Genomic DNA, 42,461 nt, shown 5'->3' on the forward strand with positions numbered 1-42,461 from the left:
ATCACCCTTAGAAGGTCGATTTTGATATCAAAAATGAACCGTTAAGGAAAATGCCGAGAACTTAACATCCCTTACAGCACCCATTTCACGCCTGAAAATGACCGTTTAAGGCCAGAAAACATGCATTGTTGGGGCATTTATAATGATATTACAGGAAATTAGCTCGGTCCGACCCCGAAAATGACGCCCGAAAATGAACGCCCGAAAATGAAGACCGAAAATGAAGATGCACATCCGTCAAGGGAACTGGACATCCATATCCGCAAAAGGCTCTCCTCACCCTCTAGGAGGTTGTCCGAGAATGCCCTTTTTCCCCAACTCATTGTTGTTTTGAAAAAATAATGCTCGTAATATCAACTATATGACTGTGCTTATTTCTTCAAAATGCCTCGATTTGAGAAGAAATTGCTATTCTCGGACAGCCTCCTAGGAGCAATTAAATATCAGGCGGCCTTGGGGCGCTGCCACAGTTCGGTGCGCAGTTCGTCATAGAGCTGTCGCCGCCAGACTTCGGCAATGGCCGGATCCATTTCAAGATTCGTCAGTAGAGTTTCCTCAGTTGGCAGATAATCCACCGGACATTCCGGGGAGAGTCCCGTGAGCCGTTCCTCGGTGTACTCCATGGGATGCAGGCGACAGACCAGCGGCCTGATATCCTCAGGGAGCCGACAGCCCGACTCTGTCAGAAACCAGCAGGCTCCAGAGGCAGGCTGTGCATGTTTAACCACTCGCCGGGCGCCATCCAGTTGCAGGGTATAGATGTTCCAGTTCGGATCATCATCCTGATCCAGGTAAGCAGCGACAAGTGGAACGCGCTGCTCAAAAAAATCAACGGCTGCTGTATGGTCGGTTATCCGCCGCAGATCTCCGGCACTCAAAAGGATGTCACGGAATTCACAGCATGTTGTGCCCTTCCCGGCACAGGTGACGCAGAGACGCATGGTTTTCCTCGTTAAAGAAGTTGTCCGAACTGTAGGTGTATTTCTGTTCCCCAAGCAGTTGGAAGTGAATCATGTGAAAAGGGCACTGCCTTTTCCATTGTAATTTCTGGTGAACATAGCTCGCGGATTTTCCCGTGTCAATCGGATCAAAGAGGAGCGGCACCCACCTTACCTTCAAGCGTATTGTATTGAAAAAAGGGGCAAAAAAATGTATAGCAACCTTTCTTAATTTTTTTCAATCCATCATAAAGCGGACCTACCCCCCCCCATGAAGAACAGCCTACCACGAAAACGCTTCAAACTTACCATGGAATACGATGGCACCCGGTTCAGCGGCTGGCAGAAACAGAATGACGCCCGCACCATCCAAGGATCACTGTTGGAGGTGGGTGCCGCTCTCTTTAATGATCCGGAAATCGACATCCAGGGCAACGGCAGGACAGACGCCGGGGTGCATGCCTTGCAGTATGTCGCGCACATGGAAACCACTACCTCCCTGCCGCCCGCTGCTATCCTCACGGAAATGAACGAACTGCTGCCGACCAATATCGTCCTGCTCGGGGTTGAACCATGCCACCCGCAATTCCATGCCCGGCACCATTGCATTGGCCGGAGCTATCTCTATCAGATTGCCAAACGAAAGACCGCCTTCCAGCGGAGATATGTTTGGTGGGTACGCGACCAGCTCGACACACTGGCCATGGCCGAGACATTGCAACTTTTTGTCGGTATGCACGACTTTGTATCTTTTGCCGAAAAGCAGGAACTCAAGAAGTCCACCAAGGTCATGATCAATGCAGCCCTTCTAAAAGAAACGGAAGACCTGATCACCATTCGCATCGTGGGTTCGCACTTTCTCTGGAAGATGATCCGCCGGTTGGCCGGGATTCTGGTGGAGGTGGGGCGCCATCACCTGACACCTGCGGAGGTCGGTGCCTTTTTCGAACAGCCATCCGACATCCCGTCCCGATTCACGGCATCGCCGTCGGGCCTGTTCTTCGAACGGGCCTTCTATGTGGAAGCGGAATTTGAGGCTTTCTTGTCAAAAATAAGCCAGCAGTCCTGATCCGGGCTCTTCGTAGTCACTGATATCCTGCCAGGCCGCCGCGCCTTCTGAAGTAGCGTGGCCTTCTCGGAGTGCATGAAGCGCTTCGTTGTCCAAGTGGATTTCGCCGGTTGCCGCCCGACGCTCCACCACGACTTTTCGTTTTTTACCCAATGCCACTTCCCTGTACGAATTTTGATAGGAAATTGATGACTTGATCGCCGCCGTATGATAGGTGACCTTGAAGGAGAACTGTTCCTGATTTACAAGGGGCAACAGGCTTTCGTGAATGGTCAGCCGTGTTTTTTGGCCGTTGAGCGACCAAAGTGACGGCGAATGGCCGGAGGCGGTAAACGATGCCGCCAGATCCTCAAGGCGGCCGGGGTCGCCGAATACCATCAGGTTGCGTAGATGGCCGGTGCCGGTCACTGACTCATATGCCTTGCCGAGCAAGGTGGTGGCCCGTCGCCTTGATCCCAAGGTCTGATAACGATGCCGATAGATGAAGGAGCAGTAGTTGACGCCGGTGGCAAACCCCTTGTCCAAGGCAAAGCCGAGCATCTCCAGTGCGGCTTGTTCGGATTCGAGTACTGTCACCTTGGGCCCGTGCAGAAAAGTGTAGGGTCGTGGTGCGAGATTATGTCGGTTGAAAGGAGTCAGCCGAAGTTGGTGGAGGTTAAGGTGGTTGACACCGAGGTCGTTCATCTCCAGCATGGCCTGCTGCAGGATCTGCCGGTCTTCCGGCACTGCCGGAATCTCGATGGTCACAGTGGTAATTTCCCCCACCGCCAAGGCAACCTTAGCGAGGCTGTATCGGTCAGCGCTAATGTCGAAACGGATCTCGTCAAGTCCCGCATCCTTGAGGCGCATGAGTATATCCTCGGTGAGCAGCATGCCATTGGTGTACATCCAGGCATGAACAGAGTTACCGAAACGCTTCTTTACCGCGCCGAGATAGCTCAATGTCCGATCCAGAGTCATCAACGGCTCGCCGCCACTGAAGCCAACACCCCGAATCCCAAAGACAGCGAGATACTCCACAAAATCACGGACCACCGGAAACTGCAGGGTGTTGGTCGTTGGCTCACCCTTTCTGGTCTGATCGGCAGGGCAGTAAAAGCAGCGGCCGTTGCAGATGCCGTTGATGAACAGGCACGACCAAAGACCCTCGGTGCAAAGGCGGCAGCCCGGCGACAGGTCCCGGGTAAAAAGTTTGGCGCCGCCGCAGCAGGAACCCACCGAACCGGCAAGTCTGGTCAGCAATTCACGACGCCTCTCCTCAGCAGCCAAAACCTGCTCCGGTCGAATCCAATGCAAGGTGTCGTAATCAAGGTCGAACTCCTTCCGATTGGCCTGAAGCATACTTTCCAGGTCCTGCGCCGCTTTGCTGGCTGGCAACATAGGGTATCTCTTTAAAATTGGTTGGTTGTGGGGGAATGGATAGTGATGGATGATACGTAATTTCTTATTCAGCGTTGGACCAGGAGAAAAAAAATCCATTTTCTCATCTTCGCCGCTCAAAAAAACGCGACCAAAACGTCCAAATTGCTGATTATCAGCCAAGGATCCTCAGCTCATTACAACTCAATCAGGATGCCATGCAATTCGAAAATTTGGACAGCCGCCCATTATAGATGAGAATCCAATTGGCATCCCATACTGTTTTTCCGAAAATGTGTCAATCTTTTGTTAAATTCCTCGCCGGCAGTGCAAGATAGGCAGAGTGTAAGAAATTGGGATAGGGGTTAATATAATTTTTTCTGGGTCTGCATAAGATAGGTAAGGATGAGTTGCTCAACCAGCCATTGTTGCTGCAGCAATTGGGCGGAGGCTGCCAGGTATGAAGCTAAGATGGCGGCATTGGTGTGAACCTTGATGGCCTGGCAGTTATAATTCAGACAGAATATCGGCTTAAACCTCAAAATGCAGCCTTTGGGGCCAAGAAGATAACATTCATAATCATCATCTTTCTGGACAGATACCAGGTGGCCGGTTAAAAGATTAATCAGCAAAAGAACGGCATCGTTTTCATCTGCCATATATAAACTGCAACAACCACCGCCAGCTTTGAGTGCGCAACTTGAGCAAAGGTGACCAACGTTGAGGGAGAGCATCTGTTCCTGAAGTGTTGTAGCCTGCCGTTCAAGGGTGATGAGGCCTTGGTGAATATGAGGAATGGCGCAGAGTGCTACCCCGGAATCATGGAAAAGCTGATGGGCAGTGAACAGTTTAGTGTGAAAATCACTGTGATAGAGTTCATGTATCAGGGGCATGGTGTGGGAATATCTCTGTAATACTGACTTGAATGCATCGTTATGAACTGGGTATGTTATTTGGGGGCCGCTTCCAAATGGTTTTTGCTGCATGTTTCAATACATTTTGTGCATTTCTGCCAATCACGCCCGCCTTTTGCGCATTCAACAGTGAAGGACTGGATCCAGCCTTCGCCTGCTTTCGGGCAGTTATAAATAAAATCAATAAAGCTAACTAGACGTTCTGTTGCCTCTTCGGTAATCGCATGTTCCATGCGGCAGGCGGTTTCGTTAGCGGTTTTTTTATCAATTTGGAGAACATTGATCAGAAAATTTTCAAGCACACTATGGTTTCTGGTGATTTGTCTGGCAATCTTTTCACCTTTACTGGTCAAGGTAACAAAGCTGTAGGGCTCGTAATTAATCAAACCCTTCTTTTCCAGAGATTTAAGAGCTCCCGTTACCGACGCACTTTGTACCCCGATTTTATCAGCAATGTCTTTTGCTCTTGCCACCTTATTTGATTTTTCAAGTTCCAGTATAACTTCAAGATAATCCTCAAGATTTTCTGAGAGAGGCAACTCCTTGGGCATTGTAACCGTCCTTATAATTAAGTGGATGATTAAACTTTTGGACTGTAAGGTAGCACCATAAACAAAATAAGTCAAACCAAGCTAGTTTGTGGTGGACAAATAAGTTTGCATATTGTATTAAAAGTTAGTTGCGGCTAACATTTTAACCCTGCCGATAATTCGTAATATAGCCAAATCTATTACTCTAATGACCATATTCACCAATGAAAAATTGTGATACTTGCCACTCCTGTAACTGTGATCCACTTGATTTGAGCCCGATTGAAAGCGGTTCTGTGCAGAAAAACTATGTCATTGTTGGCAATATGAATGTTGGTAAGTCAACCCTCTTTGCTAGAATCAGAGGAGTTAAAGCTGCCAGTGTTAATATTCCCGGAATTACTGTTGCGGTAAAAAGTGGTCGGATCAAATCAACTGGTGCCAGGGTTTTTGACACACCAGGTATTCACTCAATTTTTTCCGCCAATGAAGATGAGAGGGCATCACGCGATATTCTTTTGTCTCCCAAACTCCAGGATGCCGGAAAAGCTATCATTCTGGTAGCTGATGCCAAGAATTTAAAACGTTCCATAGCTATTGCCCTGCAATACGCAGAATACGGTCTGCCAATGCTCTTTGTTGTCAATATGATTGATGAGGCAGCATCGCGTGGTATTGAAATTGACTATCAGAAACTTTCAGAAGAGCTTGGCATGGAGATATGTACGACTATCGCCAGGGAAGGTATAGGTGTTACTGAACTGATTTCTGGCCTGGGAAAAATTCGTCCAGTGCAAGCAGTCATGCGATATTCAGATAAAATAGAAAAGTTTCTTGAACTGGTTCATAAGTTGTTGTCGCCAGATCTGCTTTCATCGAGGGCGCTAGGGCTTTTGATCCTTACAGGTGATCGGGGCAGTGAACAATACATTAAAGATACGTTTGGGGAGGGAACGCTAGCGCAGGTGCGACAGTTGGCTAAGCACTACAGGCAGGAAGGTTCAGCTGACATTGAAATTGTGCTTGGCAATCAATACCATAAAGAAGCTGCCAGGATTACGGCTATCGTTCAGGATGTCGAGCCCAAGACCAAAAATCCATTCATCTTAAAATTTGGCGATTGGTGTACAAAAACTTCAACTGGGGTGCCAATTGCCCTGGCAGTAATCGCCGCAATGTATTTTTTCGTGGGTTCATTTGGTGCAACCTTTTTAGTTGATTCAATAAATGGCATCGTCTTTGAGGGGCTGATTATCCCCTGGACAACAAAAATTGTTCAGTATCTGCCTAACGAATTTTTGCGAGATATGATTATTGACCCCGATTTTGGCGTTTTACCAACGGGTGTCTTTCTGGCGTTGGGGTTAGTTTTACCGGTAATTTTTTGTTTTTACATCGCCTTTGGAATATTGGAAGATTCTGGCTATCTGCCGCGTATCTCAATTTTGCTTGATCGGGTTTTTCAGCTGATAGGTCTTAACGGAAAAGGAGTTATTCCTTTGGTTATGGGCTTTTCGTGCGTAACGATGGCCTTGTTGACAACCAGGGTGCTTAACACCGATAAAGAAAAAAATATTTCCTGCTTTTTGTTGTTCCTGTGTATGCCTTGCGCCCCTCTGATAGCTGTCATGTTGATTATTCTAGATAAAATGCCTGCTTCGGCGGCTTTTACGGTTTTTGGCCTGATCTTGTTGCAAATTTTAATTGCCGGGTTTCTGGCCAATAAATTTTTGCGTGGCAGACGGACTCCATTATTGCTTGAAATTCCACCAATGAGAATTCCTAAATTGCAGGCGGTGGTCAAGATGTCAGCTATTAAGTCGCTTTTCTTTATGAAGGAGGCTGTCCCGGTTTTTATTTATGCCTCGGTGGCGGTTTTTATTTTTCAAAGAATTGGTGGTCTTGAGATGCTTGAGAATACATTTGGTCCCATAATTGGTAGGGTGATGGGGCTTCCTGAGCAGAGTATTCAGGTATTCATCAAAACAATGATACGGCGTGAGTCTGGAGCAGTGGAACTTCAACACTTAAGCAGCACCTACACAAACTTACAGCTCGTTGTTAATCTACTGGTTATGACATTTATCGCTCCATGTATAAATGCCATTATTGTATTATTTAAAGAGCGCGGCGGGCGTGCAGCGTCAACTATTATGGTTGCAGTTGTTGCTTATGCCATTGTTCTTGGCAGTATTGTAAATCACTTTTGCCTTGTTGTGGGCATTACATTTACTTGATGTCTTAATAAGCTTTCAGCAGATTGCGAAAGGCTTCTAATAAGCGAACTGAACATACGGGAACTGTTATTATGGATGAGAAATTTGAAGAAATTCTCGAAGCGATCTGGGCTGCTGGTGAAAACAATAATTTTTCAGTTGAAGCGATCAACAAGAGATGTGCGGTTGATTTCAGTGATGAGGATTTGATCGAATTAGTAAAAGAAGGGATGATTGTCAAAGATGATGACAAGGTCTTTTTCTCCAGTAAGGGAAAAGAGGTTGCTCAAAGCATTATGCGCAGGCATCGTTTGGCTGAAGTTCTTGTGACCAGTATTTTAAAAGTGAAGAGTTCTGAAATGGAGAAGATTGCCTGTCAGGTAGAGCACTGTCTGCAACCGGAAGTAGAAGAATCAATCTGTATTCTGTTGGGGCATCCTGAAGTTTGTCCAGATGGAAAACCAATCCCAAAGGGGAGGTGCTGTGACCGTGGTGTGAAGGTGGTTAATAATACGGTTGTCAGTTTAAATACACTTGCACCAGGTGAGAAGGGCAAGATTACCTACATAAAGCCTGGCAGTCACTCCAATCTGCATCAGCTTATCTCCTTTGGTCTAAACCCTGGTGTTGTGGTTACTGTTCACAGAAAAAGCCCCGCATTCTGCATTAAATTTGAGAACACTGAACTTGCCATTGATGAGGAGATCGTTAAAAATATTTTTGTGTGGCGATTAGTTGGTTGAGCTAAGGTTGAAAGGCAGGGCTCACCAGTGATTTCTCACATCAATTCTGGTTTTTCTTTAGGAAACTAATTATTTTCTTCATCTGATCATGGTAGCATTGAGGGCAATAACCATGCGAAAAAGTAGTGTTTTCCGGAAGTGGTTGCTCTAACCATTTTGATTTCTCTTTTGTTTTGTTGCAAACACAGCAGATCGTCAACATTTCTGACTCCTGATTTTAGTATTATCCTAAGTGGTAACTCATCTAGATGCGGGCATAACAATACAAGCTGCGTGCCAAATCTGATTTTATTGTAAGATTAATTGTTTTGAGGGAGAATCGTGCATTTTTGCGGGTTGAGAAGAGATCACCAGGATTACAAATGTGTATAATTCTTACTCAAAATGACGACATCTGTCTCTTTTTTATACAAAGTTGAGTTGTGAAACGGGTTACAAATATATTTGACAAATTATAACACAATGTAGGATGATGGATATTCGTTTGAAAAAGTTCTGTAGAATTTCTAAGCCATTGTCGGAAAATGAACTGCATTGTTATGATTGCCCGCCTGAAAATTTATGAAATTTTTTTCGATCAAAGATAAGCTGACATTAACCGTTGGCGCCTGCCTTGTATTTTCACTTGGTCTAGTAATCACCTATTCGATTATTACAATTCGCCAGCAAGCCATAAAAGTTGCCGAGAAATCGGCAGCTAATTCTTCGCAGTCGTTTGCAGATAAAATTCAAATGAATATTGCCCATTTTCATGAAACTGCGTCAGCAATGGCCGATTCATTTGCCGGGGCGAATCACTATGAATCAAACTTTAAGCTTACCCGTGAAACTGCTATCGACATGTTGGCAAATATTCTCGTTGAACATGAAAATCTTTCAGCGGTCTATACCGTTTGGGAGCCGGATGCCTTTGATAATTTTGATTTTGCTAATAGAGGTCAACAGGGCAGTGATGCAACAGGGAGATTCAGTCCTTATTGGCAAAGAAATTCCGACGGTTCACTCGAACTTACAACGGCCAAAATTCACCTGACAGAGACAAATCAGGTAGGGCATAAATATTTTCATCCTAAAAATACACTGGAGCATCTGATAATCCCTTCAAGATCACAAGAAGGTAAGCGGTTAACAGATTTTTCATTAGCTGTTCCAATTGTGTTTAAAGGTCAATTCCTGGGTGTCGTTGGTGTTGTAATAGATCCTGTTTTTCTGCAGACCTTGCCTGTTAATTCAAAAAACTTTGAACAGGGTACAACGGTTTCGATTGTTTCTGAAACTGGTTTGATACTTGCTGATTCCGAAAACCCGCAACATATTGGTCTTAATATCGGAAGGGTAGGAGCAGACGATTTGGACCGCGATCTTCGGTTGCTTAAAGGAGAGGTACAGACAGGCGTGTTTGAGGATGAACATTTTGAACTGTTTCAGCCTGTTGCATTAAAGAACACGACAGAACGTTTATCGGTTATTGCTCGTTTCCCAATTAACTCTGTAACAGCTGGCGCCAGGAAACTGCTTGGTAATATGTTGATTCTTGCGGGAATAATGCTGTTGTCTGCCCTTATCGTTATCCGGTTAATTTCACGCAAGTTCACCCAGCCGATTGAGGCGCTTATAGTTGCAACCCAAAAAATGAGTACCGGCCAACTGCGTGACCCATTGCGCATTAACTCAATGGATGAGCTTGGCGAACTTACTAATAATTTCAATGTCATGTTCCTCAGACGGCAGGAGGCAGAAAAGGAAAGTGAGCAGAGGCAAAACAGCCTCGAAGCCATTTTTGGGTCGGCTCCCGTTGGTATGGTCTTTTTTGATGAGAACTACTTGGTGCTCCGTGTAAACAGTGCTGCGGAGGCACTTTTCAATAATACACACGCTGCTATGATCACTAAGCGTCCGGGTAATGCTTTTTGTTGTGTTAATGCCAAAACACTACCTTGTGGCAGTACTGATTCATGCAAGGGCTGTCAGTTAATCGATGCCTTGAAATATGTTTTGATGACAGGTAGTTCTGTTCGGAAGATGGAGATCCAGGTAACCCATGAAAATGATGATGGGAAGACGACTACACCATGGCTGGAAATTAATGTGGAGACTGTCAGTCTTGAAGGTAAGAAGAATATTGTTCTTGTTTTGTCCGACATTACTGATCGTAAAAAGACGGAGTTGAAACTTGCTGAATACTCTGCGGGTCTTAAAGAAAAGGTAAAGGAACGGACAAATGAGTTGGAAGTTATCAATGAACGGCTATACAAGGAGGTGCAGATCCGTGCTGAGACAGAGTTACATCTCAAAGAGACAGCCGATAAACTGAGCATTGATAAGGTGAAGCTGGAGTGGGCAAATAATGAGGTCCGTGAGCTCATGAAGAGCTCCTACACTGACAGCAATGTGCGTTTCAAAAATCAGAGTCTTATGAAATGTTGGGAGGAGAAGGGCTGTGAAAAATGTGATTGTCCGTCGTATATGTCTGATGACCTTCGCTGCTGGCTGCAAGTAGGCACTTTTTGTGATGGCGGTTTTGCAACAGATGTCAGTAAGAAAATACGCAATTGTGAGAAATGTAAAGTCTATCTCAATGCTACCGACGATCCGATCTCATCAATAGGTGAATATTTCAATACAATGATGTCAATTCTGTCTTCCAGGGCAAAAGAGTTGGATAAGGCACGAATAACTGCGCAAAAAGCCGCACTAGCCAAGAGTGAATTTCTGGCCAACATGAGTCACGAGATTAGAACGCCCATGAACGGAGTTGTTGGCATGGTTGAATTGTTGAAAGATACGGCCTTGGATAAGGAGCAACGTGATTACCTGGAAACAATCGAAAACAGCTCGGAGGCGCTGCTTACCATTATTAACGATATCTTGGACTTCTCAAAAATTGATGCAGGAAAACTTGAACTTGAAAAAATAGATTTTGATTTACGTGAAGTGATGGATTCAATCAGTGATATTCTGGCGTTTCAGGCTCATGAGAAAAATCTTGAATTTGTCTGTCAGGTTTTACCGAAAGTACCCTCCAAGCTTGTAGGTGATCCGGGACGTCTTCGACAGATTATTATTAACCTTGTTGGTAATGCTATAAAATTTACTAATGCTGGTGAGGTTGTTGTTTCGGTGACTGTTGAAGAAGAAATTGATGATGTTGTTGGTTTACGCTTTACTGTTTCTGATACTGGGATTGGTCTCCCTGAAGGAAAAGTTTCTGAGCTTTTTAATCCGTTTACCCAAGCGGATGGGGCTGTAACCCGAAAGTTTGGAGGAACGGGCCTTGGTCTGACCATATGCAGGCGTTTAACAGAGTTGATGTCTGGAGTAATTGATGCCGGAAACAGAGAAGAGGGTGGTGCTGATTTTTGGTTCACGGCCTATTTTAATCGTCAGCTGACTTCTGAAGAAAAACTACCTTGTCTGGAAAGTGTTGATCCGCAGCAGGTAAATATTCTTGTAGTTGATGGGAATACTACGAATCGACTTTGGGTTTCAACTCTTCTGGATTCATGGCAGTTTAAATCAGATGTGGCGGGAAATCTTGATGAGGCGGTGGAAAAATTAATTGCTGCCAGAGAGAGCGACTTACCATTTAAGATAGTCATTACCAGCATGAAGTTTGATACAGCCTTTGAAAAATTTCTTGATAGAGCAATGGAGGGAGAGGCGCTGGCAAGAAAAGTCGTTGAAATGGGTATGACGGATCTGCATCTTATCCTGATGTCAAATATTGGTTTGCGTGGAGATGCCGCTAGACTTGAACGGCTTGGTTTTTCAGCGTTTCTGACTAAACCAGTAAAACAATCGACTCTGTTTGATTGCATTATGACTGCTCTTGAGAGTGACCATGCTAAGCGATTTGACAGAATTGAACGAAAGACTCTCAGCACACCAGAAAATTCACCACTGTATTGCTATGCAAAGATTCTGATAGCAGAGGATAATACGACAAATATTAAAGTAGCCCGTGGTTTACTACAGAAATTCGGCGTGGAGGCGGATGTCGTAAATAATGGACTGGAAGCGGTAGAGGCGCTTAGGGGAACAGAGTATGATCTAATTTTTATGGATTGTCAGATGCCGGTTATGGATGGCTATGCTGCGACGGCAGAAATACGAAAATTGTTAGGGGAGAAGAGTGTGACGCCTATTGTTGCAATGACAGCAAATGCACTGGTTGGCGATCGAGAGAAATGCCTGGATGCGGGTATGGATGATTATATCAGCAAACCATTAAGCGTATCTGCAATATCTTACATTATGTCTAAATGGCTCAGTTGTTCAAAACCTATGACCGAAGGTGAGACTGGCAATCTTAGTGATACGGATGAAGCTGTATCTGGTGAACCTGTTGCAGCTAAGACTCAAATTGTACTGGATAAAGATGATCTGGTTGGTAGATTAGGGGGAGACGAAGAGTTGGCACATGAGGTACTTCGATCTTTTCTTGAAGAGATGCCTGGAAAAATTGATGAGCTTTCCGTGATAATCGAACAGCAGGATTTTACAAAAATTAAAAGTTTGGGCCATCTTATAAAGGGTATGGGGCGAAATATCAGCGCGCTTGATTTTCAGGAGATTGCCTTCGGGATTGAAAAGGCAGGAGAGGGAAATGAGGCTGAGAAGGCTGTTGCTTTATTTCCTGAACTTAAAGTTCGGTTCGATCTAGTAGTTGCAGAGATTAAGAGACACATCGGGGTATAGCTGTAAACCAACTTATTGCCGGAGTTTTTTTTGAGTGTATTGAGGGAATTTTAGAAATTATACTAGGGGGAAGGGATGAAAATTTTGATTGCTGACGATGATAAGACGATTCACATTTCATTTACCAAGCCGTTGGTGAATAAGGGTCACGAGGTGCTTAATGCCTATGATGGTGAGGAAGCCTACGAAAAGGCCAAAGCAGAGATGCCTGATTTGATACTTCTTGATGTCACTATGCCGGGAATGGATGGCAGGGATGTCTGTAAAAAACTTAAACAGTCCGTTGATACTAAAAAAATTACAATCGTCATGCTGACCGCCAAGGACCAGCAGTTTGATCGACAGGTTGGTTTTGAAGTGGGAGCTGATGACTATATAGTTAAGCCATGCTCAGTTGCTTTTATTGAGCGTGTTCTTAACAAAATGAAGTGATAACTGTGTATCGCTTACTTTTAGAGGCCGCAGAGCATGAAACCAAGAATCGGTTGGCATTTTTCCAGGCAGGCAGGATAAAAGTTTTTGTGTGATTTGCTTTTTGATCGGTTCGTTCTCCCCCAGAAGAATTCAGCAACGCCCAGTGGAGTAAGGTTGTTGCTTGCTGCATATCCTAAGAGTTTTGGCGCGCAGCAATCACCAACTCCGGTTGGTATTCCTCTGCCTTTTCCTCGAAAAACATCGGTCAGGGCCGCTGTCTCACCTCTGAAGTTAGGCAGGAGGTAAAGGGTGTGAATTTTACGCATGAGGTTTTGAGACAAAAGGCGACGGTCTTGCCTTAGTTGATTCCGCTTTGATGAGTCGTGTTCAAAAGCTTCAATTTCACGCCCAAGGCTCTTAATGTTTTTTTCAACATTTCGACAGAGAGCATCCATCTTTTGGATATTAAACAGAGGCGGAACCCAGCCGTTAACCTGCCAGATACCATCGTATTGACCTGAAAAAGCCTTTATTGTGCCGACGGTTCCATCTGGATGTCGGCAGGTCATAACTCCAAACATTTGCCCTCTGGCCGAACCGAAAAGGTAGTCTGTTGAGAGTTTGGGGTCAGAAGTTGAACTAGCAAAATCTATGTGTTTTGATTCCTCTAAGGTAGACATAAGCTGATCACAATAGGCAAGTGCTGCGCCTGGATATATGTGGTGGGTGGTGTTGCAGGTTTGGCAGTACCCAGATGAACTTGCTTTATCTGATTCCACATAAGAAAAGTGCTCTACAACAGGTGTAAAGCACTTCGGGTAAATAGTCTTTTCTTGCAGATCAGGAGTATTCTGATACTGGTTGTTTGGTGGTGCTTGGTGATGCTTCGTCAAGTTCTTCGTATCCTGTAAACATGGCCTTTATATGCGCAAGGGGCGTATGGCCTAAGGTTGCTAGATAAATATGGCCAAATATAAACGATGTAAAGAAAAAGAAAAGAAGTACATGGACTGTATTGACTATCATAGTTCCACCCAGCATATTTATGATGTTTTCAAACTGTTGGACTTTCCATAAAAATAGACCTGACAACATTTGAGCTGGAATTAATACGAACATAATCGTTGCATAGGTCTTTTGTTGAAGAACGTTGAACTTATTTTTTTCTGTCATCTGATGCGGGTTAGGGTCACCAACAAAGATACCATAAACATAGTAACGGATCTGTAATTTTGCTCTGGCTATCCAGCGTTTTGGATTGGGGATATATGCGCGTATTTGACCAGAAAACAGACCGTACAGCAGCCAAAGGAAGTAGTTGTGAATCACCATGAAACCCACATAGTTATGCAGATGAATTGCTTCTTCCAGCGAGACGATTTGCAGGTTTTCAGCAAATCGAATCTGAATTCCTGTCAGGATTAAAAATACAAACCCCACAGCATTAACCCAATGCCAGACCCTGATTGGTGCGTGATGCACATAGACTGACTTATGCGAAGAACTCATGGCTTGGCCTCCTTTTTATTATTACGTGCAGCTTCTTTGTCATTTCTTTTTCTGCGTAGGGGCACGGTAAGCATTCTGCCAATTTGATGACCGGATATACCGAAGACGGCACCAATAATCATCAACACTCCGATGATATCAAGCTCGCGTATTCGAGTTCCTCCTGGCATGTAAAAGTTGCTTAATGTGTAAGTCTCCAATACGTCTCTATCAAGGACATAATGATCTACTGTTCCGTTATCGTGTGGAAAAAACAGTGTTACCGCTTCAAAAAATGGTGATGCCGGTAAGTGGCAGTCTTCGCAGTTACGTTGAGCGGCAGCTTTGCTGACCTGATGAATTAAAGGCTGATGTTCTGAAAGGAGTTCCCCGTGAAATGTAGCATGGATACCTTTTCTTTTAAGAATAAAAACCATGTTTTCAAACTCTTTGCGGCTGAGACTGCCACTTCCATCGGAGTCGAGTAAATCCATAAAAGAGTCCTGATCAGTATCAAGGGCAGTTAAAATGGTGTCAGGACTGGTGAACGACTTTGTGACGAGGTCGTAGAGTCTCAGATGAATATGGCGTGGCGCATCTGGAGAGTGACAGACTGTACATTCAACATAGGTGAAATGAGACTCCTTTTGGGGAAGCCAGTTGTGGAACTTAAACGGATCGTGGCATTTAAGGCATGATCCGTTTTCTCTTTCAAGCACGGGTTTATTGGCCAGGCTTTTGGTGAAATGATAGCTATGACAAGCGGTACAATGAATGCTCATCCCTTTTTTGTTGGCCTGGGCATGAACGCTGCGCTCATAATTTTCTCCTTCTTCTTCATGGCAATTTGAACAGACGACCTGTGCCATTTCGATGGGATGAGGTGGGTCATTATCCATGTCGAGTTTTGTTATGTCAGAATGGCAATCAACACAACCAATTCCGTTGATATTGTGTATTGAGTATTGAAACTCGCGATAATCAAAACTGATTTGATCATTACTGCCGTGCGAATTAGTTCTTACAATTGATTCATCGCCGTGACATTCCATACATTCATTATTATCAATGGCAAATGAGATAAAAGGAGAAAAGTAGATCAGTGCGAAAATGAGAACAGGTATATGTTTATTTTTCATTAGATCCCCCTTTTTGAAGATTGATTAGTGCATTTAATTGAGAAACTCGGCTGCAATGCGAGTAAGGTGTTCATCAGGTGTTAGCCATCTTTAAACGCATCTTCATTCGCTTGTAAAAGCAAGGCTTATGCCAATAAGAAAATCTTCAATTAATAGTTGGGGTTAGACGATATCTGTCTGCGGCAAATTGCCACATGCAGACTTGTAGAACATCATGTAGGGTGAGTGTACCAAAGGAATAATTGCTTGCTTTTCTACGGGTTTTTATCGATAGTGTAATTATAGTGTAAAAATTTATGACCGATGAGCTCGTAAACTAGGCACATTGGAGATTTTGCTATGATGAAGTTTGATCGAAATGAGTTTTCTTTTGACGGGGTGGGGCTGTGGATTCTTGACTCTATTGCCGATGGGGTATTTACCGTAGACCAAAACCTCAACATCACGTCATTCAACAAAGCCGCTGAGGATATCACCGGTGTCCCATGTGCTGACGCTATTGGCCAGAAATGCTTTGATGTCTTTCGGGCCAATATCTGTCAGTCAACTTGTGCCCTGAAACAGTCTATTAAGACCGGGGAAAACATAGTTAATCTCGATATTAATATTCTGAATGCCAAGGGCTGTAAAGTTCCAATTACCGTGAGTACTTCGGTACTGCGCAATAAAGCTGATCAAATAATTGGTGGTGTTTCAACGTTTCGGGATATTTCGACAATCGATACCTTGAGAAAGGAGATCAGCAAGCAGTATGTCTTTGAAGATATTGTTAGTAAAAACAATAAGATACATAGTATATTGTCGACCTTGCCTGATATCGCCGAAAGCGAATCTACTGTCTTAATCGAAGGGCCAAGCGGCTCGGGCAAGGAACTTTTTGCTAAGGCAATTCATAAATTAAGTGAAAGAAAGGGAAAGTTTGTTGCTTTAAATTGTGCAGCGCTTCCCGATACACTGCTTGAATCTGAGCTTTTTGGTTATAAGAAAGGCGCATTTACAGGTGCTAAAAAGGATAAAGCTGGAAGGTTCGCTCTGGCCGAAAAAGGTACATTGTTTCTTGATGAGATTGGTGACGTTTCACCAGCCCTTCAGCTCCGACTGTTACGAGTTCTACAGGAAAAAGAGTATGAGCCTCTGGGCGGAACTGTAACCGTTAAGAGTGATGTTCGTATTGTTGCCGCAACTAATAAACACTTACGTGAACTGGTTGATTGTGGACATTTTCGAGATGATCTGTACTTTCGTCTCAATGTGATTAAAATTCCCTTGCCACCGCTATATGAGCACAAGGAAGACATTCCCCTGCTGGTTGACCATTTTATTGTCAAGTTTAACGGTTTGAAGGCCAAGAAGATCAAGAGTTGCTCGCCAACGGTGATGAACTACCTGATGAAGTATGATTATCCCGGAAATATAAGGGAGTTGGAAAACATTATTGAGTATTGTTTTGTGCTTTGTCATGGGAAAGTCATCGAGGAGCACCATCTCCCAATCGAATTTATCGAATGCTCTCTGCAAAAAAGCCTTGATGATAAGCCCGTTCAGCAGAAGGTAAATTTCTCCAACGCAGAAGTTGGTGTGATTATGGATGCTTTAGAAAAATTTAATGGCTGTCGACGAGTGACAGCTGAATATTTAGGTATTGAAAAAACAACGCTTTGGCGTAAAATGAAAAAGTACGGAATATATTTCCCCGCCGATAAAATCAGTACCAACTAATGAGCTGCCGGCTTTTAACTCCTCCTCTCTGTTATTTTCTTCTTTGTCTTTTCGCTCCGAAACCATTCAATACGTAATCTCCTGCTTGACAAGGGTATGTTCAATCCCTGCTATCTTGCACAAATGCAATAATGCGGATTGCAAGATTGCAAGGATGCAATGCTTTTAATTTTAAATGAAGCATTGCTCTTTGATTGTTTCTGTAAAAAATGAGACAGGTTTATCTCTAAATCAGATGTAGTTTTTGTGAAACCCACATAAAGAGTAGGCGGCCAGCCTATGCTCTTACAAAAATGTGCGCATGTTAAAAATCTGGTACGTATATTGATAGTTTCTCATCTGTGCTGTGATTTTTTTAATATATATTGAAAAAAATGAGGATGTGAATGAAGACTGCCATTGCTCTTTTTGGAAATAGAGTTTCACCTCGATTTGATTGCACAGGAGATTTCCTGATCGTTACAGTGGGCGATCAGAATGTATCCGAAGAGACTATTCTTACACTCAAGGATGATCTGCCATCAGCAAAGGCTCGTTGTCTGTCAGATATTAACGTTGATACTCTAATTTGTGGAGGCGTTGATGTCGGTTCGGAGCAGGCGCTGGGTTATTATGGAATCAAGATTGTGCCTAACATCAAAGGCGAAGTTCAGAATGTATTAAATCTATTTTTAAAAGGAGAACTTGGTCGTTAAAAGAGTGGGTTAAAAGCAAAGTTTTCCTGTGCCGTTAAATGATAAAGCCCCAGGACTGAAGCTCCCGATCAAGCAGGTATCGATCATATCGTTTGAAGAAATGCAGTGCTTCTTCCTTAGATTTTGAAGTAAAGTGAAGACGGTTGAGCTTGCTTGCTGGCAAAAGAAAGGCCTTTTGCAGCAGTTTTAGTGTGCTGATTGTCAGTGGGATAATGGGGGTAGTTTCTGTTGAGCATCGCCTGCAGAGTATACCTCCAAGTGAAGGGCGGAAGCTGAAAGGGCCAATTTGTGGAGTTAATTGGCCGCAGGCGCAACAGGAGTTGATGTTGGGTTGGTAGCCCAGTTGGTTGTAAAATTTAACCAGAAAAAGCAGTAGGTGGTTGTTGCTAGAGCTGTTGCCGTTTAATTGCGAAAAAATCCAGATAATGTAGCGAAATAGAATTTCATCGCCATCGTTTTCGTGGGTCCAGTTGCGGATAAGTTCGCATATGAGTGTTGCCTGTACGTAGGCAGGGTAGTTGTGGCGAAGGGTGAGATAACAGTTGATCAGGTCAGCTTCGCTAAGTAATGGAATTGAGTATTGATCATGGTAGGAGATAGAGACGAGGCTGAAGAGTTCAAGTTTATTAACAAATCGCTTTATGCTTCGTTTAGCACCTTTAGCAATGGCCTTAAATTTGCCGTTCTGTGGGCTGTAAAACGTTATAAGCTTGTCCGATTCGCCTTGATCAGCGACATGGATCACGATAGCAGTTGTTTGCTGGATTGGCATAGTCTGAACCCTGTATGCACAACTTTCATGACTGCCTACATGAGTTGCCAAGTGAAGGATGGCGCCATAGGGCTATACCCGAATGCCTATCATGAAAAAAATCTGGTTGGCGGATTAGGGAATCTGCAATCGTACAGTTTGACCAGACTCCTGTTTAAGAGGCATTGGTTCACCGTTGAGAGTGACCTTTACACCACCGGCGTTGCCGAGGTACAGATCGATGGATTTATCAGCATCCCAGGTTTTCTCTGAGTTTCTTTTGAAAATCTCCTCCTGTGCTTCCTGCCCGTCAAGAGAAATCTTCACCCAGGTTCTTTCGTTAAATTTGAGATTGAGGGTGTAGTGGGTTACTTCATCTGACATATCCGGTATTGATTTAGTTGTGACATCAGCTGTATCTTGCTGAACTGTGCTGTCAAGCGGATCTGTCAGGTTAGCCTCAATCACTTCGCTGGTTCGATCGGTAAGCGGTTCAGCAGGCTCGCTCTCTGCTGGCGCTTGAACCTGCTCTATGATGACTGTAGGCATCGACTCCTTGAGCTCATTTCTGTCGATCTTTTTTTTATACTCTTGTGTGTCGTCTGGAGCGTTTGTAACTGGCGTTGCGCTATTTTCTTCTACTATTTCAGGTGGCTTTTGCTCTTGTTCATTAGAGACAATTTTGATTTCTGGCAGTTCGTTCGATAATATTTCACCGAGTGGTTGAGTTGGAACAATAAAAAGAGCGGGAAAGAGAAATTTTGCAGCCAGATAGATCATTGTTCCAAGAATTAGGATTGATAAAAAAGCCGGCCAACGCCTGAGGATAACCGAAGATTTGGCAAAGGCCTCACCTTGAAGAAGAGACGTGTCATCAGATGTTTCACGCCCTCCCCATTCACGTTCAAAGAGTTCTAAGGCAGTTTGGGAGTCTATATTGATTTGCGCAGATATCATGCGAATAAAACCACGAACAAAAATATCTGCCGGCAATCCTCTTCGCTCACCATTTTCTAAGGCTTGGAGTTTTGATAAACCGATTCCCGTTGCTTGGGAGATTTCTTCAAGTGATTTGCCCTTAGCTTTTCGGCCTTCTTTAAGTAAGGTCCCCAAAGATTGCCTTGAGCGAGGAGTGTCGTCCTGATGACCTTGTGTGTTTGAATCTGGAGAGCTTTTCATAGGAGTTCTAAAGGTTGTGTTTGATGTAGGAACTTGCTCGAATGTCACTTATCCATTGGTCGTAGCTTTTTTCCATTTCCTGGCGGAACAGTAACGTTTTAATCTCATCATGGACTTCATTAAATGGCAACGGTTGTGAATTATCTTTATTGGAGGACAAAAGCTTCAGGATTTGAAACCCGACAGGAGTCTGAATAATGGGAGTTGTCTCACCTGGTTGCATGGCAAGTATTGTATCTCGCATATAGGCGGCCAGTTCTTTTTCTTCAAAAGTGCCTATGTCGCCGCCATCCTCAGCTGAAGGCAGATCTGATAAATTTTTAGCCAGGGTGGCAAAATCCTCACCCTCAAGGAGTTTTTTTCGGGCGTATTCGGCATTTTGGCGTGCTTCTTCCTGAGTTTTGACCTTATATTTATCTCCCCAGAGAAACCCCATCTGTAAGATATGATACCCAGAAGCAGAGAGCTTGTTTGCATAGTATTTATTGTAATAGTTCTGGATCTTTTCTTCTGAAATAACGATTTTGGAACGAATAAGAAAATTAATTAACCGTGATCGCAACATATTGCTTCGTACTTTTTGCCGATAGACGTCTTCGGATGTACCCCTGGTTTGAAGGTCATGTCTGAAGTCGGCAATTGAAATATTGTTCTCCATAAGAATTGAATCAATGGTGATATCGATATCTTCTTCACTGATTTTCATGTCGAATTTATCTGCCTGTTGCTGAATCAGAAGCCGTTCTATCAGTTGGTCAAGGACTTCCTTCCGAGCTTTCTGCATCTCTGACTCAAGTTGTTGAGTCGGTACGTTCTGCATAATGGCTTGGAAATAGGCATGTCCTTCTTCATTCAATTCAGAAAGGGTGATGATGTTCTGGTCAACAGTTGCAACAATTCTGTCAACAATTTCGGCATTGCCGGAAATGGGGTGAAAAAGACAAAAGGCAAAAGAGAGCAGGATAGGTATAAGTGGCATGGATGCAATAAAATTTAGGATTAGTGTGAACTATGTATCGGGTTTGGAGATGCAATGTCTGTAATTCTAACCCCGATGAACGGGATAAGTGCCTTTCGCAGAGTATTTTCTTGTAAAAAAAACAAGAAATTACTCTGTAAGGCACTAAAAACATTCGACCTTTCAATATGTTAACTATTTAACATATCGAAAATCATACAAAACTTTTACTCTGCTACCTGATTGAGCGCAATATATTTTTACAGACCTCAAAGATTGATTCACCAGTATTGGCGGGAATAGAAACAACAAGTCGGCCATCAGGCGTCAACCGGACTTTGTTCTTACTGTTTTCGATGTAGAGAAGAATGTTCTGGGGGGTAACAGGGGTGTTGTCTGCAAAGGAAAAGACGAGAGCTTCCGGGGCTTTTTCAAGTTTTGATATCCGCAACTGTTTTAAGTACGGTTTTAAACGGATAACTGAGAAAAGATTTGTTGTCTGTTCTGGTAGTTTTCCGTAGCGATCGGTGAACTCTTCTGCCAAATCGTCAAGATCAGCCTCAGTATTAAGACTGGAGAGTCTTCGGTAAGCGATATAACGTTGATCCGAATCAGTAATATACGTATCGGGGATATAGGCGGATACTAATAAGTTTATCTCAGGTTCGATCTCTTCCATATGTTCTGAGTTATCGCCAAACTCATCTCTTCTTTTTAGATCTTCAACTGTTTTTTGTAAAAGATCCAGGTAAAGGTCGTAGCCGACAGCAGAAATATTGCCGCTTTGTGACTCACCGAGAATATTGCCGCCACCGCGGATTTGCAGATCGCTAAGTGCCAGTTTAAAACCGCCACCAAGCTCATTATATTCCATTAATGCTTTTAAACGTTGTTTGGCATCTTTCGGTAAATGCTCAAGTGACGGGACAAGCAGATAGGCATAGGCTTGTTCGGAACTCCGGCCGACACGACCGCGAAGTTGGTATATTTCAGCAAGACCCATGCGGTCAGCACGGTTTATGATAATTGTATTGGCATTTGGTATGTCAAGGCCAGACTCGATGATGGTAGTTGAGATCAGAACATTAATCTCTTGTCGAACAAAACTGACCATTATCTCTTCGAGATTTTTGGCGGGCATTTGACCGTGTGCTACGGCAATTTTTGCTTCTGGAACTAAATTTTGTATCCTAAAGGCAAAATCATGTATTGAGCGAACTCTGTTGTGGACGAAAAATACCTGTCCCCCTCTCTGTAGCTCACGGATAATCGCTTCCTTGACAACAAGGTCGGAATACTTTGCTATAAAGGTTTTAATTGAACGGCGGCTTCGTGGCGGGGATGAGATAACCGAAAGATCACGAACACCAAGAAGTGACATCTGCAATGTTCTGGGGATCGGGGTGGCAGTAAGGGTCAAAACATCAATGCCGGTTTTAAGCATTTTAAGTTTTTCTTTGTGGGAAACACCGAAGCGATGTTCTTCATCAATAATAAGCAGACCGAGTTTATTGAAGATAACGTCTTTGGAAAGTATTCTATGGGTGCCAATTATAATATCGACCTTGCCGGCATTTAAGTCGGCAACAATTTTGCGCTGCTGGGCTGGGGTTCGGAACCTGTTAAGACATTCGACTGTTACCGGAAAGCCTTCAAGCCGTTCTTTGAAAGTCTGGGCGTGTTGTTCAGCCAGAACAGTTGTGGGCACTAAAATAGCGACTTGATAGCCATCTGTTACAACCTTGAAGGCAGCCCGCACGGCCACTTCGGTTTTTCCAAAACCAACGTCACCACAGACAAGGCGATCCATGCACTGTTCTCTTGTCAGATCATCAATGACATTATTTATTGCTTTGATCTGGCCAGGCGTTTCGTCGTAGGGAAAGGATTCTTCAAGTTCAGTGTAGAGGCTGTCCGGGCGGGAAAATGTGATGCCGGTAACAAGTTTTCTGCGGGCGTAAAGATTGAGCAGGCTCTGGGCCACCTTCCAGACGGCTTCTTGCACCTTCTTTTTAGCTGTAACCCATTGTTTACTGCCAAGCCTTGAGATGACCGGAGTTTTTTCTGACAATCCGTTGTACTTACTGACCGTATTCATTCGGTCGACGGGGATGTAAAGCTTATCGTTGTCTTTATACGAAAGCACCAGGAAGTCGTTATGGACTGCATTGATCGTCATATTGATAATACCGTCATATACGCCGAGTCCATGGGTGCTGTTTACAACAATGTCACCAACCTTTAACTCTTCAAAGTTGATTGGTGGCTCATTTGCTGGAGCTTTAGTCCTTTTTTTTGATGAAAAACGTTTCTCGCCAAAAAGCTCTTGTTCAGACAAAAAATGTATTTTTTCATCAATTAAGTCGAAACCATCGGTAAGAGGATATGGGTAGATTGAAACAGTTTTTTCATTAAACCGGCTGAACTGAAAACAACTATCGATAAACTCGAGCGGCAGGCCGTGGCCTTCAAGCATGGAAAATAACTGCGTAGCATGACGATGGGATCTACAGGCAATATGTATTGAATCGTCATTGTTGAGCCAGGAGTGCAGGTAGTTAACCAGAGGAGCGAGCAAACCCTGCTTCTTGCGCTGGAGGTCAATGTGCTGGCGTATGAGTTTGTGGTTGCTGGAGTGAAATGAAAACTGCTGAGCAGATGATACCGATTTAATTAAAGGTTCATCCGAACTGCCTGTGTATTTGGACTCCAGACCATCGAGTATTTCAATAGGACTCATAGCCACATCTTCAAAGTCAATGAAGTTGATACAACGGCGTTTGCCTATTTCTGCAGTAAGAGTTTGTTCATCTAGAAAGAGCATGTCGGGGGGGAAGGTGATTGATTGTTGCTGGCATGCTTCATTGTAATTTGCCGAGATCCGCTCAGTAATAAGTTGTTGGGATCGTTTTATCTCATGGGTATCAATAAGAAGTACGCGGCAGTTTTGAGGAATGTAGGCCAGCGGACTGCTGAGTTTATCGTAAAATGCAGGGAGGAAGAATTCAATACCGGGAAATTTAAGACTGTTTTCGATTTTCTCGGCTATGACCTCCTGCTCGTCACTATTCCAGTCGAGTTCTTTGCCGAATCTGTTAAGGCGCAATAGAAGTTTTGTGTGTTCATCTGAGTCGATAGCTGGAAACAAAACGTCATGGACAGGTATAATTTCAGCCTCTAAAATCTGATCAACAGAGCGTTGGCTGATGGGGTCAAAGGTTCGGATGGTTTCGACAAAATCACCAAAAAAATCCAACCGAATTGGAAACTGGAAACCTGGAGGGAAAATATCAAGAATGCCACCTCGGTGTGAAAACTCGCCGGCATTTTGAACCAGACTCATCTGTTCATACCCGGAGGCAATAAGGCTTGTTATTAACTCTTGCAGATCAGTTTCTTCACCTGCAATAATAAGTTCTGCCAGGCTAGTAAGAACTTTAGTCGGCATAACCTTTCTGAGTAGCGCTTCGACAGATGAGATAACAACGTAGGTATCATGTATTGTCTGAATTGAATACAGAGTTGACAGGCGCTGGGCAGTAGTTTGTGGATCTGGTGAGAGCGGGGTGTATGGCGGTATTTCGTAGCCGGGATAATGGAGTATTGTTCTTGATGAAAAAAAAGAGAGATCCTGGCTGAACTGTTGGGCCTGGGATTCACTGGGAAGAATGCAGAGGAGCGGCTCGTTAGATTGCTCGAGGAGTTGAGCCGCAAAGACTGCAATTGCGCCTGGTTGCAGACCCGATACTGTTGCAGATTCAAGTGAATGCTCTGCAATATGCTTTATAAGCTGACTAAAAGACTGCAATGGATTTAGAAGGCGCCGCCAATATTAAAGTCCCAGTTATCCTGGACTTCGTACTCTTTTGGGTCAAGATTGTAGCCCCACTCTAAACGGAGGGGCCCCATGGGGGAAAGCCAGCGGAAACCGAAACCAGTACTCTTTTTAATATCACTGAAATCCCAGTTAGCATCTTTGCCGTACACATTACCGACATCAAAAAACACAAGTCCTTTCAAACCGGCCTCTTTAACAAGTGGAAATATCCACTCAAGATTATAATACCACATCTTATCACCACCGATTTTTACATCGCGGACAAGATCTCTTGGGCTGATACTGCCAGATTTAAAACCGCGGATAGAGTTGATGCCGCCTAAATAAAACTTTTCATATACTGGGAGTTTGTCATCAGAGTTGGTGTAAACTTCCCCGGCCGAGAGTTTCCAGTGTACAACGGTCTCTTTGGTAATGGGATAATACCAATTGGTTGTGCCTTCAAGTTTAGTGAATTCACTGTCTCCACCCAGAAAGCCACCGGCATACTTCGCTCTGATGGAGTAGGTGTGTCCTTCACTTGGATCGGATCCGCGATTTCGTGTATCTTCACCAAGGCCAAAATTTATGGCACTTGTAGTATTTATATCTTGTGAGTCTAAAATTTCTATAGGAGCTGTGTCTAAAACGTCGCTTAAGACCGAATCATCAAAGGTATAACCAGCGGATAGATGCCACAGTTTCCAGATAGGGTAACCAAAACGAATACCGACCCCCTGGGAATCTTTGGTGTAATCGTCATAGTCTCTTTGCCAATCATAAAAATCTATGCCGAATAACAGCTTGCTGTCCGCCAGCTGGGGTTCAGTGAATTTAAGGTTGTATTGTGTGCTGTTGCCGCTGATATTGGCTTGCAAAGCCATGTGCTGGCCTTTACCTAAAAAGTTGTTCTGACTGATTTCTCCCATGAACATAAAGCTGTCGATAGAGCTATAACCAGCGCCAATGCTAAAATTGCCTGTTGCCTTTTCTTCAACCTCAACCACAATATCCATTAACGTATCATCGACAGTAGGTACTGGGTTGATCTCGACAGTTTCAAAATACTCAAGCCGCTGTAATCGGTTATGACTTTTCTTTAGAGCTGCGGCATTGAAAATACCGGTTTCCTTAATCAGCATCTGTCGGCGTATAACTTTATCGCGTGTACGGGAGTTGCCTTTAACGATGATCCTGTTGATATATACTAAATCTTGTTTAACCAGATCGATGACGATGTTAACCCGTTTAAACTCCAGGTCTTTGGAGGTTGTCGGATTTGCTTCTGCAAAAGCATAGCCCTTCTCTGCATAACGGTCAGTGAGAGAGAGGACGTCGTCTCGTAGTATTTTACTGCTGAAGAATTTTTCATTGATTATGTTCAGGCGCCTAAAAAGCAGGGCTTTGTCTTCAATCAAATCGCCGGTAATATCGACAGTGCCAACTCGATATCGATCGCCTTCTTCAACGTTAAAGGTGACGGTAATCCATTCACCATCTTGGATTATTTCAGGACTTCCAACCTTTGCATCGATATAGCCATTATTGTGATAATAGGCCCCAAGTCTGGATGAGTCCTGGTCAACGATATCGTGATTTAAAACACCACTGTCGGTGAACCAGGAGAGCCATCCTCTCTCAGAGGTCTGGAGAATCTTTTTAAGCGTTTTGTCTTTAAAGGCGTTGTTGCCGGTGATGATAATATCCTTAATAAATACCTTTTGGCCCTCTTTGATTTTAAACTCGACATCGACTTTTTGAGAATCTGTATCTGTTAGGACTGTAGAAATCCTGGTGTCATAAAACCCTTTTTCTTTGTAAAGAGCCTTTATGCTTTCAACAGAATCCTGTACATCGCGGGTGCTGATAATATTGTTGGGGACAATTTCAATAACTTCACGAATGTCATCAGCTTCAAGTTCTTTATCTCCGGAAATAAGTATCTGGCCGACAACAGGTTTTTCAACGACTTCGAAGATAATATCACGTCCGCTTTCAGATTCGTTTACCTGAACTGAAATGTCTTCAAAATAACCCATTGCATAAATATTTTTTAAGGCCTGTCGAAGTGTTGCTGGATCGTATGCTGAGCCGTTTGACAGGCCGATTTTTTGGATTATAGCGCCACTGTCTATTTTTTTATTTCCGGAAATCGAAACGGTTGCGACAATGGAGTGACGGTTAGTGAAGGCGAGTATGTTGCTGGTAATACGATTAAATATTTGAAGAAGATCAGTAGTCTTTCCTTCTTCAAAATAATATTTTGCCTGACTGGAATCCAGCATGTCCAGAACGACCATGTCAACACTGATAAAATCACCAGTTTTGGTTAGACTGCCGGCAACTAAATAGTCCGTGTCAGCGGGTATAATAGCATTTAAGCTCTCGAAGGCCGGGGGCCATGATCCATTAAAGTCAACCGCCTGGGAAACAATATCGCGAGATAGAAGAGTAAACCCCTTTGGGGTAACGGACTCTTTAAGTGTCTTGTCAGCTGTTTCGGATATGTTTGTACCATCTGAATCAGAGTTGATTTTGAGAGGAATGAAGATTGTCTGAGTGTTTCCGGTAGCATAAACCGGTAAGGGTTGAACAAACAGGGCCAGTAGCGGGATTAGTAAAAGGAATGCCAGAAACGTCGGAAAACTAGAGGGATTTGTATATAGATCAAGATGAGACGATGATTTAGGTGAACTGCTAAAAAGGCTAATCATTGGTGTAGGTTAGGGCCTTTTGTTAATGTTTCAATAGTTTAATCAGTTGATAACTCTGACAAAGAAACAAATTTAAAAATAATCTCAGAGAGTTACGTGCAGTATTTTTTGAAATCTTAAACCTTTTAACGTATTCAGAAACTAATTTCAATCTTTGCAGGCAAAAGGCAAAAGAAAAATTGATAAATATTTGTATGAAAAACAATATTACTAACCCGGATAAACTAACCCCGATGAACGGGATAAGCGCCTTTCGCAGAGTATTTTCTTGTAAAAAAAAACAAGAAAATACTGTGTAAGGCACTAAAAAGTTTTATGCAGTTTACCTTTGTCCAGGGTAAGACAGGATCCAAGGGTTTTTGCCAGTGTCATATTGTGAGTAACCATTACCGTTGATAAAGAGTAGGCTTCATTCATTTCAACTATTAGTTGAAAAACTTTTTCACCAGTTTTAGGGTCGAGGTTGCCGGTTGGTTCGTCGGCTAAGAGAATAGAAGGTTTCATTATCAAGGCTCTGGCAAGTGAAACGCGTTGTTGCTCTCCACCGGACAACTCACCAACTTTATGAGAAGATCTATTGTTTAGGCCTACTTTGGTAAGTAACTGCATGGCGTCATCAGTAAGTTCATCTTTTGCTATGCCGGCAATCATGCCAGGAATGATTATGTTTTCGAGTGCAGAAAATTCAGGTAAGAGATGATGAAATTGAAAGACAAAGCCAATTGTTCTATTTCGAAAGGCAGCAAGTTTTGTCCCTTTAAGATCGAATATGTTTTCACCTCTCAGGTAAAGCGTACCTGAACATGGTTTTTCGAGTGTACCTAAAATATTCAGGAGCGTGGTCTTGCCGGTGCCGGAACTTCCAACTATAGCAACTGTTTCCCCCTCATTGAGAGTGAAGTTCAGGTCTGTGAAAATCTCAAGGGTTGTGCCTTTGTTAAAACGTTTAGTGAGATTACAGGCGTTGAGTAATGGTTGAGCCATTGTTAAGCGATTCTCAAAGAGTTATTCATAGCGTAAGGCGGTGGCTGGATCAACCCTTGATGCCTGCCAGGAGGGATACAGTGTCGCTGCCAGTGATATGACAACAGCACAGATCGAGATAATTAAGACATCGGAGACTAATACCTTAACCGGTAAAATTGAGATCGGATATACTTCTGGAAGCTTAATAAACTGGTAACGGCTTAACAGTTTGCAGGCAGTCAGTCCTCCTAACAAGCCAAGAAAGGTGCCGGAGAGACCAATGATAAGCCCTTCGTAAATGAAAATGTTACGAATCTGCTGGACTGTTGCGCCCATTGCCTTAAGAATGGCGATGTCTTTATTTTTTTCCATGACCATCATGGTCAGTGTGCTGACAATATTAAAGGCTGCGACAATTACAACCAAGGTAACGATAATGAAGAGGGCGGTTTTCTCAAGTTGAAGAGCCGAAAACAGATTTTTATTCATTTGGATCCAATCTTTAGCAATATATCCAGGGCCCAGATAACTCTCTATGCTTTTCGCAACGTTTCTAGCTTGGTATATATCAGTCAGTTTGACTTCGACACCATGCACCGACTGACCAAGCTCAAGAAACTCCTGAGCTGAAGCTAATGACACGTAGGCAAGTGATGAGTCGTATTCATACATCTCTGTCTTGAAAATGCCAGCGACTTCATAGGTTTTAACCCTCGGTATGATACCCACAGGTGTTAATGGCCCATTTGTGGAGATCAGCCTGATACGTTCTCCTTTGAATACTCGAAGTTGTTTGGCGAGTTCATTGCCGAGAATGATTTTTGGTAAAGCTCTGGGGTCGTTAGAAGCGATAGTGAGATCGGTGAGTCGGCAGCCTTGGACATATTTGTCTAAATCAAGAACAGCATTTGCCGAGTCAGGGTCAATGCCCCGAACAATGGCGCCAGTTCCACCTCGATCACTGGTAATCATTGTCTGTGTGAAAATGTACGGAGTTGTTGCGGTGATTTCTGGGAGTTGGTCGAGTTGTTTGCGGACCTCTTCTGGATACTCAATCTGGGTTCCGAGTTGTTGAACAATGATATGTGAATTAATGCCTAATATTTTATCCCGTAATTCATCGGTAAAGCCTGTCATTACGGATAAAACAGTAATCAAAGCCATGACGCCAAGCGCCACACCGGCTACTGAAATTAAGGTGATCAGAGAGATGAAACCTTGTTTACGTTTAGCCTTTAAATAGCGTAAACTCACAAACCATTCAAATTGCAATAAAGTGTCCCGGTGGTCTTATGAAACTAGTTAAAATTAGTAGTGCTCCGGCTCATTTTTTGAGAGCTGATTTACTCAGGCCGCAGATGTGGAAAGAGGATGACATCACGTATAGAGGCCGAATCGGTTAACAGCATAACCAAACGATCAATGCCAATACCTTCACCAGCGGCTGGTGGCATGCCATATTCAAGGGCCCTCAAGAAATCATTATCCAGTTCGGGAGAAATTTCCTGATCGTCGCCACGTTCGGCAATCTGCTTTTCCATTCGTTTTCGTTGATCAATGGGGTCGTTTAGTTCGCTGAAGGCGTTGGCGATCTCTCTACCTGTAATAAAAAGCTCAAACCTGTCAGTTACGGTTGGGTCCTGTTCGTTGCGACGAGCCAACGGAGATACCTCGGTTGGATAGGCGGTAATAAAAGTCGGATCGATGAGTTTTTCCTCAACAAGAAGTTCAAAGAGTTCGGTCTTGATTTTGCCAATGCCGGCATGAATGTCCAGCTTAATGCCAAGTTCTGTCGCCTTGTCCTTGAGCTTTTCCATGTCGTGTAAAATATCGTGTGGGATGTTGCCGATTTCAACCAGTGCGTTATCCATGGTCAGTCGTCGCCATGGGGGAGAAAGATCAACTTCCTGCCCTTGATAGCTGATCAGCATGGAACCCGTTACTTCAGAGGCTATCCAGGAAATCATCTCTTCGGTTAAATCCATTAATTCAAAATAGGTAGAATAGGCCTGATAAAATTCAAGCATGGTGAATTCCGGATTGTGACGAGTCGAAAGACCTTCGTTACGAAAGTTACGGTTAATTTCAAAAACACGTTCAAAACCACCAACAAGCAAACGTTTAAGGTAGAGTTCAGGGGCGACACGCAGGTAAAGATTCATGTCAAGGGCATTGTGATGCGTTTTAAAGGGGCGCGCTGTGGCACCGCCGGAAATAGGGTGCATCATGGGGGTTTCAACCTCCATGAACTCGCGATTATTTAAGAAATCACGTATCAAACGAATTATCTCAACCCTTTTTTTGAATGTCTCTTTAACTTCTGAGTTGACGATAAGATCGACGTATCGTTGTCGATATCGCATCTCAACATCAGTGAGGCCATGAAATTTCTCAGGGAGGGGACGTAACGATTTAGAGATAGGCTTAAGGGTGTTTGTCATTAATGACAGTTCACCTTTTTGAGTTATAAATAGAGTGCCCTTAAAACCGACAATATCACCAATGTCGAGTTTTTTGAAAATTGTAAAGGCGTTCTCTCCAACCTGATCATTCTTTATGTAAACCTGAATTTTGGCCGAGGCGTCTTGAATATGCAAAAAAGCCGCTTTGCCGAATTTGCGCATGGACATAATTCTTCCAGCAATTGTCCATTCAGGACCGATATGCTCCTCGGCAGCATTACGAACAGTATCTTCATGTGCTATGAGTTCTGCAACTTTGTGGGTTGGTTGAAAATCGTTTGCGTAAAGTGTGGTACCTAAATCTTCAAGCTCTTGAGCTTTTTGGCGTCTTTGTCGTAAAACCTGATTTAACTCTTCCATGTGAATCCTGTTTAAAGTGCGTAACTTTTTAATAATATTTACTGCGCAAGGTTTGAGAAACACCATGAGCCAGTTCAAGAACCTGTTTGGCCGGTCCAGCGCCGATAGCACCTGTCCCGCAACTTGGGGTAATAAGCGTTTGCCCCAATATAGATTTTAAATCCCATTTGTCATTGACGAGTTGTGCTGCCTGTACTTCCCACATTGTAACTAATGAGTCAATCGATTCTTTGGCAATGATTTCGGCATTCGCTGTTGGTACGATTCCCCAGGCTATGATTCCGCCGCGGTCTAAAAAACTATGTACTTGCCCAAGGCAGGTAACAAGTTTGTCAAAGAAACCATGAGCATCAAAACTTAAGACATCCAGGTTGAGTGAAAAAATAAAGCTCCAGTCGGTATTGGCACATACGTGAATTCCTGCAATGCCGCCGGAACCCTTAATCGAATCGATAACTTCGTTAAGATCTTGAGAGATATCAGCCTTATCAATACTGATAAAGGCTGAAGACCCTAGCCCGGCTAAAGCCGGCTCATCAATAAAGATAATTGTCGGTAAATTAAGCTCTTTTAAAAACTCAACCTGCCACGCACCTTTCATGGCAAGGGCCTTTACCGCCATTTCCCGAAAGGCAGGTTCATAATAACCAAGGCGTTTATCCTGGTCAGTTATGCCGGCTAGAAGGGTGAAGGGCCCAGTAATCTGGCCCTTGATAGCAACGGGATTGGTCAGGTTTTTTTGAATTAATTTTTTGAGTTCGTATATTCCGTTTGCGCGCTCTTTGCTGACTGTAAACCGAGATGTCAATGTTGAGGCCGGATTCTCTACTGTAGAGATATATTCTTCAAAAAAAGCAAGTTGTTCTTCTTCAAAGTTGTCGGCGCTCAGAGTGAAATATGTGCTTCCGTCAGATTCAACTATTCCGGGTAAACCTTCAATGAACTGATTCATCATTCCTTCAAGGGGATTGGACGGCAGTTGCGGCCAGAGGGGTATTTCAGGTGTATAGGTGGTGATCCAGTCAAGTGCTTCACTGTATGTGGCCACAGGCAGGCTGCCAATGAGTGTTGCCAGCCCGTTTGGTTTGAAATTGTTACTCAGGGATGAGGTCATAGCTATTTCCTAACAATACGTATTATCGGTTAAAACGAAAGACAATTAGCTATCAAGTATACCAGCTGATGTCAATTTATTTATTTGTAATGCTGGGTTGACTGAATATCCAAAGTTGATTATTTTAACTCTGTTTGCGAGCGTGGTGAAATTGGTATACACGCTGGTCTTAGGAACCAGTGCTTCACGGCTTGGGAGTTCGAGTCTCCCCGCTCGCACCAACCTATTCATAGATGTGTGTTGATGAGATAAAGCGCCTGTCTACCATAGATAAGGCGTGTTTTTCTTTGTATGAAAGTCGATTTTATCTTTTCTGCCCTGTTGCATAATTCAAATGAGGATTAATTAAAATGGAAGTTGCTGTTGAAAATATTGGTGCCTTGAGAAGGTCGATGAAAATCGTTCTGCCTAATGAGTTTGTTTCCCCTAAAATGGCTGCCGCCTTTAAAAAAATTAAATCGGAAGTTGCTATTAAAGGTTTTCGTAAGGGTAAAGTACCTCAGAAAGTATTAGAAAAAAGTTTTGGCGACCGCGTTAAGGCGGATCTTTCTGAAAAACTTATTCAAGAGACCTATTTTGATGCACTTGCACAAGTCAAACTTGATGCTGTGGTTCATCCTGACATTAAAGCCTTTGATTTTATTGAAGATGGCAGCTTCTCATATGAAGCAGAGATAGAGATTAAACCTGAATTTGAGCTTAAACAGTATAAGGGAATCGAAGTTGAGCATGCTGAGATTTCTGTTACTGATGAAGAGGTTGAAATGGCACTTCAGTTAACCCGTCGGGAGATGGCACCTCTTAAGGTTGTAGAAGATGCGGTATCAAAACAGGATGATCTGGTAATTATCAACTTTCAAGGTTTTCACGAAGGTGAGGCCATGAAGCAGATTGCAGGTTTGGAATACCCTGTTGACATCGGCTCTAATCGAAATGGAAAAGAGTTCGAAACTATGCTTCTTGGTTTAAAAAAGGGCGAACAGGTTAAACGTTCTGTTGATTTTCCTGCTGATAATGCAAATCCGCTGCTTGCCGGCAAAACCATTGATTTTGAAATCACCGTTAAAGATGTCAAGGAACGAATTTTAGCAGATCTCGATGACGATTTTGCTAAAGATGTCAGTGAGGATTTTAAATCCTTAGATGATTTACGATCAAGTATTAGCGAAAAAATCCGTAAAGATAAAGAGAAGAGAGTTGAAGGCGATATAACCGATAAAATTGTCGGCAAACTTATAGATGCACATGATTTTGACCTTCCTGCACGGCTTGTTGCCTATGAGATCAACGAGTCTGTAAAAGAAATAGAAAATAACCTCCAGAATCAGGGACTTACGCTTGAAGCTGCCGGAATGAACCGGGATGAAATGGCAAAGCACTTCAAACCTGTCGCTGAAAAACGAGTTAAAGGCGATTTTATTCTTAAAAAAATCGCTGAAGTTGAAGGGATAAAACTTGCTGATGCGGATATCGAAAAAGGGTATGCCCGAATTGCTCAGCAGTACAATATGTCCATTCCTGAGGTGAAAGAGTATTTTAAGGGGCGGAATAATATGCTTCCTTTTATGAATGAACTTTTAAGTGAAAAAATTCTTGCATTTGTTCGTGAAGAAGCAAAAGTTTTATTTGTTCCGGAAGATCAGCTGCAGGAAAAAAATAGCGTAAATGCTGGCGGCGGAGATAAATAATGAGTTTGATCCCAATGGTTGTCGAGCAAACCCCTCGTGGCGAGCGTGCTTATGATATATATTCACGACTGCTTAAAGAGCGTATTATTTTTCTAGGAACGGCTGTTAACGACGATGTGGCTAACATTATTATTGCTCAGTTGTTGTTTTTAGAGGCTGAGGATCCGGATAAAGATATAACTTTTTATATAAACTCTCCGGGTGGGGTCGTGACAGCTGGTATGGCAATATACGACACCATGAATTATGTTAAATGTGACATTGCGACTCTTTGCATGGGGCAGGCTGCCAGTATGGGTGCTTTTTTGCTGGCCGCCGGTACAAATGGTAAGCGTTATGCCCTGCCTAACTCGAGGATTCTGATCCATCAGCCCATGGGAGGATATCAGGGGCAGGCAACTGATATCGATATTCACGCAAAAGAGATTATCCGGATGCGAAGCGATCTAAATAAAATTCTTGCAACACACACGGGCCAAAAAACTGCCAAAATAGAGCGCGATACCGAACGTGATTATTTTATGAGTGCAGTTGAGGCTAAAAAATATGGCATCATTGATAAGGTTCTGTCCCGACGAAAACCTTTTGAGGAGGAGTAATGGCCAAAAAACATGATGATCATGTAGTTGTTTGTTCTTTTTGTGGCAAAAGTCAGGATGATGTTAAAAAGCTTATAGCTGGCCCTACGGTTTACATCTGTGACGAATGTATAGCGCTTTGCAATGAAATAGTATTAGAGGATCGTGATCAGAAGGAAGTTGCCCGTGCCGAAGAAAAACTTCTGAAGCCGATGGAGATCAAGGATAAACTTGATGAATACGTCATAGGGCAAGATCATGCTAAGCGTGTGCTTTCGGTAGCTGTTCACAATCATTATAAAAGGATTGGAGTTCAGCGCCACTTAGATAATGAGGTTGAGTTACATAAAAGCAACATAATTCTTATCGGCCCCACTGGTAGTGGAAAAACCTTGATGGCCCAGACCCTTGCGCGAATTTTAAATGTTCCGTTTGCTATGGCTGATGCCACAACACTGACTGAAGCTGGTTATGTCGGTGAAGATGTAGAAAATATACTCGTCAGCCTCCTTCAAGCTGCTGACCAGGATGTTGAAAGTGCTGCTAAAGGAATTATCTATATTGATGAAATCGATAAAATTGCCAAGAAGTCCGATTCTGCTTCAATTACCCGTGATGTTTCTGGTGAGGGCGTTCAACAGGCCTTATTGAAAATCATTGAGGGTACGATTGCTTCTGTGCCGCCTAAGGGTGGAAGAAAACATCCTCAGCAAGAATATATTAAGATTGATACTACCAATATTCTTTTTATTTGTGGTGGTGCCTTTGTAAATCTCGACGGTGTTATCAAAAAACGAAATGGAACAAAATCCATGGGGTTTGGAGCTAAGGTCGTCGGTGAGACTAAGAAAAGAATGGGCGAGGTTCTTGCCATGGTTCAACCGGAGGATCTACTCCGATTTGGTCTGATTCCTGAATTTGTTGGTCGGTTGCCCGTGATCGCCACAATGAACGAGCTTGATGAGAGTGATCTGGTTCGGATTTTGCGAGAGCCCAGGAACGCACTGACGAAACAATATGAGAAGCTTTTTGAGTACGACAATATACGTTTGCGATTTACAGAGGGTGCTATTACTGCAATTGCCAAGGAGGCTGTTAAGCGTAAATCCGGGGCGCGAGGGCTTCGTTCTGTGATGGAAGAGGCTATGTTGGATATAATGTATGAGTTGCCATCGCAGGAAAATGTACGTGAGTGCGTCATAAGTGAGCAAGTTATTCTTAATGGCGATTATCCGGTTGTTCTCTACGAAAATGAGAAAAAAAGTGCCTAAAACTTATTTTTGTAAGCAGCATTGTCACCTAACCAACATGAAACCTGGATATGTCTGAGATAAAACTAGAAAATAAAATTTACCCAATGATGCCGTTGCGGGATATTGTTTTGTTCCCCTATATGGTTGCACCGCTTATTGTTGGTCGCGGTAAGTCGATTAAGGCCTTGGAAAATGCCATGTCTAGTCGAACAGAGATATTTCTCTCGACCCAGTTGGATGCCAGTGTTGACGACCCTCAGGAAAAAGATGTTAACTCTATCGGCACCATTGCTAATGTGTTACAGCTGCTCCGTCTGCCCGATGGTACTATTAAGGCCTTGGTAGAAGGTAAACGCAGAGCAAAAATAATAAAATTCCCCCATAATCAGAACTTTTTTACTGTTGAGGTGGAGGAGTTTCAAGAAGGTCTTGCCGGTGGGTACAAGGTTGTAGCCTATATGCGTGAATTGCTGGGTACTTTTAAACAGTATTCAGGCATCAATAAGAAAATACCTGGTGAGATAGTTACATCACTGGCCAAAATAGAAGATCCCGGCAAATTTGTAGATGTTCTTACGTCGCACCTGCCCATTAATACAGACGAAAAACAGACTATTCTTAAAACGGTAGCACTTGAGGATCGTTTTGAAGTCGTTTTGAAGATTATAAACCGTGAGATAGAGATCGTCTCTATCGAAGGTGACATTCGCTCAAAAGTCAAAAAGAAGATGGAGAAGACTCAGCGTGATTATTATCTCTCTGAGCAAATGCGCGTAATAAAGAAAGAGATAGGTGATGGGTCTGAAGATACGGCTAATGAGCTCAACGAGCTTGAAGAGCAGATTCAAGACCATAGGCTTACAAAAGAGGCAAAAAACAAGGCAACTCAGGAGCTTAAAAAGCTTAAAATGATGCCACCTTCCTCCGCTGAAGCGACTGTTGTTCGAAATTATATTGATTCAATTTTAAGTCTGCCGTGGAAAAAGAAATCAAAGGGAAAAATTGATATTATAAATGCTGAAAAGGTCATGGATGAAGACCATTTCGGTCTGGTGAAAGCCAAAGAACGTATCCTTGAATATCTGGCTGTTCAAGCCCAAGTCAAGAAGATTAAGGGGCCGATTCTTTGCCTGGTCGGGCCTCCTGGCGTGGGGAAAACCTCTCTGTGTAAGTCTGTGGCTCGTGCCATGAATCGCAAGTTTGTTCGCTTGTCACTGGGTGGTGTTCGAGACGAGGCGGAAATTCGCGGTCATCGACGAACCTATATTGGCGCTATGCCCGGGAAGATCATTCAGTCTCTACAGAAAGTAAAGGTCAACAATCCAGTGTTTTGCCTTGATGAAGTTGACAAGATGAGCACTGATTTTCGTGGTGATCCATCATCGGCACTTCTGGAGGTGCTTGATCCTGAGCAGAATAACTCATTTAACGATCATTACCTTGACCTGGACTACGACCTCTCTGATATCTTTTTTATAACTACAGCGAACAACCTGCACTCTATACCGGTACCGCTTCAAGACAGGATGGAGATAATTCGTCTTGACGGGTACACAGAAGAGGATAAGTTGTCAATCGCTAAAGGGTATCTGGTTCTGAAACAGCAAGAGTCAAACGGTTTTAAGAAAAACGATGTTGCCTTTACTGATGATGGCATTATGGAAATTGTTCGTCGCTATACTCGTGAAGCTGGAGTTAGAAATCTTGAACGTAGTATTGCCAGCATTTACCGAAAAATCGCACGTGACCGTCAAAAGAACAAGAGTGCCAAAAAATATAACGTAAACGCCAAGGCTGTACTGAAGTTTCTGGGGACACCATCCTACAGATTCGGCTTGGCCGAAGAGAAAAATACAGTTGGATTGACCACCGGACTTGCCTGGACAGAAGTTGGTGGTGAGTTGTTACAGATTGAAGTTGTGCTGATGCCTGGTGCCGGAAAACTGACCATCACCGGAAAGCTTGGTGAGGTAATGCAGGAGTCAGCGCAGGCCGCCATGAGTTATGTCCGTTCTCGCTCAACTCGGCTTGGACTGAACCCAGATTTTTACCAGAAACTCGATATACACGTGCATGTACCTGAAGGTGCCATACCAAAAGATGGACCATCGGCTGGAATAACGATGACAACATCGATCGTTTCGGCGTTGCTTCAGGTTCCGGTTCACAGGCATATTGCAATGACTGGTGAGGTAACTCTGCGTGGCCGTATTCTTCCTATCGGAGGACTTACTGAAAAGCTTCTTGCGGCAAGGCGTGGGAATATAACACATGTTTTAATTCCCAAGGATAACGAACGAAACCTAAACGATGTGCCGGCCAAAATTTTAAAAAGCCTGCATATTGAACTAGTTGATCATGTTGATGACGTTCTTGAGAAGGCTTTGGCAATTAAAAAGGGCGACACCCTGTTTAAAGAGTGTTCTGATACACTATTTTGTCCTGATATACTTGCTGCAAATCAACCGGCTGCTCTGCCCGTAAATATTGCCCATTAAAAGCCTGTACATCATTAATTCTACTGAAAAAAAAGTAATCTTTTTTTTGTTTGGTAATCGATAAAAAATGTTGACTTAAGGTAGGTGTCGGGTTAAAAAGGTTTCTGCTTTTCGCGGGCGGTTAGCTCAGCTGGGAGAGCATCGGCCTTACAAGCCGAGGGTCACAAGTTCGAACCTTGTACCGCCCACCACATATTAGGAGCTGTAGCTCAGTTGGTTAGAGTGCCTGCCTGTCACGCAGGATGTCGCCGGTTCGAGCCCGGTCAGCTCCGCCAGTAAATGTAAGGGACTAACTAGAAATAGTTAGTCCCTTTTTTGCGTATTGTGACAGAATTGTGACAAATCTGTGACATCTTTAATTTGCATACTATCATTCAGAAAATGATACCCACTCCAAAATGAGTATTAGCCTGAATGGTTGTCTGGATCATTTGCTTGATACTCCAAAATTTCACCTACAGAACATTGTAGGTATTCACAAATTTTATCTAGAACATCTAAGTCGACTCTGACAATTTTCTCGTTATACATTCTGCTAAGAGTACCCTTGTTAATTCCAGTATCTCTGTGAATTTCAGCTGGCCTTATTCTTTTTTCTCCAAGCAATCTTGATAAATGGCATTTTATCATTGTAGTTAAATTATCTCCTGGGGATATAAAAACATCTAAGTAGTTGACAGATTATATTATATAGTTTATTTTGTATCTATAGAAGATACAAAATCTACTTGATAGTTGATTTTGTTTATTGAATAACAATATCAAATGAGGTGTACAATGTCACAAACTTTTTTAACCACAGAGGAACTTGCTTCTAAAATTAAATATGATGCACGCACAATAAGGAACCGTTTAAAGGACAGTGTTCTGTTTGAAGGAGTTCATTACATACGTCCATTTGGCGGTCGAAAAATTTTGTTCATTTGGGAAAAAATTGAAAAAGACATTACGAAGTATTCAACGGATCAATCAATTGGAATCCCAATGGCAAATGGAGGTTTGTGTAATGTCTAAAATAAGAGCAAGAAAAGAAACTAAAAATTTATATTTTGATATTAACTATCTCGGAAAACGTTGTCGTGAGCAGACAACCCTCAAAGATACTCCTTTAAATCGTAAACGTTTGCAAAAAATATTAGAAAAAATTGATGCCGAAATCACCTTAGGCACTTTTGTTTACGGTAAATATTTCCCGAACAGCCCGATTGCAAAAAAAATTGAGAACAGTTTTTCTTTTAACTCAGGAGCCAATGTTCCTTTGTTTGATAAGTTTGCTATGAAGTGGATGGAAGAAATGAATATCGAGTGGCGGGATACACATTATAAAACCAACCAAGGTATTCTTGATAAATATTTAATTCCTACATTTGGCAATAAAGAAATCAGTAGCATTACTAAAGCTGAAATTATGGAATTTAGATCTTCATTATTAAATATTAAAGGAAGGAAGGGGAAAACAATTTCACCTTCCAGAATTAATCATATTATGAATCCTCTTCGTATGATTCTCAATGAAGCAGCAAATCGGTTTAATTTTTCATCTCCCTATCATGGGATCAAATCTCTTAAAGTACCCAAAAGTGATGTGGAACCTTTTACCATGGAAGAAGTAAAAATCATTATCGATAATGTAAGAACTGATTTTCGTAACTATTATACTGTCCGGTTTTTTACTGGAATGCGAACAAGTGAAATTGATGGTTTGCAGTGGAAGTTTGTTGATCTTGAGAGAAAGCAAATTTTAGTGCGTGAAGCTTTAGTAGAAGGACAGATGGTCTACACAAAAAACGATGGCTCTTTTCGAAGTATAGATATGTCAGAATTGGTATTTAACGCCCTAACAGAACAAAAGAATGCAACCGGAAATTTTGATTACGTATTTTGCGGACGAACAGGCAATCCTTTAAAACACTATAACGTTACAAAAAGAGTTTGGTATCCACTCCTTGATTTATTGAATTTGCGTAAAAGAATTCCTTATCAGACACGCCATACTGCAGCTACACTTTGGCTTGCATCTGGTGAGAGTCCTGAGTGGATTTCACGTCAGATGGGACACTCCACGACAGTAATGCTTTTCAGGGTTTATTCGCGTTTTGTTCCCAATTTGACCAGAAAAGATGGGTCAGCTTTTGAACGCCTTATTAAACAGAATTTTTAAGACTAAACTCATAACAAAATAACTCGGAGGAACAGCAATGTGCCAAGAAAATACGGAAATAATGATCAGAGGAAATGAAGGTGAAGACAGATTGAATAGTTGGTTTCAAGAAAACGGGTTGACTTATTTTCCAGTCAAACAGGATATTAAATCATTTTTGCATACTTTTGCTAAAACGATGAAAAGGCCAGACTTCTTTTTACTTTTAGAGGGTATCAGCATGATAGCGGTAGATGCCAAAAATTACAGTCTTTCGTGCGGATACTTCACTTTGAATAAAGACGAGTTGTACAGGGCGTTATCCTACGAAATAATAACTAAAATGCCGTTCTGGTTTGCTTATCTGCACCAGCATGAAGGTGGGTCGACTTGGTACTGGATAAGTGCACTGAAAGCATTGGATGCCGGTGTAACACGTCTTAATAGTCAGACAAAAGAGGAGTTTTTGGCCATAAGCTTGAATGATTTTATTTCGGTTCGAAATCATGAAGATATAAGTAAGCTTTATACAAATCGTTGCCGGTTAAACGCTAAGATTGTCCCTATCAGGGATAACTAGAAAATGCAGCCATAAATAGAAAGTATTTATCTACTCAAATGGAAAATCTGATGGGTAGATGAGGGTATTACCGCAAAATTAGTTAGTTAATTTGTAAGTTATTTATTTACCCCTAAGATTCGAGAGGGAATTGCAATGGCGCGACCTGCAATAGATAAAGAAAAGTACTTTGATGCAATCAAACAAATGATTTGTAAGGGTCTACGTGTGGAGGAAATTACACCAACAAAGATCCAAAGGATTGTTGGTGGACAATATAGCAGATGTGTCCAGATTATTGATGAGTACTTTAGGCAAACTGACAAGGTGGAAGAGTCGCCGATGCCTATTTGGTTTAATGATTTTGTTAATAAAGTAACTATGAATGCACAAGCTACTTGGCCTATAGTTAACGGTGAGATTCGTAATTCGATTGACGGTCTCACCTCAAATTTTGATCAGAAATGTTCTAGGTTTGAAGTCCAAAGGCGAGAAGATTTAGAGCAAATTAAAGAGCTTGAGGTGACAATTGCGAGGCAGGAGGAAGAACTGTCGTCAATAACGGAAGATAAGCATAAACAACTCCGTTTAATTGCTGAATTACAGGGAGAAATTACTTCAACAAAAAATGGAGTAGCAGACTTGCTGCGAAGAAATAATGCTCTGGAACGTGAAAAAACGGACCTTGCTGCTTTACATAAAATTGCCCAAATCACTATCGGACAGCACGAAAAGTCGGGGGCTGATTTTGAGCATAAGATAAAGGCCTTTCACAATGAAAAAACTCAAAGTGATAAGGAATATCAAGAAATGATCAGATCTCTCGAAAAAGAAAATAATCAAATAAAACATCGAGAAACGGTCGAAATTCAAAAAAATGAAAACCTTGTCGGGCAGATTGATGATTTAAAACAACAGGTTGAAAAGTTGATAGCCAAAAAAGACTCTGAACAAATGATATTTTTAAAACAGCAAATTTCTGGACTAAAAAACGAATTGTGTCCAATTAAAAAGGGGCGTGCAAAAAGCAAACAACTGTCATTCAAATAAAACCTTTATATTTCCAGGAAGAAATATAGATCCTTGTCAGGAGGCAAATTAGATTCGAAGCCTGTTAATACAGATAATATTCTTCCCTTTTCCTGATAGATTACAGAATGTAATCTATCATCTAAAGATTTAAAAATTTCGTTCCGTATTTTGGTGTAACCTTTCAATATTTCAAAAATTACCATAATACGTTATGTAATGATCTTGACTATTTCCCAGCAGTAACATCTAAGGACATGTAAGGGGCTATTGAAAAATGCTTGCCACATAAGGGTTTTTCCTCCGGTTATACTCAAAGGTGTTAAGAACATTAATCAAAAAAGGATTAGTTATCTATGGTGAATAAATTCAAAATCAAAGTCGACAGTAGCACTTCCTGTAATCAGATTGTAATTCCTCTGCAGCTATCTGAGAAATTAGGTTTCCTTGACGGGCATGCCGTTGAGTGCGAA

General features: G+C 42.6%; 32 protein-coding genes and 3 tRNA genes. 18 read left to right on the forward strand and 17 right to left on the reverse strand.

Annotation, left to right across the window (positions count from 1 at the left end; genetic code table 11):
* Window positions 1–443: 443 nt before the first annotated feature.
* A complete protein-coding gene (locus tag HQK80_03970; GenBank protein ID MBF0221382.1) occupies window positions 444–941 on the reverse strand; it encodes a YkgJ family cysteine cluster protein in 498 nt (165 codons plus the stop codon).
* 268 nt (window positions 942–1,209) lie between these two features.
* Here HQK80_03970 and truA point away from each other — a divergent pair, with 268 nt between their 5' ends.
* Complete coding sequence (gene truA / locus HQK80_03975) at window positions 1,210–2,007, forward strand: tRNA pseudouridine(38-40) synthase TruA (protein MBF0221383.1); 798 nt, start codon at window positions 1,210–1,212, stop codon at window positions 2,005–2,007.
* On the opposite strand, the gene HQK80_03980 is transcribed toward truA, so the two are convergent.
* The 3 genes from HQK80_03980 to HQK80_03990 all read right to left on the reverse strand — a co-directional run bounded on the left by HQK80_03980 (window position 1,984) and on the right by HQK80_03990 (window position 4,831).
* Window positions 1,984–3,549, reverse strand: coding sequence for a radical SAM protein (locus HQK80_03980; protein MBF0221384.1), 1,566 nt, complete (start codon window positions 3,547–3,549; stop codon window positions 1,984–1,986). The genes truA and HQK80_03980 overlap by 24 nt on opposite strands.
* 182 nt (window positions 3,550–3,731) lie before the next feature.
* A complete protein-coding gene (locus tag HQK80_03985) occupies window positions 3,732–4,259 on the reverse strand; it encodes a hypothetical protein (GenBank protein ID MBF0221385.1) in 528 nt (175 codons plus the stop codon).
* Window positions 4,260–4,315: 56 nt separating this feature from the next.
* Window positions 4,316–4,831 (reverse strand): metal-dependent transcriptional regulator, encoded by a 516-nt coding sequence (locus HQK80_03990; protein ID MBF0221386.1) that lies wholly within the window; start codon window positions 4,829–4,831, stop codon window positions 4,316–4,318.
* Between the two features lie 203 nt (window positions 4,832–5,034).
* On the opposite strand from HQK80_03990, the gene HQK80_03995 reads away from it, so the two are divergent.
* From HQK80_03995 to HQK80_04010, 4 genes are all read left to right on the forward strand, one after another.
* Window positions 5,035–7,047 (forward strand): ferrous iron transporter B, encoded by a 2,013-nt coding sequence (locus tag HQK80_03995; GenBank protein ID MBF0221387.1) that lies wholly within the window; start codon window positions 5,035–5,037, stop codon window positions 7,045–7,047.
* Window positions 7,048–7,118: 71 nt separating this feature from the next.
* Window positions 7,119–7,769 (forward strand): metal-dependent transcriptional regulator, encoded by a 651-nt coding sequence (locus HQK80_04000; protein MBF0221388.1) that lies wholly within the window; start codon window positions 7,119–7,121, stop codon window positions 7,767–7,769.
* A gap of 561 nt (window positions 7,770–8,330) precedes the next feature.
* Window positions 8,331–12,467: a response regulator gene (locus HQK80_04005; protein MBF0221389.1), complete on the forward strand. Its 4,137-nt coding sequence runs from the start codon at window positions 8,331–8,333 to the stop codon at window positions 12,465–12,467.
* Between the two features lie 75 nt (window positions 12,468–12,542).
* A complete protein-coding gene (locus tag HQK80_04010) occupies window positions 12,543–12,899 on the forward strand; it encodes a response regulator (GenBank protein ID MBF0221390.1) in 357 nt (118 codons plus the stop codon).
* A gap of 20 nt (window positions 12,900–12,919) precedes the next feature.
* On the opposite strand, the gene HQK80_04015 is transcribed toward HQK80_04010, so the two are convergent.
* The 3 genes from HQK80_04015 to HQK80_04025 form a co-directional block, all read right to left on the reverse strand.
* Window positions 12,920–13,660, reverse strand: a complete 741-nt coding sequence (locus HQK80_04015) for a hypothetical protein (protein ID MBF0221391.1) — start codon at window positions 13,658–13,660, stop codon at window positions 12,920–12,922.
* 61 nt (window positions 13,661–13,721) lie between these two features.
* Window positions 13,722–14,390, reverse strand: coding sequence for a cytochrome b/b6 domain-containing protein (locus tag HQK80_04020; GenBank protein MBF0221392.1), 669 nt, complete (start codon window positions 14,388–14,390; stop codon window positions 13,722–13,724).
* Complete coding sequence (locus HQK80_04025) at window positions 14,387–15,508, reverse strand: hypothetical protein (GenBank protein ID MBF0221393.1); 1,122 nt, start codon at window positions 15,506–15,508, stop codon at window positions 14,387–14,389. The genes HQK80_04020 and HQK80_04025 overlap by 4 nt, the downstream gene beginning before the upstream one ends.
* Window positions 15,509–15,850: 342 nt before the next feature.
* Between HQK80_04025 and HQK80_04030 the strand changes: the two genes are divergently transcribed.
* Together HQK80_04030 and HQK80_04035 are read left to right on the forward strand one after the other, a co-directional pair.
* Window positions 15,851–17,227 carry a sigma 54-interacting transcriptional regulator gene (locus tag HQK80_04030; protein ID MBF0221394.1) on the forward strand — a complete coding sequence of 459 codons (1,377 nt, stop codon included), beginning with the start codon at window positions 15,851–15,853 and terminating at the stop codon, window positions 17,225–17,227.
* A gap of 386 nt (window positions 17,228–17,613) precedes the next feature.
* The gene (locus HQK80_04035; GenBank protein MBF0221395.1) at window positions 17,614–17,922 is read left to right on the forward strand and encodes a NifB/NifX family molybdenum-iron cluster-binding protein; all 309 of its coding nucleotides are present in this window, start codon (window positions 17,614–17,616) and stop codon (window positions 17,920–17,922) included.
* A gap of 34 nt (window positions 17,923–17,956) precedes the next feature.
* Here the strand turns inward: HQK80_04035 and recO are convergent, their stop codons facing one another.
* The 9 genes from recO to HQK80_04080 form a co-directional block, all read right to left on the reverse strand.
* Complete coding sequence (gene recO / locus HQK80_04040) at window positions 17,957–18,694, reverse strand: DNA repair protein RecO (GenBank protein MBF0221396.1); 738 nt, start codon at window positions 18,692–18,694, stop codon at window positions 17,957–17,959.
* 114 nt (window positions 18,695–18,808) lie between these two features.
* Entirely contained in the window at window positions 18,809–19,852 is a 1,044-nt protein-coding gene (locus HQK80_04045) for a DUF4115 domain-containing protein (GenBank protein MBF0221397.1), read from the reverse strand.
* 7 nt (window positions 19,853–19,859) lie between these two features.
* Entirely contained in the window at window positions 19,860–20,831 is a 972-nt protein-coding gene (locus HQK80_04050) for a peptidylprolyl isomerase (protein MBF0221398.1), read from the reverse strand.
* A gap of 214 nt (window positions 20,832–21,045) precedes the next feature.
* Window positions 21,046–24,597, reverse strand: coding sequence for a transcription-repair coupling factor (mfd, locus tag HQK80_04055; GenBank protein ID MBF0221399.1), 3,552 nt, complete (start codon window positions 24,595–24,597; stop codon window positions 21,046–21,048).
* A gap of 26 nt (window positions 24,598–24,623) precedes the next feature.
* Window positions 24,624–27,341: an outer membrane protein assembly factor BamA gene (gene bamA, locus HQK80_04060; GenBank protein ID MBF0221400.1), complete on the reverse strand. Its 2,718-nt coding sequence runs from the start codon at window positions 27,339–27,341 to the stop codon at window positions 24,624–24,626.
* Window positions 27,342–27,644: 303 nt separating this feature from the next.
* Window positions 27,645–28,325, reverse strand: a complete 681-nt coding sequence (locus tag HQK80_04065; protein ID MBF0221401.1) for an ABC transporter ATP-binding protein — start codon at window positions 28,323–28,325, stop codon at window positions 27,645–27,647.
* A gap of 21 nt (window positions 28,326–28,346) precedes the next feature.
* Window positions 28,347–29,579 carry a lipoprotein-releasing ABC transporter permease subunit gene (locus tag HQK80_04070; protein ID MBF0221402.1) on the reverse strand — a complete coding sequence of 411 codons (1,233 nt, stop codon included), beginning with the start codon at window positions 29,577–29,579 and terminating at the stop codon, window positions 28,347–28,349.
* Window positions 29,580–29,650: 71 nt separating this feature from the next.
* Window positions 29,651–31,129: a lysine--tRNA ligase gene (gene lysS, locus HQK80_04075; GenBank protein MBF0221403.1), complete on the reverse strand. Its 1,479-nt coding sequence runs from the start codon at window positions 31,127–31,129 to the stop codon at window positions 29,651–29,653.
* 28 nt (window positions 31,130–31,157) lie between these two features.
* Window positions 31,158–32,243 carry a hypothetical protein gene (locus tag HQK80_04080; GenBank protein MBF0221404.1) on the reverse strand — a complete coding sequence of 362 codons (1,086 nt, stop codon included), beginning with the start codon at window positions 32,241–32,243 and terminating at the stop codon, window positions 31,158–31,160.
* A gap of 136 nt (window positions 32,244–32,379) precedes the next feature.
* On the opposite strand from HQK80_04080, the gene HQK80_04085 reads away from it, so the two are divergent.
* The 7 genes from HQK80_04085 to HQK80_04115 all read left to right on the forward strand — a co-directional run bounded on the left by HQK80_04085 (window position 32,380) and on the right by HQK80_04115 (window position 38,535).
* Window positions 32,380–32,464, forward strand: a tRNA-Leu gene (locus tag HQK80_04085).
* A 129-nt stretch (window positions 32,465–32,593) separates the two neighbouring features.
* The gene (tig, locus tag HQK80_04090; GenBank protein ID MBF0221405.1) at window positions 32,594–33,931 is read left to right on the forward strand and encodes a trigger factor; all 1,338 of its coding nucleotides are present in this window, start codon (window positions 32,594–32,596) and stop codon (window positions 33,929–33,931) included.
* Window positions 33,931–34,530: an ATP-dependent Clp endopeptidase proteolytic subunit ClpP gene (gene clpP / locus HQK80_04095; protein MBF0221406.1), complete on the forward strand. Its 600-nt coding sequence runs from the start codon at window positions 33,931–33,933 to the stop codon at window positions 34,528–34,530. The genes tig and clpP overlap by 1 nt, the downstream gene beginning before the upstream one ends.
* On the forward strand, window positions 34,530–35,780 hold the full coding sequence (gene clpX / locus HQK80_04100) for an ATP-dependent Clp protease ATP-binding subunit ClpX (GenBank protein ID MBF0221407.1): 1,251 nt from the start codon (window positions 34,530–34,532) through the stop codon (window positions 35,778–35,780). The genes clpP and clpX overlap by 1 nt, the downstream gene beginning before the upstream one ends.
* Window positions 35,781–35,830: 50 nt before the next feature.
* The gene (gene lon, locus HQK80_04105; GenBank protein MBF0221408.1) at window positions 35,831–38,260 is read left to right on the forward strand and encodes an endopeptidase La; all 2,430 of its coding nucleotides are present in this window, start codon (window positions 35,831–35,833) and stop codon (window positions 38,258–38,260) included.
* Window positions 38,261–38,375: 115 nt separating this feature from the next.
* Window positions 38,376–38,451 (forward strand) — tRNA-Val (locus HQK80_04110).
* A 7-nt stretch (window positions 38,452–38,458) separates the two neighbouring features.
* A tRNA-Asp gene (locus HQK80_04115) sits at window positions 38,459–38,535 on the forward strand.
* A gap of 130 nt (window positions 38,536–38,665) precedes the next feature.
* Here HQK80_04115 and HQK80_04120 read toward each other — a convergent pair.
* Window positions 38,666–38,890, reverse strand: coding sequence for a helix-turn-helix transcriptional regulator (locus HQK80_04120; protein MBF0221409.1), 225 nt, complete (start codon window positions 38,888–38,890; stop codon window positions 38,666–38,668).
* A gap of 147 nt (window positions 38,891–39,037) precedes the next feature.
* Here HQK80_04120 and HQK80_04125 point away from each other — a divergent pair, with 147 nt between their 5' ends.
* The 4 genes from HQK80_04125 (at window position 39,038) to HQK80_04140 (ending at window position 42,009) form a co-directional block, all read left to right on the forward strand.
* Window positions 39,038–39,274 (forward strand): hypothetical protein, encoded by a 237-nt coding sequence (locus tag HQK80_04125; protein ID MBF0221410.1) that lies wholly within the window; start codon window positions 39,038–39,040, stop codon window positions 39,272–39,274.
* Window positions 39,267–40,421, forward strand: a complete 1,155-nt coding sequence (locus tag HQK80_04130; protein MBF0221411.1) for a site-specific integrase — start codon at window positions 39,267–39,269, stop codon at window positions 40,419–40,421. The genes HQK80_04125 and HQK80_04130 overlap by 8 nt, the downstream gene beginning before the upstream one ends.
* A 37-nt stretch (window positions 40,422–40,458) precedes the next feature.
* The gene (locus tag HQK80_04135; protein ID MBF0221412.1) at window positions 40,459–40,980 is read left to right on the forward strand and encodes a hypothetical protein; all 522 of its coding nucleotides are present in this window, start codon (window positions 40,459–40,461) and stop codon (window positions 40,978–40,980) included.
* A gap of 135 nt (window positions 40,981–41,115) precedes the next feature.
* Complete coding sequence (locus tag HQK80_04140; protein ID MBF0221413.1) at window positions 41,116–42,009, forward strand: hypothetical protein; 894 nt, start codon at window positions 41,116–41,118, stop codon at window positions 42,007–42,009.
* Window positions 42,010–42,461 lie beyond the last annotated feature (452 nt).

Source organism: Desulfobulbaceae bacterium (assembly GCA_015231515.1).
Classification (GTDB): Bacteria; Desulfobacterota; Desulfobulbia; order Desulfobulbales; family VMSU01; genus JADGBM01.

Coding starts and splice junctions, on each gene's coding strand:
- HQK80_03970 (MBF0221382.1), bottom strand. CDS start 941: ATGCGTCTCTGCGTCACCTGTGCCGGGAAGGGCACAACATGCTGTGAA.
- truA (MBF0221383.1), top strand. CDS start 1,210: ATGAAGAACAGCCTACCACGAAAACGCTTCAAACTTACCATGGAATAC.
- HQK80_03985 (MBF0221385.1), bottom strand. CDS start 4,259: ATGCCCCTGATACATGAACTCTATCACAGTGATTTTCACACTAAACTG.
- HQK80_03990 (MBF0221386.1), bottom strand. CDS start 4,831: ATGCCCAAGGAGTTGCCTCTCTCAGAAAATCTTGAGGATTATCTTGAA.
- HQK80_03995 (MBF0221387.1), top strand. CDS start 5,035: ATGAAAAATTGTGATACTTGCCACTCCTGTAACTGTGATCCACTTGAT.
- HQK80_04000 (MBF0221388.1), top strand. CDS start 7,119: ATGGATGAGAAATTTGAAGAAATTCTCGAAGCGATCTGGGCTGCTGGT.
- HQK80_04005 (MBF0221389.1), top strand. CDS start 8,331: ATGAAATTTTTTTCGATCAAAGATAAGCTGACATTAACCGTTGGCGCC.
- HQK80_04010 (MBF0221390.1), top strand. CDS start 12,543: ATGAAAATTTTGATTGCTGACGATGATAAGACGATTCACATTTCATTT.
- HQK80_04020 (MBF0221392.1), bottom strand. CDS start 14,390: ATGAGTTCTTCGCATAAGTCAGTCTATGTGCATCACGCACCAATCAGG.
- HQK80_04025 (MBF0221393.1), bottom strand. CDS start 15,508: ATGAAAAATAAACATATACCTGTTCTCATTTTCGCACTGATCTACTTT.
- HQK80_04030 (MBF0221394.1), top strand. CDS start 15,851: ATGAAGTTTGATCGAAATGAGTTTTCTTTTGACGGGGTGGGGCTGTGG.
- HQK80_04035 (MBF0221395.1), top strand. CDS start 17,614: ATGAAGACTGCCATTGCTCTTTTTGGAAATAGAGTTTCACCTCGATTT.
- recO (MBF0221396.1), bottom strand. CDS start 18,694: ATGCCAATCCAGCAAACAACTGCTATCGTGATCCATGTCGCTGATCAA.
- HQK80_04045 (MBF0221397.1), bottom strand. CDS start 19,852: ATGAAAAGCTCTCCAGATTCAAACACACAAGGTCATCAGGACGACACT.
- HQK80_04050 (MBF0221398.1), bottom strand. CDS start 20,831: ATGCCACTTATACCTATCCTGCTCTCTTTTGCCTTTTGTCTTTTTCAC.
- bamA (MBF0221400.1), bottom strand. CDS start 27,341: ATGATTAGCCTTTTTAGCAGTTCACCTAAATCATCGTCTCATCTTGAT.
- HQK80_04065 (MBF0221401.1), bottom strand. CDS start 28,325: ATGGCTCAACCATTACTCAACGCCTGTAATCTCACTAAACGTTTTAAC.
- lysS (MBF0221403.1), bottom strand. CDS start 31,129: ATGGAAGAGTTAAATCAGGTTTTACGACAAAGACGCCAAAAAGCTCAA.
- HQK80_04080 (MBF0221404.1), bottom strand. CDS start 32,243: ATGACCTCATCCCTGAGTAACAATTTCAAACCAAACGGGCTGGCAACA.
- tig (MBF0221405.1), top strand. CDS start 32,594: ATGGAAGTTGCTGTTGAAAATATTGGTGCCTTGAGAAGGTCGATGAAA.
- clpP (MBF0221406.1), top strand. CDS start 33,931: ATGAGTTTGATCCCAATGGTTGTCGAGCAAACCCCTCGTGGCGAGCGT.
- clpX (MBF0221407.1), top strand. CDS start 34,530: ATGGCCAAAAAACATGATGATCATGTAGTTGTTTGTTCTTTTTGTGGC.
- lon (MBF0221408.1), top strand. CDS start 35,831: ATGTCTGAGATAAAACTAGAAAATAAAATTTACCCAATGATGCCGTTG.
- HQK80_04120 (MBF0221409.1), bottom strand. CDS start 38,890: ATGATAAAATGCCATTTATCAAGATTGCTTGGAGAAAAAAGAATAAGG.
- HQK80_04125 (MBF0221410.1), top strand. CDS start 39,038: ATGTCACAAACTTTTTTAACCACAGAGGAACTTGCTTCTAAAATTAAA.
- HQK80_04130 (MBF0221411.1), top strand. CDS start 39,267: ATGTCTAAAATAAGAGCAAGAAAAGAAACTAAAAATTTATATTTTGAT.
- HQK80_04135 (MBF0221412.1), top strand. CDS start 40,459: ATGTGCCAAGAAAATACGGAAATAATGATCAGAGGAAATGAAGGTGAA.
- HQK80_04140 (MBF0221413.1), top strand. CDS start 41,116: ATGGCGCGACCTGCAATAGATAAAGAAAAGTACTTTGATGCAATCAAA.